Source organism: Ruegeria sp. S263 (genome assembly GCF_056780525.1).
This window is the reverse complement of sequence record NZ_CM165558.1, coordinates 975,344-1,031,368: the sequence shown is the minus strand read 5'-3', so window position 1 is coordinate 1,031,368 and position 56,025 is coordinate 975,344. Positions and strand designations below refer to the sequence as shown.

58 protein-coding genes and 1 tRNA gene (2 of these 59 only partly in view) are annotated in these 56,025 nt (G+C 56.1%); 30 read left to right on the top strand and 29 right to left on the bottom strand.

From position 1 onward, the window contains the following. Positions 1–443: the 5' end (the start) of an AEC family transporter gene (locus ACT2B1_RS05070; protein ID WP_481668695.1), read on the bottom strand. Its footprint begins 445 nt before the window's first position; the window shows 443 of its 888 coding nt (coding positions 1–443); its start codon is at positions 441–443; its stop codon lies off the left edge, out of view. Between the two features lie 210 nt (positions 444–653). On the opposite strand from ACT2B1_RS05070, the gene ACT2B1_RS05065 reads away from it, so the two are divergent. Then, positions 654–1,463 carry a division plane positioning ATPase MipZ gene (locus ACT2B1_RS05065; RefSeq protein ID WP_171125364.1) on the top strand — a complete coding sequence of 270 codons (810 nt, stop codon included), beginning with the start codon at positions 654–656 and terminating at the stop codon, positions 1,461–1,463. Here the strand turns inward: ACT2B1_RS05065 and ACT2B1_RS05060 are convergent. Beyond that, positions 1,460–2,689 carry an adenylate/guanylate cyclase domain-containing protein gene (locus ACT2B1_RS05060; RefSeq protein ID WP_481668694.1) on the bottom strand — a complete coding sequence of 410 codons (1,230 nt, stop codon included), beginning with the start codon at positions 2,687–2,689 and terminating at the stop codon, positions 1,460–1,462. The two genes, ACT2B1_RS05065 and ACT2B1_RS05060, sit on opposite strands and share 4 nt — an antisense overlap. A gap of 61 nt (positions 2,690–2,750) precedes the next feature. After that, positions 2,751–3,203: a MarR family winged helix-turn-helix transcriptional regulator gene (locus ACT2B1_RS05055; protein ID WP_171125368.1), complete on the bottom strand. Its 453-nt coding sequence runs from the start codon at positions 3,201–3,203 to the stop codon at positions 2,751–2,753. Between the two features lie 57 nt (positions 3,204–3,260). On the opposite strand from ACT2B1_RS05055, the gene hmgA reads away from it, so the two are divergent. The 9 genes from hmgA to ACT2B1_RS05010 all read left to right on the top strand — a co-directional run bounded on the left by hmgA (position 3,261) and on the right by ACT2B1_RS05010 (position 11,035). Then, on the top strand, positions 3,261–4,616 hold the full coding sequence (hmgA, locus tag ACT2B1_RS05050) for a homogentisate 1,2-dioxygenase (protein WP_171125370.1): 1,356 nt from the start codon (positions 3,261–3,263) through the stop codon (positions 4,614–4,616). Continuing rightward, positions 4,616–5,236 carry a LysE family translocator gene (locus tag ACT2B1_RS05045; RefSeq protein WP_171241388.1) on the top strand — a complete coding sequence of 207 codons (621 nt, stop codon included), beginning with the start codon at positions 4,616–4,618 and terminating at the stop codon, positions 5,234–5,236. Before hmgA ends, ACT2B1_RS05045 begins: the two co-directional genes overlap by 1 nt. 24 nt (positions 5,237–5,260) lie before the next feature. Then, positions 5,261–6,517, top strand: a complete 1,257-nt coding sequence (gene fahA / locus ACT2B1_RS05040; RefSeq protein ID WP_171125374.1) for a fumarylacetoacetase — start codon at positions 5,261–5,263, stop codon at positions 6,515–6,517. Between the two features lie 3 nt (positions 6,518–6,520). After that, a complete protein-coding gene (locus ACT2B1_RS05035) occupies positions 6,521–7,048 on the top strand; it encodes a dihydrofolate reductase family protein (protein ID WP_481668693.1) in 528 nt (175 codons plus the stop codon). A 3-nt stretch (positions 7,049–7,051) separates the two neighbouring features. Further along, positions 7,052–8,002 carry an MBL fold metallo-hydrolase gene (locus ACT2B1_RS05030; protein ID WP_171241390.1) on the top strand — a complete coding sequence of 317 codons (951 nt, stop codon included), beginning with the start codon at positions 7,052–7,054 and terminating at the stop codon, positions 8,000–8,002. Positions 8,003–8,138: 136 nt separating this feature from the next. After that, positions 8,139–9,749 (top strand): FAD-dependent oxidoreductase, encoded by a 1,611-nt coding sequence (locus tag ACT2B1_RS05025; RefSeq protein ID WP_171241391.1) that lies wholly within the window; start codon positions 8,139–8,141, stop codon positions 9,747–9,749. A gap of 5 nt (positions 9,750–9,754) precedes the next feature. Next, positions 9,755–9,952 (top strand): DUF2783 domain-containing protein, encoded by a 198-nt coding sequence (locus tag ACT2B1_RS05020; RefSeq protein ID WP_171241392.1) that lies wholly within the window; start codon positions 9,755–9,757, stop codon positions 9,950–9,952. A gap of 18 nt (positions 9,953–9,970) precedes the next feature. Next, complete coding sequence (maiA, locus tag ACT2B1_RS05015; protein WP_481668692.1) at positions 9,971–10,606, top strand: maleylacetoacetate isomerase; 636 nt, start codon at positions 9,971–9,973, stop codon at positions 10,604–10,606. Positions 10,607–10,693: 87 nt separating this feature from the next. Next, positions 10,694–11,035, top strand: coding sequence for a DOPA 4,5-dioxygenase family protein (locus ACT2B1_RS05010; RefSeq protein WP_171212654.1), 342 nt, complete (start codon positions 10,694–10,696; stop codon positions 11,033–11,035). Here ACT2B1_RS05010 and ACT2B1_RS05005 read toward each other — a convergent pair. After that, the gene (locus ACT2B1_RS05005; protein WP_481668691.1) at positions 11,032–12,660 is read right to left on the bottom strand and encodes an acyl-CoA synthetase; all 1,629 of its coding nucleotides are present in this window, start codon (positions 12,658–12,660) and stop codon (positions 11,032–11,034) included. The genes ACT2B1_RS05010 and ACT2B1_RS05005 overlap by 4 nt on opposite strands. 221 nt (positions 12,661–12,881) lie before the next feature. Here ACT2B1_RS05005 and ACT2B1_RS05000 point away from each other — a divergent pair, with 221 nt between their 5' ends. After that, positions 12,882–14,273, top strand: a complete 1,392-nt coding sequence (locus ACT2B1_RS05000; protein WP_481668690.1) for an aminotransferase family protein — start codon at positions 12,882–12,884, stop codon at positions 14,271–14,273. 181 nt (positions 14,274–14,454) lie between these two features. Next, positions 14,455–15,228 (top strand): ankyrin repeat domain-containing protein, encoded by a 774-nt coding sequence (locus ACT2B1_RS04995; protein ID WP_481668689.1) that lies wholly within the window; start codon positions 14,455–14,457, stop codon positions 15,226–15,228. 116 nt (positions 15,229–15,344) lie between these two features. On the opposite strand, the gene rplT is transcribed toward ACT2B1_RS04995, so the two are convergent. The 5 genes from rplT to pyk all read right to left on the bottom strand — a co-directional run bounded on the left by rplT (position 15,345) and on the right by pyk (position 19,789). After that, entirely contained in the window at positions 15,345–15,710 is a 366-nt protein-coding gene (gene rplT / locus ACT2B1_RS04990; protein WP_008756009.1) for a 50S ribosomal protein L20, read from the bottom strand. 14 nt (positions 15,711–15,724) lie between these two features. Then, complete coding sequence (rpmI, locus tag ACT2B1_RS04985; RefSeq protein ID WP_010443552.1) at positions 15,725–15,925, bottom strand: 50S ribosomal protein L35; 201 nt, start codon at positions 15,923–15,925, stop codon at positions 15,725–15,727. 182 nt (positions 15,926–16,107) lie between these two features. Then, positions 16,108–17,658, bottom strand: coding sequence for an alanine/glycine:cation symporter family protein (locus ACT2B1_RS04980; protein WP_171241397.1), 1,551 nt, complete (start codon positions 17,656–17,658; stop codon positions 16,108–16,110). 13 nt (positions 17,659–17,671) lie between these two features. After that, complete coding sequence (locus tag ACT2B1_RS04975) at positions 17,672–18,109, bottom strand: universal stress protein (protein WP_171241398.1); 438 nt, start codon at positions 18,107–18,109, stop codon at positions 17,672–17,674. Between the two features lie 234 nt (positions 18,110–18,343). Next, positions 18,344–19,789 (bottom strand): pyruvate kinase, encoded by a 1,446-nt coding sequence (gene pyk / locus ACT2B1_RS04970; RefSeq protein ID WP_171212658.1) that lies wholly within the window; start codon positions 19,787–19,789, stop codon positions 18,344–18,346. Positions 19,790–19,922: 133 nt separating this feature from the next. On the opposite strand from pyk, the gene ACT2B1_RS04965 reads away from it, so the two are divergent. The 3 genes from ACT2B1_RS04965 (at position 19,923) to ACT2B1_RS04955 (ending at position 21,348) form a co-directional block, all read left to right on the top strand. Beyond that, positions 19,923–20,660 carry an N-formylglutamate amidohydrolase gene (locus ACT2B1_RS04965; protein ID WP_171241399.1) on the top strand — a complete coding sequence of 246 codons (738 nt, stop codon included), beginning with the start codon at positions 19,923–19,925 and terminating at the stop codon, positions 20,658–20,660. A gap of 59 nt (positions 20,661–20,719) precedes the next feature. Further along, a complete protein-coding gene (locus ACT2B1_RS04960) occupies positions 20,720–20,959 on the top strand; it encodes a DUF6868 family protein (protein WP_171126911.1) in 240 nt (79 codons plus the stop codon). Between the two features lie 74 nt (positions 20,960–21,033). After that, the gene (locus ACT2B1_RS04955) at positions 21,034–21,348 is read left to right on the top strand and encodes a DUF1244 domain-containing protein (protein ID WP_171241400.1); all 315 of its coding nucleotides are present in this window, start codon (positions 21,034–21,036) and stop codon (positions 21,346–21,348) included. Between the two features lie 44 nt (positions 21,349–21,392). On the opposite strand, the gene ACT2B1_RS04950 is transcribed toward ACT2B1_RS04955, so the two are convergent. The 3 genes from ACT2B1_RS04950 to dgcN all read right to left on the bottom strand — a co-directional run bounded on the left by ACT2B1_RS04950 (position 21,393) and on the right by dgcN (position 24,296). After that, positions 21,393–22,253: a D-amino-acid transaminase gene (locus tag ACT2B1_RS04950; protein WP_481668688.1), complete on the bottom strand. Its 861-nt coding sequence runs from the start codon at positions 22,251–22,253 to the stop codon at positions 21,393–21,395. Between the two features lie 10 nt (positions 22,254–22,263). Beyond that, on the bottom strand, positions 22,264–23,229 hold the full coding sequence (gene dgcA / locus ACT2B1_RS04945) for an N-acetyl-D-Glu racemase DgcA (RefSeq protein ID WP_481668687.1): 966 nt from the start codon (positions 23,227–23,229) through the stop codon (positions 22,264–22,266). Between the two features lie 65 nt (positions 23,230–23,294). After that, entirely contained in the window at positions 23,295–24,296 is a 1,002-nt protein-coding gene (gene dgcN, locus ACT2B1_RS04940; protein ID WP_171212662.1) for an N-acetyltransferase DgcN, read from the bottom strand. Positions 24,297–24,591: 295 nt separating this feature from the next. On the opposite strand from dgcN, the gene ACT2B1_RS04935 reads away from it, so the two are divergent. After that, positions 24,592–25,554, top strand: a complete 963-nt coding sequence (locus tag ACT2B1_RS04935; RefSeq protein ID WP_481668686.1) for an L-malyl-CoA/beta-methylmalyl-CoA lyase — start codon at positions 24,592–24,594, stop codon at positions 25,552–25,554. A gap of 33 nt (positions 25,555–25,587) precedes the next feature. Here ACT2B1_RS04935 and ACT2B1_RS04930 read toward each other — a convergent pair whose 3' ends face one another. Then, positions 25,588–26,166 (bottom strand): PA14 domain-containing protein, encoded by a 579-nt coding sequence (locus ACT2B1_RS04930; RefSeq protein WP_171125412.1) that lies wholly within the window; start codon positions 26,164–26,166, stop codon positions 25,588–25,590. Positions 26,167–26,282: 116 nt separating this feature from the next. After that, a complete protein-coding gene (locus ACT2B1_RS04925; protein ID WP_481668685.1) occupies positions 26,283–26,735 on the bottom strand; it encodes an Lrp/AsnC family transcriptional regulator in 453 nt (150 codons plus the stop codon). Between the two features lie 73 nt (positions 26,736–26,808). Between ACT2B1_RS04925 and ACT2B1_RS04920 the strand changes: the two genes are divergently transcribed. Beyond that, complete coding sequence (locus ACT2B1_RS04920; protein ID WP_171212672.1) at positions 26,809–27,405, top strand: LysE family translocator; 597 nt, start codon at positions 26,809–26,811, stop codon at positions 27,403–27,405. Between the two features lie 112 nt (positions 27,406–27,517). Continuing rightward, a complete protein-coding gene (locus ACT2B1_RS04915; protein ID WP_171125418.1) occupies positions 27,518–28,480 on the top strand; it encodes an acetyl-CoA carboxylase carboxyltransferase subunit alpha in 963 nt (320 codons plus the stop codon). 5 nt (positions 28,481–28,485) lie between these two features. On the opposite strand, the gene ACT2B1_RS04910 is transcribed toward ACT2B1_RS04915, so the two are convergent. The 3 genes from ACT2B1_RS04910 to ACT2B1_RS04900 form a co-directional block, all read right to left on the bottom strand. Next, positions 28,486–29,613, bottom strand: coding sequence for a lytic murein transglycosylase (locus tag ACT2B1_RS04910; RefSeq protein WP_171241408.1), 1,128 nt, complete (start codon positions 29,611–29,613; stop codon positions 28,486–28,488). 111 nt (positions 29,614–29,724) lie between these two features. Beyond that, entirely contained in the window at positions 29,725–30,372 is a 648-nt protein-coding gene (locus ACT2B1_RS04905) for a GntR family transcriptional regulator (protein WP_171125422.1), read from the bottom strand. 30 nt (positions 30,373–30,402) lie between these two features. Next, on the bottom strand, positions 30,403–31,098 hold the full coding sequence (locus ACT2B1_RS04900) for a M48 family metallopeptidase (RefSeq protein WP_481668684.1): 696 nt from the start codon (positions 31,096–31,098) through the stop codon (positions 30,403–30,405). A 100-nt stretch (positions 31,099–31,198) separates the two neighbouring features. On the opposite strand from ACT2B1_RS04900, the gene ACT2B1_RS04895 reads away from it, so the two are divergent. Both ACT2B1_RS04895 and ACT2B1_RS04890 read left to right on the top strand, forming a co-directional pair. Then, positions 31,199–31,525, top strand: coding sequence for a TIGR02300 family protein (locus ACT2B1_RS04895; RefSeq protein ID WP_170350278.1), 327 nt, complete (start codon positions 31,199–31,201; stop codon positions 31,523–31,525). A gap of 143 nt (positions 31,526–31,668) precedes the next feature. After that, positions 31,669–31,744 (top strand) — tRNA-Ala (locus tag ACT2B1_RS04890). Between the two features lie 67 nt (positions 31,745–31,811). On the opposite strand, the gene ACT2B1_RS04885 is transcribed toward ACT2B1_RS04890, so the two are convergent. The 5 genes from ACT2B1_RS04885 to ACT2B1_RS04865 form a co-directional block, all read right to left on the bottom strand. Continuing rightward, a complete protein-coding gene (locus tag ACT2B1_RS04885; RefSeq protein WP_481668683.1) occupies positions 31,812–32,255 on the bottom strand; it encodes a hypothetical protein in 444 nt (147 codons plus the stop codon). Positions 32,256–32,329: 74 nt separating this feature from the next. Further along, the gene (locus ACT2B1_RS04880) at positions 32,330–33,118 is read right to left on the bottom strand and encodes a hypothetical protein (RefSeq protein WP_481668682.1); all 789 of its coding nucleotides are present in this window, start codon (positions 33,116–33,118) and stop codon (positions 32,330–32,332) included. Continuing rightward, a complete protein-coding gene (locus ACT2B1_RS04875; RefSeq protein ID WP_481668681.1) occupies positions 33,118–34,050 on the bottom strand; it encodes a terminase large subunit domain-containing protein in 933 nt (310 codons plus the stop codon). Before ACT2B1_RS04875 ends, ACT2B1_RS04880 begins: the two co-directional genes overlap by 1 nt. Position 34,051: 1 nt before the next feature. Further along, positions 34,052–34,477, bottom strand: coding sequence for a hypothetical protein (locus ACT2B1_RS04870; RefSeq protein WP_481668680.1), 426 nt, complete (start codon positions 34,475–34,477; stop codon positions 34,052–34,054). A 159-nt stretch (positions 34,478–34,636) separates the two neighbouring features. After that, positions 34,637–34,783 (bottom strand): GDCCVxC domain-containing (seleno)protein, encoded by a 147-nt coding sequence (locus ACT2B1_RS04865; protein WP_481669004.1) that lies wholly within the window; start codon positions 34,781–34,783, stop codon positions 34,637–34,639. Between the two features lie 268 nt (positions 34,784–35,051). On the opposite strand from ACT2B1_RS04865, the gene ACT2B1_RS04860 reads away from it, so the two are divergent. Continuing rightward, positions 35,052–35,375: a 5-aminolevulinate synthase gene (locus ACT2B1_RS04860; RefSeq protein ID WP_481668679.1), complete on the top strand. Its 324-nt coding sequence runs from the start codon at positions 35,052–35,054 to the stop codon at positions 35,373–35,375. Between the two features lie 305 nt (positions 35,376–35,680). Beyond that, positions 35,681–37,513: a DUF3604 domain-containing protein gene (locus ACT2B1_RS04855; RefSeq protein WP_481668678.1), complete on the top strand. Its 1,833-nt coding sequence runs from the start codon at positions 35,681–35,683 to the stop codon at positions 37,511–37,513. A 377-nt stretch (positions 37,514–37,890) separates the two neighbouring features. Here the strand turns inward: ACT2B1_RS04855 and ACT2B1_RS04850 are convergent, their stop codons facing one another. Further along, positions 37,891–39,015 carry an alpha/beta hydrolase gene (locus tag ACT2B1_RS04850; RefSeq protein ID WP_170499405.1) on the bottom strand — a complete coding sequence of 375 codons (1,125 nt, stop codon included), beginning with the start codon at positions 39,013–39,015 and terminating at the stop codon, positions 37,891–37,893. A 416-nt stretch (positions 39,016–39,431) separates the two neighbouring features. Here ACT2B1_RS04850 and ACT2B1_RS04845 point away from each other — a divergent pair, with 416 nt between their 5' ends. The 3 genes from ACT2B1_RS04845 to ACT2B1_RS04835 all read left to right on the top strand — a co-directional run bounded on the left by ACT2B1_RS04845 (position 39,432) and on the right by ACT2B1_RS04835 (position 41,933). Further along, entirely contained in the window at positions 39,432–39,917 is a 486-nt protein-coding gene (locus tag ACT2B1_RS04845) for a RidA family protein (RefSeq protein ID WP_481668677.1), read from the top strand. Between the two features lie 224 nt (positions 39,918–40,141). Further along, positions 40,142–40,786 carry an IS6 family transposase gene (locus ACT2B1_RS04840; protein WP_481669003.1) on the top strand — a complete coding sequence of 215 codons (645 nt, stop codon included), beginning with the start codon at positions 40,142–40,144 and terminating at the stop codon, positions 40,784–40,786. A 256-nt stretch (positions 40,787–41,042) separates the two neighbouring features. Continuing rightward, positions 41,043–41,933, top strand: a complete 891-nt coding sequence (locus ACT2B1_RS04835; protein ID WP_481668676.1) for an ankyrin repeat domain-containing protein — start codon at positions 41,043–41,045, stop codon at positions 41,931–41,933. Between the two features lie 380 nt (positions 41,934–42,313). Here the strand turns inward: ACT2B1_RS04835 and ACT2B1_RS04830 are convergent, their stop codons facing one another. The 4 genes from ACT2B1_RS04830 to iadA are packed head-to-tail and all read right to left on the bottom strand — an operon-like array spanning position 42,314 to position 48,999. Then, positions 42,314–44,050 carry a Mur ligase family protein gene (locus tag ACT2B1_RS04830; RefSeq protein ID WP_481668675.1) on the bottom strand — a complete coding sequence of 579 codons (1,737 nt, stop codon included), beginning with the start codon at positions 44,048–44,050 and terminating at the stop codon, positions 42,314–42,316. A 14-nt stretch (positions 44,051–44,064) separates the two neighbouring features. After that, entirely contained in the window at positions 44,065–46,866 is a 2,802-nt protein-coding gene (cphA, locus tag ACT2B1_RS04825; protein ID WP_481668674.1) for a cyanophycin synthetase, read from the bottom strand. Between the two features lie 20 nt (positions 46,867–46,886). Next, positions 46,887–47,777, bottom strand: a complete 891-nt coding sequence (locus ACT2B1_RS04820; RefSeq protein WP_481668673.1) for a cyanophycinase — start codon at positions 47,775–47,777, stop codon at positions 46,887–46,889. A gap of 55 nt (positions 47,778–47,832) precedes the next feature. Beyond that, a complete protein-coding gene (gene iadA, locus ACT2B1_RS04815) occupies positions 47,833–48,999 on the bottom strand; it encodes a beta-aspartyl-peptidase (RefSeq protein WP_481668672.1) in 1,167 nt (388 codons plus the stop codon). A gap of 27 nt (positions 49,000–49,026) precedes the next feature. On the opposite strand from iadA, the gene ACT2B1_RS04810 reads away from it, so the two are divergent. Further along, the gene (locus tag ACT2B1_RS04810) at positions 49,027–49,269 is read left to right on the top strand and encodes a hypothetical protein (protein WP_481668671.1); all 243 of its coding nucleotides are present in this window, start codon (positions 49,027–49,029) and stop codon (positions 49,267–49,269) included. Positions 49,270–49,628: 359 nt separating this feature from the next. Beyond that, a protein-coding gene (locus tag ACT2B1_RS04805; protein ID WP_480721046.1) for an IS3 family transposase occupies positions 49,629–50,755 on the top strand; the annotation gives its coding sequence in 2 pieces (ribosomal slippage) (positions 49,629–49,893 and positions 49,893–50,755; 1,128 coding nt in all). Between the two features lie 3 nt (positions 50,756–50,758). Here ACT2B1_RS04805 and ACT2B1_RS04800 read toward each other — a convergent pair. Continuing rightward, positions 50,759–50,956, bottom strand: coding sequence for a recombinase family protein (locus ACT2B1_RS04800; RefSeq protein ID WP_481668670.1), 198 nt, complete (start codon positions 50,954–50,956; stop codon positions 50,759–50,761). Between the two features lie 1,623 nt (positions 50,957–52,579). Between ACT2B1_RS04800 and ACT2B1_RS04795 the strand changes: the two genes are divergently transcribed. Further along, positions 52,580–52,732: a hypothetical protein gene (locus ACT2B1_RS04795; RefSeq protein ID WP_481668669.1), complete on the top strand. Its 153-nt coding sequence runs from the start codon at positions 52,580–52,582 to the stop codon at positions 52,730–52,732. Positions 52,733–52,750: 18 nt separating this feature from the next. Beyond that, the gene (locus ACT2B1_RS04790; RefSeq protein WP_481668668.1) at positions 52,751–53,647 is read left to right on the top strand and encodes a YegS/Rv2252/BmrU family lipid kinase; all 897 of its coding nucleotides are present in this window, start codon (positions 52,751–52,753) and stop codon (positions 53,645–53,647) included. 3 nt (positions 53,648–53,650) lie between these two features. Here the strand turns inward: ACT2B1_RS04790 and cls are convergent, their stop codons facing one another. After that, on the bottom strand, positions 53,651–55,060 hold the full coding sequence (cls, locus tag ACT2B1_RS04785; protein WP_481668667.1) for a cardiolipin synthase: 1,410 nt from the start codon (positions 55,058–55,060) through the stop codon (positions 53,651–53,653). Between the two features lie 542 nt (positions 55,061–55,602). On the opposite strand from cls, the gene ACT2B1_RS04780 reads away from it, so the two are divergent. After that, positions 55,603–56,025 carry the beginning of a mechanosensitive ion channel family protein gene (locus ACT2B1_RS04780; protein WP_282021409.1) on the top strand. Its footprint extends 465 nt past the window's final position, so only the first 423 of its 888 coding nucleotides appear in the window; it begins with the start codon at positions 55,603–55,605; its stop codon lies off the right edge, out of view.

Sequence of the window (56,025 nt, the reverse complement as noted above, 5' to 3'; positions counted from 1 at the left end):
AATTCACCTGCCGGAATCCACATACCCACGGTGAAGATGCTGATCAGGACGACCACCACAAATCCCATCGTATAGGCCATCCCAGCGTCGCCCAGCGCCAAAAGCGTAATCGGCAGACCGATATTGCCGACATTGCCGTGCATCAAGGGCGTCAGAAACGCGCGAACCGGCAGGCGCATGGCCCTGAGCGCCACAAACCCCAATGCGCCAAAGCCTGCAATCGCCAGCGCCGCCGCAGCCATCACGTCCAAGAACGTGGCCACTGCGATCTTTGTCGTCGAAAGGTGCGAGATGATCAGCGTCGGATACCCAACCCGAGACACAATCCCACCGATGACCTTGTTGTCGAACGGGGCTTTGAACAACGCCAGGCTGTACCCGATCCCGGCGCAGATCAGCACGGGAAGGACCACGTTCAGCACATTCAGAAACAGATGGTCCACTGCAAGCCCCTGATCCAAATTCGTAATTTTGACAGTGAAACAGGTGGCAATGTTTGGCAAGCGCGCGACCAAATCCACCCTGAGATTTCAGCAACAGCGAATTTTATTGCGCGTTCACAGTGTTTCGGGTTCTTCCCTTCCCCGTTTCCACAACATATAGTGGTTTTCAACAACGTGTGGTCAAACACGGCGGGATGTGGGAATACAGGCATGGCACATATCATCGTAGTGGGGAACGAAAAGGGCGGCGCAGGCAAGTCGACCGTTTCGATGCACGTCGCCACAGCACTGGCACGGTTGGGCCATAAGGTCAGCACGCTAGACCTTGATCTTCGGCAGCGCAGCCTGGGGCGCTATTTCGAAAATCGCTCTAATTTCCTTAAAAATTCGGACCTGACCCTGCCGACACCGCGTCACCACGACCTGCCCGAGATCGACGCGACCAAATTGAAGCCGGGCGAGAACATCTATGACCACCGCCTGTCTGCTGCAGTTGCCGAATTGGAAAGCGACAGCGATTTCATCCTGATTGACTGCCCCGGCTCGCATACACGTCTTAGCCAAGTGGCGCATTCGCTGGCCGATACGCTGATCACGCCGCTGAATGACAGCTTCATCGACTTTGACCTGCTGGCGCGGATTGATTCAAAGGGCGAGAAAATCCTCGGCCCGTCGGTCTATTCCGAGATGGTCTGGAACGCACGTCAGTTGCGCGCGCAGGCGGGTTTGAAACCGATCGACTGGGTTGTCGTGCGCAACCGTGTAGGCACGCAGCGCATGGTCAACAAGGAAAAGATGCAACGCGCGATCGAGATGCTATCGCAGCGCATTGGCTTCCGCGTCGCCTCGGGCTTTTCCGAACGCGTGATTTTCCGCGAGTTGTTCCCACGTGGCCTGACCTTGCTGGACCTCAAGGATATCGGGGTCAAGCAGCTCAACATCTCGAACATCGCCGCGCGTCAGGAACTGCGTGACATGATGAAAGAGCTGAACCTGCCGGGCGTCGAGATCGACTTTTAACCGTTGTACACGGTAAACAGCTCTTTCGGTTCCGCCACGCCGCGCAGCATGTAACGACCGACCGAGATCAAATCCTGACTGCAGGGCATAGCCGCTTGCGCCACATCGTCTGAAATCAGAATGCGCTGACCCAGCGACCGGTGCATACCTGCGATCCTTGCCGTCTGATTTACCGCAGGCCCGATCACAGTGAAATCAAGGCGGCTTTCCGACCCGATGTTGCCGTACAAAATCTCACCCGCGTGAAGGGCCAGCGTGAAATTGGCAACCGGAAGGCCAGCGGCGCTGCGCTCTTCGTTCAGCGTCCTGATGCGTTCCTGCAGCATAGGCACGGCCTTCAAGGCCGCACGGGCGTCTTCGTCAATTTCGCCCACGTCGAACATGGCCATCAGCCCGTCGCCCATAAACTTCAGGATGTTTCCGTCATTGTCATGCACCACTCCGACGGCCACAGCCAGGTAGTCATTCAGCATTTCGATAATTTCGCTGCCCGGCAATTCTTCGGACAGGCTGGTGAACCCCTCCAGATCAAAGTTCCAGATCACGGCATCAATCTGCTGCAAAGACCCTCGCCGTATTTCGCCCGAAAGAACACGACGACCGGCTTCGCGCCCCAGATAGACACGCATCAGGTCCTTTGATACCCGCGCATTCGACGCCGATTTCAGGGCCAACCCCAAATGGGGCAACGCGGTATTTATCAACTCCAGATCGCCGTCACGGAACCCTTCTGGTGCGTTGGACGTCCAGGACAGCAACACCCCATCCACAGGCTTCTTGGCGTCCCGCGGCGCGTTATGGGTCGGGACATCAAACGTCACCCCACGCGCGTAATATTCGGTCGCCCCACTCTCTCTGAGATCATTGATCAGGGGAAACCGGCTGGGTTCGTTCTGATCCACCATGCGTTCATGCACAACCTCGACATCTTCGTTGAGAATGGCAAAAAGCGGGCTTTGCTGCCAATCCTCGCTGACATCTTCCGAGTACTCGAACTTTTGATAATCCCCGCCGCGCCCCTGGTACCAGCTATAGCCTGTACCGCCATAAACCGGGTGCAACGCGGATTGCGCCGCGTGAAACCGCATCAGCGGCACTCCCATATCGACAAGGCGCGTACAGTACCCGTCCAGAAGCTCTTCCTTTTCGGCACCAGCTAGGCCGCGCGATACCAGCCAATTGATAAGATCGTTCGTTTTCGCCGCGTTGGGGTCCGGGGCTGTCATGTCTAAATCCTGCGTCCACTCAGGGTTTCATCTGGGGTCATCACGAACAGATTACCAGTCCTCACATCATATCCGCCAGTCGCTGCAGCATTTGGCGCAACAGGGTAACCTCGTCCGCACTGAACATCCCCGCCAGCTTTGCGTCGTATCGCTGGGCAATATCGCATAATTCGCGATAAACCGTTTGCCCGGCGGCTGTCAGCGTCAGTATTTCAACCCTGCGATCTGTGTCGCTTCGTTTGCGTACCAGATATCTGCGCTGTTCAAGCCTGCTGACCGCACGACTGATCTTAGTCTTGTGGATCCGCGCGCGCTCACCAATCTCTTTCGCGGTCATTTCGCCGTAATTGCCCAGATGGAACAAAACGCGCCACTCGGTGCGCAACATCCCATACCGGTCCTTATAGGCGCGCTGAAACTCCAACGAACTTTCCTCGGCCGCCCGGTTCAGCAGATAGGGCAGGAAAACCCGCAGATCAAATTCATCTTTTTTGTCGGAATCCGCGCTAGTCATGCTTGTTAGTTACAAAATCAACTATTATCGGACAAGTAGCAAATGGAGGAACACGGGATGAATCGTCCGACTGATCCGCACAGCCTGACACAAGCCAGCAGCCCGGTAGGGACGCACGAAGGCTATATGCCCGGCTTTGGCAACGACTTCGAAACCGAGGCCCTGCCCGGCGCTTTGCCCCAAGGGATGAACAGCCCGCAGCGCTGCAATTACGGATTGTATGGTGAGCAACTCAGCGGCACCGCCTTTACGGCCAACCCGCCCGAGCGGACGTGGTGCTATCGTATCCGGCCTTCGGTAAAACATTCGCATCGCTACGAAAAGATCGACCTGCCCTATTGGAAATCTGCACCTTCTGTTGATCCGGATGTGATCAGTCTGGGCCAGTACCGCTGGGACGCGGTGGCCCATTCGGACGAAGGGCTGACATGGCTGACTGGGATGCGCACCATGACCACGGCTGGCGACGTGAACACGCAGGTGGGCATGGCCAGCCATATCTATCTGGTCACCGAATCCATGGTGGATGACTACTTCTTCTCAGCCGATTCCGAGCTGCTGGTTGTGCCGCAGGAAGGCCGCCTGCGCTTTGCGACCGAATTGGGGATCATCGACCTCGAGCCGAAAGAGATCGCCATCATCCCGCGCGGTCTGGTGTACCGGGTGGAGGTTCTGGAAGGTCCCGCGCGCGGGTTTGTCTGCGAAAACTACGGACAAAAGTTCGAATTGCCCGGCCGCGGTCCAATCGGGGCCAATTGCATGGCCAATCCGCGCGACTTCAAAGCCCCTGTCGCTGCGTTTGAGGACCGTGAGGTTCCCTCGACCGTCACTGTCAAATGGTGTGGTCAGTTCCATACGACGAAGATCGGTCAAAGCCCGCTGGACGTGGTGGCATGGCACGGCAATTACGCGCCCTATAAATACGACCTACGCACGTATTGCCCGGTCGGAGCGATCCTGTTCGATCACCCCGATCCGTCAATCTTTACCGTGCTGACAGCCCCATCAGGTCAGCCGGGTACGGCCAATATCGACTTTGTCCTATTCCGAGAACGCTGGATGGTGGCCGAAGACACGTTCCGTCCGCCGTGGTACCATAAGAACATCATGTCCGAGCTGATGGGCAACATCTACGGCCAGTACGACGCCAAACCTCAGGGCTTTGTTCCCGGTGGAATGAGCCTGCACAACATGATGCTGCCGCACGGCCCCGACCGCGAGGCGTTCGACAACGCGTCAAACTCCAACCTTGGGCCAGACAAGCTGGACAACACCATGTCCTTCATGTTCGAAACCCGGTTCCCTCAGCATTTGACCCGATTTGCAGCAAGTGAAGCCCCGCTGCAGGATGACTACATTGACTGCTGGACCTCTCTTGAGAAAAAGTTTGACGGTACGCCGGGGAAAAAGTGATGAGCTTCGATATCTGGATCACCTATATCGCAACAGTGCTGCTGTTGATGAGTACACCGGGCCCCAGCCAGTTGCTGATGCTGTCGAATTCGGCGGCCAACGGGTTGAAGCGCGGCCTATTCACAGCGGCAGGCGATCTGACGGCGAACCTGCTGCAGATGCTGGCGGCTGGACTGGGCCTTGCCGCAATCATCGCAGCGTCGGGCACAGCGCTGGCGGTGATCAAATGGCTGGGCGTTGCTTATCTGGTTTATCTTGGACTTCGCATGATTGTGAAAACCGGAGGGAAGCAGACCCAATCGGCGCGACCTGCCAGTCGCAAAGCGCTCTGGACGCAGGGCTTTGTCACCTCGGCCGCGAACCCCAAGGCCGTGGTTTTTTTCGCGGCGCTGTTTCCCCTGTTCATCGACGGGGCGCTTCCGTTCTGGCCACAATTCGCAATCCTCTCGGCCACATACCTGACACTCGATGGGCTATTCCTGACCGCATATGGCGGCAGCGCCAGTTGGCTGGCCACGCGCTTGAGAGGGTCCGCCAGGCTGTGGTTGGATCGGGCCGGTGGCAGCTTCATGATATTGGCGGCCCTTCTGCTGGGCCTGAAATCCCTGCGAGATACTTAAAAAATCAGAAAACAAGGATCACTGATGCCTTTAAAGACATCCTGGGTGGCTTCGGCCAATGACGCCCACCACCCATTTCCGCTGAACAACCTGCCTTATGGCGTATTCTCGACCGAAGGCGATGAACCGCGCTGCGGCGTGGCGATCGGTGACATGATCTTTGATGTCACCGCCGCCGAAGCCGAAGGTTTGATCCAATTGGCGGACGAGCCGCTGTTCGACCTGCCCTTCTGGAACCCGCTGATGGAACAAGGCCCAGCGGTCTGGGCTGCGCTGCGGGACCGGCTGACAGACCTTCTGGCCGAGGGCAGCGAGACACGGTCCGACATTGAACACCTGCTGGTCGCCCAAAGCGACGCCGAGATGCACATGCCTGTCGCGGTCAGCGAATACACCGATTTTTACGCCGGACGGCATCACGCGCAGAATGTCGGCACCATGTTCCGTGGCCCCGATAACGCCCTGCCGCCGAACTGGTTGCACATTCCGATTGGCTATAACGGTCGCGCGTCTTCGGTGGTGGTTTCCGGCACCGATATTCGCCGCCCTTGGGGTCAGTTGAAATCGCCCGACCACGACCGCCCGGCCTTTTTGCCCAGCCGTCGTTTCGACATAGAACTGGAAATGGGCGCGCTCGTGGGCACGCCTTCGGATGGGCCCATCACGGTGCAAGAAGCCGACAATAATATCTTTGGCTATGTCCTGCTGAACGATTGGTCCGCGCGTGACATTCAGGCGTGGGAATATCAGCCGCTTGGACCCTTTCAAGCCAAGGCCACAGCGACATCCATCAGCCCCTGGATTGTCACCAAGGCGGCACTGGAACCGTTCCGATGCGACACCCCTGCGCGCGAATTCGAGTTGCTGGATCACCTGAAAGACTGCGGCCCGATGCTGTATGACATTGATCTGTCGGTAACAATGGCACCCGAAGGGAAGCCCGCCACAACAATCGCCAGAACGAATTACAAAGAGATGTACTATTCCTCGGCGCAGCAACTGGCCCATCACTCGACCTCGGGCTGCCCGATGAACACAGGCGATCTGCTGGGGTCCGGCACAATATCGGGGCCAACAAAGCCCGAGCGCGGCTCGCTTCTGGAACTGAGCTGGGGCGGGAAAGAACCGCTTACTCTGGACACGGGCGAATCCCGTACCTTTATCGAAGACGGCGATACCCTGACCCTGACCGGTGAGGCGAAGGGCGAAGGCTACACAATCGGGTTTGGTGACTGCGTGGGCACGGTCCTGCCTGCCCTGCAAGACCCTTACGGGCGCTAACCCATGACGGCGAACCCCACGTATGTCGGATACATCGCGATGAGCCTGGACGGATTCATCGCTGATCCCGACGGCAGTGTCGATTGGCTGAACCCGTTCAACGAAGCCCTGGCCTCGGACGGGGGCTATGGAGAATTCATATCGTCCATCGACGCGCTGATCATGGGTCGCGCGACTTATGATCAGGTTCTTGGATGGGGCTGGCCATATGACGAACGGCCCGCCTATGTGTTGACCCGGCAGACCAAGATCAAAGGCCCACACATCGCCGCTGCGGGCTGCATAGAGTCCCTGAAAACTGCCATTTTGGAAGCCGGGCATAAGAAGGTCTGGATTCTTGGCGGTGGCAAAACACAGCGGGCAGCGATTGACGCCGGAATGTTCGACACGCTTCGTGTTTTTATCATGCCAACCCTGCTTGGTCAGGGACTGCCCTGTTTTGCCGCCGGAAAACAGCACGATCTGACGCTGCTGGACGTCACAAAACTGCCGGGCGGCATTCTGCAAATCGACTACAAAATAAAAGGTTGAACGATGGCAAAAGCTTTCGCGTCCCAAGGGGACATGTCTGAAAAGAACATCTCGTTTACTGAGGTAGGCGAAGGCCTATACGCCTTCACCGCCGAAGGGGATCCGAATTCTGGTGTCATCATCGGCGACGACAGCGTGATGATTATCGAGGCACAGGCAACGCCGCGTCTGGCAAACAAGGTCATCGAATGCGTTCGCTCGGTTACGGACAAACCCATTACCCACGTCGCGCTGACCCACTATCACGCTGTCAGGGTGCTGGGTGCCAGCGCCTTTGGTGCGCAACAGATCATTATGTCCGCCATGGCCCGAGCCATGGTCGTGGAACGCGGGCAGGAAGACTGGGACAGCGAATTCCAACGCTTCCCTCGGCTGTTCGAAGGACACGAAAGCATCCCCGGCCTGACATGGCCCACCTCCACCTTCAGCGACACGATGACCGTCTATCTAGGCAACCGCCGGGTTGATCTGATGCATCTGGGCCGCGCGCACACGGCAGGCGATATCGTGATCCACGTGCCCGATCAGAACGTTATGTTTACCGGTGACATCGTCGAATATCACTCGGCCTGCTACTGCGGTGATGGTCATTTCAGCGATTGGGGCGACACGCTGGACGAAATCAAGTGGTTCGATGTCGATGCAATTGCACCGGGACGCGGGGACGCGTTGGTTGGCAAAAGCATGGTGAATGCCGCGATTGAAAACACACGCGACTTTGTGGAAAGCACCTATCGTCCGGCGGCCAGGGTTGCCGCACGTGGCGGTTCATTGAAAGAAGCTTGGGATGCCGTTCGCGCCGAATGCGATCCCAAATTCTCGGACTACGCAATCTACGAACATTGCCTGCCATTCAACGTCGCCCGCGCCTATGACGAAGCGCGCGGCATCGACACTCCGCGCATCTGGACCGCGCAGCGCGATCTTGAAATGTGGGAGGCATTGCAGGGCTAGGGACATACCGTCGCATTTGATCCAGATCGTTTTGCGCCGGAAAAATCAGTGAAATCATCGTGTATGACCTCCGGCATGGCAATGCCCAGGGACCAGAGTTTTGCGCCAGTCGCGCTAAAGCATCGGGGGAGAACCCATGAACAAGATTTTCGAAACGCCGCTTTACGCCTATGACCGCAGCCCCGATCAGGATGCGTCTACCCCGGTGCGCCACAAGGTAATCGTCATCGGGGCCGGACCCATCGGGCTTGCCGCGGCAATCGACCTTGCGCAACAAGGGGTTGAGGTCGTGGTGCTGGACGAAAACGACAAGGTCAGTTTTGGCAGTCGGGCCATCTGTTTCTCGCAGCGCACGCTGGACATTGCCGATCGCTTGGGCGGCGGCAAACCCATGGTTGATACCGGCGTCCAGTGGGACGCGGGCAAAGTGTTCTTTGACAATCGCAAGGTCTACGAGTTCAACCTTCAACCTGAGAAAGGCTATGGAAACCCTGCCTTCATCAACCTTCAGCAATATCATCTGGAGCGCATTCTGGTCGATCGCATCCGAGATCTTCAGGCTGAGGGTGCGCCCGTGGAAATACGTGGCCGCAACAAGGTCGAGGCCATCGGCACCCATGACGACCACGTCAAGCTTGAGGTTGAAACGCCGGAAGGTCCCTACAATGTCGAAGCCGACTGGCTGATCGCCTGTGACGGTGCGCACTCTCCGACCCGCCGGATGCTGGGGCTGGACTTTGACGGGCGTGTGTTCGAGGACAATTTCCTGATCGCCGATGTGGTGATGGAGGCCGATTTTCCGACCGAACGCTGGTTCTGGTTCGACCCACCCTTCAACCGCGGCCAATCCGCGTTGCTGCACAAACAGCCAGACAATGTCTGGCGTATTGACCTGCAACTGGGTTGGGACATCGACAAAGAGCGTGAGAAACGGCCGGAAAACGTTATCCCGCGCCTCAAACAAATGCTGGGTGAAGATGTTGAGTTCGATCTGGAATGGGTCTCTATCTACACCTTCCAATGCCGCCGCATGGAGCGTTTCCGCTATGGTCGCGTCCTCTTTGCCGGGGACAGCTCCCATCAGGTCAGCCCGTTTGGTGCGCGTGGTGCCAATTCCGGCATTCAGGACACGGACAACCTGTGCTGGAAACTGAAGCTGGTGATTGACGGGCAGGCACCCGAATTGCTGCTGGACAGCTACAGCCGCGAACGCGTGCAGGCAGCGGATGAGAATATCAGCATGTCCACGCGCTCAACCGATTTCATCACGCCCAAGTCCGAGATGTCGCGCCTGTTGCGAGATGCGGTTCTGGACCTCAGCGAACACTATGACTTTGCCCGCCCGCTGGTAAATTCCGGACGTCTGAGCACCCCTTGCACCTACACGGGGTCTTCCCTGAACTCGGCTGATGCCCTGAACGGGCCTGACATCACACGACCCGGCTCGGCCTGTCCCGATGCACCGCTGGGCGATGCGTTCCTGCTGCCCAAGCTTGCGGGCAAGTTCACCCTGCTGACGATTGATGCCGACGCACCGGACAGCCTGGAAGAAGACGGCGTCGTGGCCACGCGGCTTGCGTTGTCTGTAAAGGATGATCCGACACTGGATTTGAAACGCCGATATCTGGGTGACGCGACCAGCGGCGTCTACTTGATCCGTCCGGACCAGCATGTCGCGGCCCGGCGCGACAACTTCGAAGAAAACGCTTTCCGCCAGGCAATCCGCCGGGCAACCGGTAAGGAGTAAGCGAAATGACCGATTTGATCCTCACCCCCAATCTGGACAGTGCCGATAATTTCTATGCGAGTCTGTTGACGGCCCATGAAGGTTTGGACAGGGCCGAAAGTGACGCCCTGAACGCGCGGCTGGTTTTGGTGCTGGCCAATCACATTGGAGATGCCGAGGTGTTATCCCAAGCTTTGAAAGCGGCCAAACTCCAAGACAACTGACCCTGGCAGGAGGGCCTAATGAACACGGTTTTGTATGATTACTGGCGGTCTTCAGCCAGCTACCGGGTGCGGATCGCGTTGAATCTGGCCGGGATCGCCTATCAGCCGGTTTCCATTGATCTGGTCGCAGGTGATCACAAATCCGGCGATCATCTGGCGCGCAATCCACAGGGTTTGGTGCCAGTCCTCGAGATTGACGGCCTGCAACTAACACAATCACTCGCAATCATCGACTATCTGGACCAGACGCGCGGCATGGGCCTGCTGCCTGCGGAACCTGCCGCCCGCGCTCGTGCACTTGCGCTGGCGCACTCCATCGCCGTCGACTTGCACCCGGTCTGCAACCTTTCGGTCGCGCGCCATGCAACAGAACTGAGCGGAAATACCGAAGGGATGCCGGGCGATTGGATGCGCCATTTCATCCGCCCCGGCCTGTTGGCGTTCGAGGCCCTTCTGGGCGGATTCGAACAGGTCCCTTATTGCACCGGGCCGCAACCAGGTCTGGCCGATCTATGCCTGATGCCGCAGATGTATAACGCCCGCCGCTGGGACGTTGATCTGACCAACCTGTCCCGCATTCTGAGCGTCGAGGCCGCCTGCGCGGTACACCCCGCCTTTGCAGATGCCCACCCCGACCGGCATGTACCCGCCTGATCTGCTGCACAGGGTCTGTGTGCACATGGCCATAGGCATCCGGGCGGCGCAGACCTACCTTCACCATACCTAATGATGGAGGCTCCCATGCCCGAGATCACCGGCTATCACGCCCATGTCTATTTCAACGCCGACACGCAAGAGACCGCCCAGCAGCTCTGTAAAGACGCCGCGCGCCTGTACCCAGTTGAGATGGGCCGAATGCACACCAAGAACGTCGGTCCCCATCCGCGCTGGAGTTGCCAGTTGGCCTTCGCCGCAGACGCCTTTGATCAGGTCATCCCCTGGCTGATGCTGAACCGGCAGGGGCTTACCATCTTCACCCACCCCGAAACCGGGCAACATCTTGAGGATCATCGAGACCGCGCCATCTGGATGGGCGAGATGCTTGCGCTGGACCTTTCAATCTTTGACAGGATGGGGAGTTAGTCCAGTTCCCGTGCCTGATCCCGCAGTTTGAACTTCTGAATCTTTCCTGTTGATGTCTTAGGCAATGGGCCAAACACCACAGTCTTGGGCGCCTTGAAATGCGCCATATTATCCCGGCAGAAGGCTATGATCTCGGCGTCTGTCGCCTGCGCATCGGGCTTTAGCTCGACAAACGCGCAGGGCGTCTCGCCCCATTTCTCGTCCGGGCGGGCAACGACTGCGGCCTCCATCACGGCCGGGTGCTTATAAAGGATATCTTCCACCTCGACCGACGAGATATTCTCGCCGCCCGAGATGATAATGTCCTTTGACCGATCCTTTAGCGCGACATAGCCGTCCGGGTGCATGACCCCCAGATCGCCAGAGGCGAACCACCCGCCTTTGAACGCCTTGTCCGTGGCATCCGGGTTCTTGAGATACCCTTTCATCACCACATTGCCCTGCATGAAAATCTCGCCCATCGTCTTACCATCGGCGGGCACCGGTTCCAGCGTTTCGGGGTCGGCCACCATCAAACCCGACAAAGCGATATAGCGAACCCCCTGCCGGACCTTCAGCGCGGCGCGCTCATCGGCGGATTTGTCATTCCATTCGTCCTTCCATGCACAGACAACCGATGGGCCGTAGGTTTCGGTCAGACCGTATACATGAGTGACCTCGATCCCCATCCCCTCCATATTCGCGATCACGGCGGCTGGTGGCGGGGCACCTGCAGTCATCACTTTGATCTGGTGATCGAAATCCTTGAGGTGATCCGGCGCATTGGCCAGCATGTTCAGAACAATCGGCGCGCCACAGAAATGCGTGACCTTCTCATCCCGAAAGGCCGCATAGATAGGCTCATCCCGCACAGCGCGCAGACAGACCGATACCCCGGCATTCGCCGCCATCGCCCATGGGAAACACCAGCCATTGCAGTGGAACATCGGCAAGGTCCACAGATAGACCGAGTGTTTGGGCATATCCCAGTCCAACAGGTCCGACTGCGCATTCAGCGCGGCACCTCGGTGATGATACACAACGCCCTTGGGATTGCCGGTCGTGCCCGAGGTATAGTTCAGCGTAATCGCGTCCCACTCGTCATCCGGCAAAGACCAAGAATGGTCTGGATCGCCCTCGGACAGAAGCGCTTCGTAGGTCAGGGACCCCAGCTTTTCCCCGCCATCAAAACTGGCATCTTCAATATCTATGACCAGCAGATCATGATCGACCTGCTTCAATGCCTCTTTCACCGCGCCCGAAAACTCAGGGTCGACAAGCAGTATCTTGGATTCAGCGTGGTTGAGGATGAAGGCAATGATCGGCGCATCCAGCCGTGTGTTGATCGCGTTCAACACCGCACCGGTCATCGGGACACCAAAATGGGCCTCGTACATCTCAGGGATATTGGCGGCGATGATCGAAACCGTGTCGCCTTTGCCAATGCCACGCGCAGCAAGTGCCCCCGCCAGACGCCGACACCGGGCATATGTTTCGGCCCAGGTATATCTGCGTTCGCCATACACGACGGACGGGTAATCGGGGTAAACCTGCGCCGTCCGCTCAAGGAAACTGAGCGGTGATAGCGGCGTATGGTTCGCGCGGCATTGATCCAGATGACGTTCATAAATGTTGGCGACAGTCATCGGTTTCCCCTCCCTTTGTCTGATCGCGCGACTTGATCACAAAGTTGCCCGGCTGACAAACCCGTAGAAATACGGCGCAGGTCTGGACTGGCAATATGCGATGATGCAATCTGGCCCTATCTACCGATGGTCTTTCGCGGTGATCTGAGCCATCTAAAACACACGGGCCGGGATTAAGCTCCGGCATCCTGCGCACCCAAGAAATTCTGAAAGGACATGTCATGGACGGCACGTTCAACGAAAACGATCTTTCCCGCGTGGTCGAGGCAGACCGCGCCCATATCTGGCATCACCTGATCCAACATAAACCCTTTGAAACCAACGACCCGCGCATCATTGTCGAAGGCAAAGGCATGCGCGTCTGGGATCAGAACGGCAAGGAACATCTGGATGCGGTCTCGGGCGGGGTCTGGACTGTCAACGTGGGCTATGGCCGCGAATCGATCTGCAAGGCTGTCTATGACCAGTTGATGAAGCTGTGCTATTTCGCAAACTCGGCCGGGTCCATTCCGGGCTCGATCTTTGCGGAAAAGCTGATCAGCAAGATGCCGGGGATGAGCCGCGTCTATTATATGAACTCGGGCTCTGAGGCGAATGAGAAAGCCTTTAAGATGGTCCGCCAGATCGCCCACAAGAAATACGGCGGCAAGAAGACCAAGATCCTGTATCGCGACCGCGATTATCACGGATCAACTCTGGCGGCGATGTCGGCGGGTGGTCAGGACGAGCGCAACGCGCAATACGGCCCATTCGCACCCGATTTCGTGCGCGTCCCGCATTGCATGGAATACCGCAAGCATGAGCTGGACGGCGCCCCCGAAGAGAATTTCGGCGAATGGGCGGCTGATCAAATCGAAGAAGTCATCCTGCGTGAAGGCCCCGACACCGTGGGCGCCCTGTGCCTTGAGCCTGTGACCGCAGGTGGCGGCGTGATTGAAGCCCCTGAGGGCTACTGGCAGCGCGTGCAGGAGATTTGCGACAAATACGACATCCTTCTGCATATTGATGAGGTCGTCTGTGGTGTCGGCCGCACCGGCACTTGGTTTGGCTATCAGCAATACGGGGTGAAGCCTGATTTCGTGACCATGGCCAAGGGTGTCGCCTCGGGCTATGCGGCGATTGCCTGCATGGTCACGACCGAGGAAATCTTTGACATGTTCAAGGACAACGCGGACGACCCGATGAACTATTTCCGCGATATCTCGACCTTTGGTGGCTGCACCGCTGGTCCGGCGGCGGCGATCGAAAACATGCGGATCATCGAGGATGAGAACCTGCTGCAGAACTGCACCGACATGGGCGCGCGCATGATGGGCAACCTGCAAGAGCTGATGGAGAAGCACAAGATCATCGGTGACGTGCGCGGCAAGGGTCTGTTTCTTGGGGCCGAGCTGGTGTCGGACCGCTCAAGCCGTGAGCCTGTGAATGAGAAACTGGCACAGGCCGTTGTGGCGGACTGTATGGCGCAGGGGGTTATCATCGGCGTGACCAACCGTTCGGTGCCAGGCAAGAATAACACGCTGTGCTTCTCGCCCGCACTGATCGCGACAGCGGACGATATCGACCAGATCACCGACGCGGTCGACGGTGCGCTGGGGCGTGTGTTTGGTTGATCCTTACCGCGGTGAAGTAACAAAACCGGCGCTTCATTGCGCCGGTTTTCTTGTGTTTTGACTATATTTCGTAGCACCGGGAACAATTCTACCGAAAATGCACAATCGAATAAGAGCGCAAATATAAGCGCTTTCTTTTTTCCCCTTAAATTCGCCATACTCCGCGCTAGACTGCCGCACCATGGATATCCTTTCTATTCAGCAGCGAATTTCCGACTTTCTCATTAGCCAAATCACCGACGGATCAGGCAACACCGAGGACGCAAAGGCTTTACGGGCGGAACTTGACGCGGCGATTGCCAAATATGGTGACACCATTCCAGAGTTAGGGCAGTTGGCCGCTCAGTTTGACTTGCTAAACGAGAAATCGTTCAGCCAAGACCTCGCAAACCAATTCGCTGAAAAAGCAGTAAAAGAGCATGTACCGGAGCCACTGATTTTTGATGCAATCAGCGACGGCGATCTCGGGGCCGTCGCGGACGCATTGGACCATTGGGAAATCAACGCGACCCACGGAGAATTAGAAGCAACAGCGCTTTATATGGCGATGTCTTGCATGTTTGGCGTGTCGCTAAAGGTCGTTCGCCTTCTTCTGGATCGGGGCGCTGATCCGAAGCTCGGGTTGGGGTCGGACTACAATGTTCTGCACGGACTTGGTTTCGGCAATTGTGACGCAATCGAACGGAATGAACTGACTGAAGTGATCAAACGATGCATGGCCTTGGGCGCAGATATCGAGCAGCGGTCAAAAAATCTGCAATGGACGCCTCTGATCACAGCCGCCTCGGAATGGAACCCGGTGGTCGTCGAAGCACTTATCTTGGCCGGCGCTGACATTCATTCCCGCTCAGGCAAGGTTTCAGATGTTTGCCTGGCGGGTGAAACCGGGCGGTCCTTCGCTGAAGGGCATGCTCCAACACTGGCCGTCTTTGACCGCTACATGACCGAGACCTGATACTCGACGAGCACTGCAACCTTATTTCTCTCAAACCCGCCCGACACGCTAATGCCCCCAAGAAAAAAGCCGCCCCAAATGGGACGGCCTTTCTTTCACTGTCTCTTTTCAGAGGATCAGGCAGCCAGAGCGGCCTGAGCTTTGGCGACGATCGCACCGAACGCTTCCGGTTCGTGTACGGCCAGATCAGCCAGAACTTTGCGGTCCACTTCGATACCGGCCAGGTTCAGACCGTTGATGAAGCGGGAATATGTCAGTGCCTCGTCATGCGAACGGACAGCGGCGTTGATACGCTGGATCCACAGCGCGCGGAAGTTGCGCTTGCGGTTCTTACGGTCGCGGGTTGCATACTGGTTGGCCTTGTCGACGGCCTGACGTGCAACTTTGAAGGTGCTTTTGCGGCGGCCATAGTAACCTTTGGCGGCCTTGATAACCTTCTTGTGACGGGCGTGAGTTACGGTTCCACCTTTAACGCGGGACATCTCTTAATCTCCTCTTAGCGGTCGTAGGGCATGTAGCCCTTGACGATCTTGGCGTCGGGGGCGGACAGGGTGGTGTTGCCACGGGCGTCGCGGATAAACTTTTTGGTCCGCTTAATCATGCCGTGCCGTTTGCCGGCCTGGCCAGCAAGGACCTTACCGGTCGCAGTCACCTTAAAGCGCTTCTTGGCGCTCGACTTGGTCTTCATCTTAGGCATTTCCGTCTCCTTTTTCGGGTTCGGTACAAAACGCGACTCGGCATGCCATCCGGCCGGTCACGCGATCAGAAGCGCCGTTTACGCAAGTTCGATCATACTGGCAAGGGGGTTTTGACCAGAATCTGCGCTTTTCGCAGGGCGGTCAGGTACCGGGGCGACACGAGCCGCCCCGGTAGAAAGACTTAATGGCCGAATTTGCGGATTTCGCCGCTCTTTAACCGGGCTGCGTAGCTAGCCAGTTCCTCGCGCACCACTTTCATCAGGAAGTAGAGCGCAAAGACGTTCACAACCGCCATTGCAAAGATCGCTGCATCCGAGAAGTCGATAACCGGGCCAAGGTTGGCCGCCGCACCGATCACCACGAAAACGCAGAAGATGATCTTGAAGATCAGCTCTTTGGTGTGACCTTCGCCGAACAGGTAGGTCCAGGCCTTGAGGCCGTAGTAGGACCAACTGATCATGGTCGAGAAGGCGAACAGAACCACAGCGATGGCCAACACATAGGGGAACCACCCAAAGGCGCTGGCAAAGGCTGCCGAGGTCAGGCTGACGCCCGAGTTTCCATCGACCGTCGCAATGGCGTTGCCCGATTCGTTCAGCATGTAGTTGCCGGTTGCCGGATCAATGATCAGCTGCTGGGTGATGATGATCACCAGCGCGGTCATCGTACAGATCACAACGGTGTCGATGAACGGCTCCAGCAGGGACACAAAGCCCTCGGTGATCGGCTCTTTCGTCCGCACCGCCGAGTGCGCAATCGCCGCAGAACCAACGCCCGCTTCGTTCGAGAACGCCGCACGGCGGAAGCCCTGGATCAGCGCGCCGACCATACCGCCAGCAACGCCAAGACCGGTAAAGGCACCCGCGAAGATCTGACCAAAGGCCCATCCGATCTGATCTGCGTGCATGATGATGATGACCAGCGCGGCCAATACATACATGACGCCCATGAAAGGTACGACCTTTTCAGTCACACGCGCGATGGACTTCAGGCCACCGACGATCACAGCAAACACGATACCCGCAAAGACCAGACCAGTGATCCACCCCGGATAGTCGCCGACGATGCCCGCGATCTGCTGATGCGCCTGGTTCGCCTGGAACATATTGCCACCGCCCAGCGCACCAAGGATACAGAAGATCGAGAACAAAACCGCAAGGATTTTACCACCGGGCAGACCCAATTCGGCAAAGCCCTTGGACATGTAGTACATCGGACCACCCGAAACCGTGCCGTCCTCGTATTCATTGCGGTATTTGACGCCCAGCGTACATTCGGTGAATTTCGACGCCATACCCAAAAGGCCCGCAACGATCATCCAGAATGTGGCTCCCGGTCCGCCGATCCCGACAGCCACCGCCACACCAGCGATGTTACCAAGACCAACCGTCCCGGACAGAGCCGTTGCCAGCGCTTGAAAGTGGCTGACCTCACCCGCGTCGTTGGGGTCGGAATAGTCGCCTTTGACCAGACTGATCGAATGACCGAAGAACCGAAGCTGAACAAAGGCAAAATACAGCGTGAAAACCGTTGCCGCGACGACCAGCCATCCCACGATCCAAGGGAACCCGGTGCCCGGGAAGGGCGCGAAGATAAAGCTGACAAACGGCCCGGTGAAATCGGCGAAAGCCTGGTTGATTTTGTCGTCCAGCCCCGGTGCATCTTGCGCCAGAGCGGGGCTAGCAAGGAACATGGCAGCTATGGCCAGACCCAAGTGTTTCAACATGTTCATAATCGTCACCCCCTCAATTCACTACAGTGACCGGAACATCGGCATGCATCACAAGGTTCTGCGTTGAACTGCCAAACAGCCGTTTCTTGAACCCGTCAGCCGACGCGCGGCCAACGATGATCTGCGTCCCGCCATTTTCAACTGTGATTGCATTCAGCGTTTCTGCCACATCGCCGTGACGCACGATGCCATGCGCCGTAAACCCGGCGGAGGCCAGCGCATCCACGGCCGGGCTTACGATCCGCGTCGTCGCCAAGTCGACCTCTTCTTCGCGCCGCTTGTGCCGCAACGCGTTTTCTTCAGGTGTTTGGAAAGTGAAAGGGGACCATTCGATAACGTAAACCACCAGCAACTCACACGTTCCGATCCGTTCAGCCAAATCCTTGGCAAAAGCGATCGCACGCTCTCCGGTTTCTGTCCCGTCCAGTCCAATGACAATTTTGGTTGTCATGACGTTCCTCCGATTTTGTTGATTATACCGGGGCCCGTGCCCCCGGCCGGGCAGCCGGAACCTGGAACTTATTGAGTAGACCGCCCTTGCGGATCAGTATCCAAGAAAAACACCAAAAAATAGAGGGGAAACTGAAAGATTCACCCTCCATTTAGATATGCTGTTGCTTTATATATACTTTTTTTGCCTATTTTTTAGGCTATGGGCATTGACTGGGGATCGCTCCCGCTTGGTTCAACCCGGATCAGTGTTGTAGATCAACCGCTCGTCGCAGGGCGCGATACGCAAGATGTTGGTCGTACCCGGCACGTTGAAGGGCACACCCGCCGTGACAACGATCTGGTCCGCTTCGGCTGCAAACCCCCCGGAACGGGCGGCTCGGGCTGCGTTCACCACCGCGCCCTTGAACCGCTCAAGCTCGGGCGTCATCACGCAATGACACCCCCATGTCAGGCACAGGCGGCGGGCCGTACCCGTAGCTGGTGTCAACGCAAGGATCGGAACGGCCGGACGCTCGCGTGCAGTCAGCAAGGCGGTCGTTCCACTTTGCGTAAAGCAGCAGATCGCCTTGATTTCAGTTTTTTCTGCGATCTCTCGCGCGGCGGCAACAATGCCGTCGGCCACAGACGTACCCTTGGCCGAGCGCGAAGACGCGATGATCTGAGAATAAGTTGGGTCTGCCTCAACCTCGATGGCGACTTTATTCATCGTCTGAACCGCCTCGATCGGGTAAGAGCCCGCAGCGGATTCAGCGCTGAGCATGATAGCGTCGGTGCCCTCGTAAATTGCGGTGGCCACGTCCGACACCTCGGCGCGCGTTGGCATTGGGCTTTCGATCATGCTCTCCAGCATTTGCGTCGCCACAATTACCGGCTTGGCCGCACCACGGCATTTCCGAACCAGACGCTTTTGAATCGGCGGCACGGCTGACACCGGCAGCTCGACGCCCAGATCACCCCGCGCGACCATGATACCGTCAGACGCATCAAGGATATCGTCAAATGCTTCAACCGCCGCCGGTTTTTCGATCTTGGACAGGATAGACGCGCGGCCATCAGCCAATGCGCGAGCCTCAAACACGTCCTTCGCGCGCTGCACAAAGCTCAGCGCCAGCCAGTCGACACCCAACTGGCAGACAAATTCCAAATCGTCGCGATCTTTGGCGGACAATGCCGCAAGCGGCAGCACGACGTCGGGTACGTTCACACCCTTGCGGTTTGAAATCGTCCCGCCCACTTCGACAGAGCAGTTAGCGAAGTCCTGCCCACAATCCTGCACGACCAGACGGATTTTACCGTCGTTCACCAAAAGACGCGCACCTGGCTCCAGCGCGGCAAAAATCTCGGGATGAGGCAAGCATACGCGGCTGATATCCCCAGGCTTTGGATCAAGGTCCAGCCGGAAAGCTGCTCCCTCAACCAGTTCTTCCGCATCGTTGGCAAAGACGCCCACGCGCAGTTTCGGGCCCTGAAGGTCGGCAAGGATCGCAATCGGGCTGTCCAGATCCTTCTCTACCTGCCGAATGATCTGATGACGTTCGCGAATTTCATCATGACTGCCATGGCTCATGTTCAGGCGGAACACATCCGCCCCGGCCTCGTGCAGGGCACGAATGGTATCATAATCGTTGGACGCCGGTCCCAGCGTCGCCACGATCTTTACACTTCTCAGGCGTCGCATTGGTCTTGCTCTCCTCACGTCGTCTTTTGGCTTCGCGAAAATGTTATCGCAAACATTGCCGCAGGCTGCTTATTGCGCAATTCCCTTTTCAAAGCAACTGCCCTACACCTGCGACAAACTAGATGACAGGCTTATGACGTATTCTCCGTTTTTTATCCACGGCGCTGATCGCCCGTCGCGCTGGCTGATCACATGCGACCACGCAACCAACACCGTTCCGCCCGATATCAACGGCGGGGACCTCGGCCTGCCGCGCGAGGATATGGAACGTCACATCGCCTATGACGTTGGCGCCTATGAGGTGTCCAAGCATCTGGGCGAGATCCTGAACGCACCCGTCATTGCCGCCAATTTCTCGCGCCTTGTGATCGACCCCAACCGGGGTGAGGATGACCCGACCTTGCTGATGAAGCTCTATGATGGCTCGATCATTCCCAGCAACCGCCACGCCGACAACGCCGAGCGCGAACGCCGCTTGAACATGTGCTATCGCCCATATCACAATGCGCTTGCTGAATTAGCCGCCCTGCCCCACGCGGTGATTGTGTCGATGCATTCATTCACCCGGCAGCTTCGCGGCCGTGATCCGCGCCCTTGGCACGTGGGTGTTCTCCACACCCCGGACGAACGTTTTGCGCGCCCGTTGATCAACCGGCTGCAGGCCGAAGACGATCTGTGCGTCGGCATCAACGAGCCCTATACCGGCGTGCTGCCCGGCGACGCGATCAACAAGCACTGCACGGGATTTGGCCGCCCCAATGCGTTGATCGAGCTACGCAACGACTTGATCGCCGATCATGCAGGACAGCGCGCATGGGCTGAACGGTTGGCGGTTGTTCTGAAGGATGCTTTGGAGGACAGCGACCTTTAAGCGCACGACATTGTGGGGTTCGCCGCCAACCCATATATATCGTGGGAAAGGGGGCGACTATGACTCAGGAATTCCTCACCTCCGTCTTTGGTTGGATGGCCGTGCTCAATATCGCGGTATTGCTGTTTACCACAGCAATGGTCCTGCTTTTGCAGGACTGGATTGCCGGTATTCACGGCAGGATGTTCCAGATGGAACGCCCGGACGTGAAACGGGCCTATTTCAGGTATCTCGCCAACTACAAGATTCTGACATTGATCTTTTGCATCGTCCCGTGGCTGGCGTTGAAACTGGCGTGACGTCCTGTTTGTTGAAACATCGCCACCGGACCGCTAGGTCATAGAAAACAAGAGTGTTTACCCGGAGCCAGACCATGGACAAGCAAACCGAAATCGAACTTCAGGCCGCCGCTTTCCGCCGCTTGCAAAAGCACCTGATGGAAGACCGTACCGACGTCCAGAACATCGACATGATGAATCTGGCCGGGTTCTGCCGCAACTGCCTGTCGCGCTGGTATCAAGAAGCCGCCAATGAAAAAGGCATTGAGATGGGCAAGGACGAGGCCCGCCAGATTTTCTACGGTATGACCATGGATGAATGGAAAGCCAATTATCAGACCGAGGCCAGCCCCGAAAAACAGGCCGCCTTCGAGGTCGCCTTTGAAGAAAACGTCGGCAAAAAAGGCTGAGGACATATAGCTAAAAGGCCCGCCATTCCAGCGAGCCTTTTAAATCAGATCGCCGCTTTGCGGCTTTCGTCCAAGTAGATCTCGCGCAGACGCTTTGCAATCAGCCCCGGCGTGCCATCGCCCAGAGCAATCCCGTCAATCTCAACCACTGGCATCACGAAAGCACTAGCCGAAGTGGTAAAGGCCTCATCTGCCTCTTTCGCCTCGTCAATGGTGAACAGACGTTCCTCAACCTCCATCTGCGCCTCAGCCGCCATGCGCAGCACGGCCTTGCGGGTGATGCCGTGCAGGATGTCGTTGGACAAAGGGCGGGTGACGATCTTACCGTTTTTCACGAAGTAAGCATTGTTGCTGGTGCCTTCGGTAACATACCCATCTTCGACCATCCACGCATCATCGCATCCAGCGGCCTTGGCCATCATCTTGCCCAAGGACGGATACAGCAATTGCGTTGTCTTGATGTCGCGACGGCCCCAACGGATATCATCGATCGAGATGATCTTGGCCCCCTTCTGCGCCGCAGGGCTGTCAGCCAGTCCCGGCTTGTTCTGCGTGAACAGAACCAGCGTTGGTTTGGTGTCGGCCGCAGGGAACACAAAATCCCGGTCGCCATCGCTGCCGCGTGTGACCTGCAAATAGATCAAACCCTCGACGATCCCGTTCAGCTCGACCAGTTTGCGGTGAATCTCTAGCAACTCATCCTTGCTGCATGGCTCGGCCATCTGCAATTCGTCCAGCGACCGTTTCAGACGCACCGCGTGGCCTTCAAAGTCGATCAGCTTGCCGTCCAGCACACTGGTCACCTCGTAAACAGCGTCAGCCATCAGGAATCCACGGTCAAAGATCGAGACTTTGGCCTCGGTCTCGGGCAGGTATTCTCCGTTCACGTAAACGGTGCGGGTCATGTTGTTCTCCTCAGCCCCAGAGCGCGCTTGAAGGCGGATGCACTCCGGCGTCATCAAAAATCAGCGGGTTGGTTCGGTCTTCGGCCAGAAGAAGCGGGCCGTCAAGGTCCGTTACCATCGCACCCTGCGCCAATAAGGTCGCAGGGGCCATCGCAAGCGAGCTGCCGACCATACAACCAACCATGACCTTATAGCCTTGGGCCAGCGCCTGATCACGCAGGGCCAGCGCCTCGGTCAGGCCGCCGGTTTTGTCGAGCTTTATGTTGACCACGTCGTATTTACCCTTAAGGCCGGGCAGGCTGGCGCGGTCATGACAGGATTCGTCAGCACAGACCGGCACCGGACGCTCCATCCCGATCAACGCGTCATCTTCACCTGCGGGCAAGGGCTGCTCGACCAACGCAACACCCAGACGCACTAGATGCGGGGCCAGATCGGCATAGACGGTGGCAGACCAGCCCTCATTCGCGTCGACAATGATCTGCGCGCCAGGCGCGCCTGCGCGAACGGCCTCAAGACGGGGCATGTCGTCCGGCGTGCCCAGCTTAATCTTCAGCAACGGGCGATGCGCGTTTTGCGCCGCTTGCGCCTGCATCGCCTCGGGCGTGTCCAGCGAAAGGGTATAGGCGGTAATCTCTGGCCCCGGAACCGGCAGACCAGCTAGGTCCCAGGCACGTCTCCCTGCGCGTTTGCATTCCAGATCCCACAGAGCGCAATCCACCGCATTTCGTGCAGCCCCGGCGGGCAACAGGTCCATCAGCGACTGGCGTGTAAATTCGGCTGGCAGGCCCGCGATCTCGGCCTCGACGGACTCCAGCGTTTCGTCATAACGCGCGTAAGGAACACATTCGCCCCAGCCCTGATGCACGCCATCCGACAACCGGACCGTCAGAACCTTCGCCTCGGTCCGCGACCCGCGCGAAATGGTGAACACCTGCGCCAGCCGAAACACATCACGAGAGACCTCTATCTGCACGCGCCTACCCTTTCAGTTTAGTGTCGAAAAGGCCGGCAACAAACGCCACCGGCCCAGCGCTTAGATCACAGCGCGGCTAGCGCATCCACCAATTTACCCGCACCAAACCGATAGGGATCAGTGGCGGGCAGGCCCATCTCGGCCTCAACCTCGTCGATATAGGCCAAAGCGTCCTCTTCGCTTAGGTTCTGCGTGTTGATCGACACCCCGACAACCTGACAGGCCGGATTCGCGATCCGGGCCATCGGAAGGGCGGCGTCGCGCAGTTCAGGCAGCGTTGGCAAAGAATATTCCGGCAAGCCGCGCATATGGGTCCGGGTGGGTTCGTGGCACAGGATCAGCGCATCCGGCTGGCCGCCATGGATCAGCGCCATGGTCACACCAGAATATGACACATGGTAAAGCGAGCCCTGCCCTTCGATGTGATCCCAGTGATCGGCGTCATTCTCGGGCGTCAGATATTCAACCGCACCCGCCATGAAATCGGCGACGACCGCGTCCAGTGGAACGCCCTGCCCGGTGATCAGAATGCCCGTCTGACCGGTGGCGCGGAAGGTGGATTTCATACCCCTCTTGCGCATCTCGGCATCCATCGACATCGCGGTATACATCTTGCCTGCTGAACAATCGGTGCCAACGGCCAGACAGCGCTTGCCTGCGCGCTTACGACCGTTTGCAATCGGATACCCAACGGTCGGCACCCGCACATCATGCAACGTGCAACCATGAGTTTGAGCAGCCGCGACCAGATCGCCCTCATCACGCAGCAGGTTGTGCAGGCCGGACGCCAGATCATAGCCCATCTCCAGCGCTTCGATCAGCACCTTCTTCCACGCCGCGCTGATCACACCGCCGCGATTGGCAACGCCGATCACCAACGTCTTTGCCCCGGCTGCCTTGGCTTCGGCAAGCGTCATATCCGTCATGCCAAGATCGGCCTTACAGCCGTCCATTCGGTATTGACCCACGGCGTTCTCCGGCCGCCAGTCGCGGATTCCGATGGCAACCTTTGCCGCCAACTGGTCGGGCGCATCGCCCAAAAACAACAGATACGGTGTCTCGATCATAGCGGTGCACTCCTTTGATTCCGGCGCAGATTATTGAAGCAACCGAACGAGTGTTTCGCGTTTTCCCGCAAGGACGCCGGGTCGCGAGGGATAATTTTGCGTAATTTTTACCTGACGCGCAAAATCATCCCAAGTTTTCAAAGTGATTAAACTTTAACCTCCAGCGACGCAGCGCATTACGGTGAATGCTGCGATTGCATTGCCGCATCTGCACAAAGACGCTTGCGCAGCACCGCGCAATTTAATACCTCAAGAGGCAAGAAAATCGCAATTTCCTTTCTCGCACGAGGTCCAGATGAGCTTTCGCATCCAACCCGCCGCCCCCGCGCGCCCCAACCGCTGCCAATTGTTCGGGCCGGGATCAAACACCAAACTGTTCCCGAAAATGGCCGCGTCTGCAGCCGATGTGATCAATCTGGACCTTGAGGACTCGGTCGCACCTAGTGACAAGGATGCAGCCCGCGCCAATGTAATCGAAGCGCTGAACACCATCGACTGGGGCGGCAAGTATATGTCCGTCCGCATCAACGGGCTGGACACACCTTACTGGTACCGTGACGTGGTTGATCTGCTGGAACAGGCAGGCGATCGTCTGGAACAGATCATGATCCCTAAAGTCGGATGCGCAGCAGATGTCTACGCTGTAGACGCGCTGGTCACAGCGATCGAGCGCGCCAAGGGCCGCACCAAGCCCGTCAGCTTTGAGGTCATCATCGAATCCGCCGCAGGCATCGCCCATGTAGAGGAAATTGCGGCCTCTTCGCTCCGTATGCAGGCCATGAGCCTCGGTGCTGCGGACTTTGCCGCCTCGATGGGGATGCAGACCACCGGCATCGGTGGCACGCAGGAAAACTATTACATGCTGCGCGAGGGCGAAAAGCACTGGTCTGATCCGTGGCACTGGGCGCAGGCCGCCATCGTCGCCGCTTGCCGCACCCATGGCGTGTTGCCCGTGGATGGGCCGTTCGGCGATTTCTCGGATGACGAAGGCTATATCGCGCAGGCCAAACGCTCGGCCACTTTGGGCATGGTCGGCAAATGGGCGATCCATCCCAAGCAGATCGCGCTGGCCAATCAGGTCTTCACCCCGTCGGACGAGGCCGTGTCCGAGGCCCGCGAAATCCTTGCTGCGATGGAACAGGCAAAGGCCAACGGCGAAGGCGCAACGGTTTACAAGGGGCGTCTGGTAGACATCGCGTCGATCAAACAGGCCGAGGTCATCGTGGCGCAGGCTGAATTGATCGCCGCAAACGGTTGAAACTGAAAAGGCGCCCCGAAGGGCGCCTTTTTCTTAACGGCCAAAGACGTCGTTGGGGGTCCAGGTGAACCGCTCGCCTTTCTTGCCCCATTTCATCATCAGGCAAGACGTTCCGTATTTCTGAAAATACTTGATCTTCAGGGGGTACCATCCAGCCTGCGGGACTTCGACCTCGGTCCTCTGGTTTGCATCGCAACCCTGACGACCATTGAAATACCCGATCTGCTGCCCGCCGACCCAAGCGTCGATCCCGTCATTGGACCATGTCTCAAGCTCGTAGACACCGGGCGCGTTGAACTTGATATACCCGGTGATCTCAGCCGCGACGTTGAACGCTTCGTTGAACGTCAGCACCGGGTCGCCTTCTGACGTATCGCGGTAGTCCAACCCGCGCAACGGCTGACCCGGCTTGGCCTTTTTCAGCAGAAAATCAACCTTGGACAGGTTTTGGATCTTGCGTGGAGGATTACCCTCCCATGCATATTTCACGTTAAGCCCCGCTTTTGGACTGGGCTGGGGGCTGGCAGGTTGCAGCTTGAGCGGCGCTGTCATGGCCGCACCGGCAATCATCGCGAATACTGCGACGAGCGCCCCTGTTCTGAAGAGTTTCATTTTCTCCTCCCTGAGAGTCATCCCGCGGGGTATGTTCCCCGTCAAATTAGGTCATTAACTGACACTAGGGTGTGAAAATTAACCCCGCAAGACGGTTAAACATCACAATCGCAAGGCTAAGCACGCGTATCTTTGGGCGAATCCATGACGACATAAGACGTAATCGACGTGACATGGGGCAGCGTTCCCAGCACATCCGTATGAAAGGTCTTATATGCCGGAAGGTCTGCGCATTCGACGCGCAGCAGGTATTCTATGGTGCCAGTGATGTTGTGACACTCAACCACTTCGGGGGCACGCTGAAGGGCGCGCTCGAACCCTTCTTGCGCGGCTTTGGTATGTTCACCCAGCCCCACGCCGATATAAGCCACGAACCCCACTCCAACCGCCGCCGGATTCAGCACCGCGCGATATCCGGCGATCACCCCTGAACGCTCCAACTCTTGCACTCGGCGCAGGCAGGCAGACGGGGAAAGCCCGACACGTTCGGCCAGATCCAGATTGCTGATCCGTCCATCACGCGAAAGCTCGTGCAATATTTGCTGATTTATTTGATCTATCTTGGTCATTGATTGCAAAACTATGACAATCACGCACAAAAACGCAATTTCATTTGCCCAATACGCAGCAATTATCCCCTTCATGACTTATGAGATTCTTCTGGCCCTGATCACGTTTGCCTTTGTTTCGTCCATTACACCGGGACCAAACAACCTGATGCTGATGGCATCGGGTGCGAACTTTGGCTTTCGCCGGACAGTCCCGCACATGTTGGGGATCGGATTGGGCTTTACGGTGATGGTTCTGCTTGTCGGGGCCGGATTGGTGCAGGTCTTTGATCGGTTCCCAATCAGCTATACGATCCTGAAAACCGCCTCGGTCCTTTATCTGCTGTTTCTTGCCTGGAAGGTCGCCCATGCAGCGCCGGCCAAGGCGGGGGCGACCTCGGGCACGCCGATGACCTTTTTACAGGCCGCAGCTTTTCAATGGGTCAACCCTAAGGCATGGGTCATGGCCCTGACCGCCACAACCGCCTACACGCCCGAGCAGACTCTGAACGCCATCGTTGTCGTTGCGTTGGTCTTTGGCGCGGTGAACCTGCCCTCGGTCAGTACGTGGACGGTTCTGGGGCAACAGATGGCACGCGTGTTAACCAACCCGAAACGCTTGTCGGTGTTCAACTGGACCATGGCGATATTGTTGGTGGCTTCGCTGTACCCCGTTCTATGGCCAGCGTAACCGGCTTCTTGGCGAAGAAATCTGACGGCAACAAAGGCCGATCGCATTGCCCGAGTTGCATCCGGCGCGACGTCAGGTCATATAGCAGGGAAATTCCGCGTTGAGAGGCGTCATGACCCAGTATCTGGATTTCGAAAAACCCCTGGCCGAGATTGAAGGCAAGGCCGAGGAATTGCGCGCGCTGGCCCGCGCCAACGAAGAGATGGACGTGGCCGAAGAAGCCGCCGCACTGGACGCCAAGGCCGCCAAGCTGCTGGACGAGCTTTACGCGGATCTGACCCCGTGGCGCAAATGTCAGGTGGCACGGCACCCTGAACGCCCACATTGTCAGGACTACGTCAAGGAACTGTTCACCGAATTCACTCCGCTGGCCGGGGACAGAAACTTTGCCGACGATCTGGCCGTGATAGGTGGTCTAGCGCGCTTCAACGACCAGCCGGTCATGGTGATCGGGCACGAAAAAGGCTCGGACACCAAGTCGCGGATCGAACGGAATTTCGGCATGGCCCGGCCCGAAGGATACCGCAAAGCCGTCCGACTGATGGAAATGGCAGGGCGGTTTGGGCTGCCGGTCATCACCCTTATCGACACGGCTGGGGCCTACCCCGGCAAAGGCGCGGAAGAGCGCGGCCAGTCCGAAGCGATCGCCCGCTCAACCGAGATGTGCCTGAAAATCGGCGTACCTTTGGTTTCGGTCATCATAGGCGAAGGCGGCTCGGGCGGGGCGGTGGCGTTTGCCACGGCAAACCGCGTGGCGATGCTGGAGCATTCGGTTTACTCGGTCATCTCGCCCGAAGGCTGCGCGTCGATTCTGTGGAAAGATTCGGAAAAGATGCGCGAAGCGGCAGAGGCCCTGCGCCTGACCGCGCAAGACCTTTACAAACTGGGCGTCTGCGACCGTATCATCACCGAACCTAAAGGTGGCGCTCATCGTGATCGCGCCTCTGCGGTTGACTCGGTTCGCGCAGCGATTGCCGCAATGCTGAACGAGCTGGACGGCAAAGACGCGGCCGCTCTGATCCGCGACCGCCGTCAAAAATTCCTCGATATCGGTTCCAAAGGGCTGGCCGCGTAACGCGCCTAGCCCCCCAACTGCCGCAACAGCGCCACCGAGGGTTCGCCCGTCACTGGCAGGCCCTTGGCGCCCTGATAGGCGCTGATGGCGGATTTCGTGTTATTCCCGATCACACCGTCTGCGCCCTGCGTATCATACCCGGCGGCAGTCAATCGGCGTTGCAGTTCCTTGCGATCTTCCAGCGTCAAACCCGCGGCATCCGGCCCGAACGATGCCTGGAACGGCGCACCGCCAGCGATCCGGTCGGACAAGTGCCCGACGCCAATCGCATAGCTGTCCGAATTATTATACCGCTTGATCACCTGAAAATTGCGGAAAACAGCAATACGCGGCCCCGGCTTTTGCGGCTGCAGAACCGCGACCGGCGTGCCCGAGACTGTTCCAACCTCGCCACCCCAAGGCTGCCCGCGCACCCATCCCGCGCGGGCCAGATATGCCGCTGTAGAAGCAAGTGAATCTGTTGGGTCATCAGACCAGATATCACGCCGTCCATCGCCGGTGAAATCCACCGCATAGGCAAGGTACGAGGTCGGAATGAACTGGGTGTGGCCCATTGCGCCTGCCCAGCTTCCAGTCATCTTGTCGGGCGTCGTGTCGCCCTCCTGAATGATCTGCAGGGCCGCAATCAATTGCTTTTCAAAGAATGCACCCCGCCGCCCGTCATAAGCCAGTGTCGAGGTCGCCGAGATCAAGGGCACATCACCACGGCGGGCACCATAGCGGCTTTCAAGCCCCCAGACCGCAACGATAACCTCTTTGTCGACACCGTATTGCGCTTCAATCTTGGACAACGTCGCGGCGTGGCGGACCATCATCTGCTGACCCGTCTCAATCCGCTCATCCGAGGCGGCGATAGCCAGATAGTCTTCGAGCGAGCGCTTGAACTCAACCTGATTGCGATCGCGTTCGATCACGTCAGGCAAATAACCCGCCCCCTGAAAGGCCCGATTGATTGTGGATTGCGAAATGCCCTGCGCGGCCGCGCGGCCTTTGAAACCGGCCACCCAGGCATCCCAGCCCGAGTTCGGAACGGCACGCATTCGCGATGCAGGTGCATTGGACTGCGTCCCTGCGGAACATGCAGTCAAAAGGGCGGACCCGAGGCCGACAGAAAATACTCGACGATTGATCATGGCTGAAATCTGCTCTTGTTGTGATTTGGTCCAGAGTACAACAGAGCCGCGCCCTAAACCAGAACGACGAACCAGGTCAGAGCAGACGCAGAGCGCTCGGCGACAAGTCGCCTAGCTGACCAGCATCCTCAGGCCCTGCGTGACATCCGAGCGCACCGCGAGGCGCAAACCGGGTTCATCCCCGGCCTTGAGCGCGGCAATGATCAGCTTGTGGTAATGCGGCGGCTCGGTCCGGCGCAAACGACCATACAAAGCGCGCATCGTCGGTCCCAATTGCAGCCAGACGGTTTCGGCTATGGCCAGCATCGCGGGTGCCTGCGCCCTCAGGTAAAGGGTCCGGTGAAACTCAAGATTGGTCCGGATATAGCCGACAGCATCGCGTTTGGTGACCATTTCAGCCACGTTCATGTTGATGCTTTGAAGCCGGTCGATCAAAGCCATATGCGCCCGAGGCAAAGCGCGGCTTGCCAGTTCAACCTCAAGCAGGGCGCGCAGGGCCGCCAGCTCTTCGATCCGGTCATTCGTCAACTCGGGCGTCGAGACACGGCCGGATGAGGACAGAAACAGCGCGCCTTCGGCTGCCAGACGCCGCACCGCTTCGCGCGCCGGGGTCATCGAAACACCAAACTCTTTGCCGATCCCGCGCAAAGTCAGAGCCTGACCCGGCGAAATCTCACCGTGCATGATACGGGCGCGCAGGGCACGGTAAACCCGGTCATGTGTTGCTGTTTGGGTTTCTGAAGGACGAGCGCTTAACATGCCCCCATGTGATCACAAACTGACCTGCGGTCAACTCATGGCAGTATCGAATCTATACTGATGAAGCTGCGCCCCGTTGTCGCGCAGCCACCGCCTTTGGTCTTTGTAGTCCCCGAAAATGCGCTCAACCTGCGCCCAAAACGCGGGCGAGTGGTTCATTTCTGCCAAATGCGCAACCTCATGCGCCGCGACGTAATGCAGGATATCGGACGGGGCCAATATCAACCGCCAAGAAAACATCAAACCACCTGTCGAACTGCACGACCCCCAGCGGGACCGCGTATCCCGGATCGTCAGGCTGGAATACGGACGTCCCAACATGGCCGCATAGTCATTGCACGCCCCGGTAAGACGATCCCGCGCCAGTTCCTTGAGAAATCTGCCCAAACGTCGCGCCTCGGCGCCCTTTGGGACTGCGATTTCATCAGTGCCCATCTGCACACGACGTCCGCTGGCGGGAACGATTCGCCGTGCGACGCCCTCGACCGGGATACTTTGACCAAACTGGACAACCGACAGCTCCGGTCTGTCCTCAAGATGTTGCCGGATCCAGTCTTCTTTCATACGTGCAAAGTTCAGCGCCTCGGCCTCTGGTACGCCTTGCGGGTAAGTCAGTGTAACGCGCCCGTCCAATTGGGAAATTCGCAGGCTGATCCGTCGCGCCCGTGCTGACTTGCGCAATGTCAGCGGCACCGGAGGCGTCCCGGGCAGTGCGTGATCTCCCATATGCCTGTTTCTCCTGCTCAAAGGCTTTGACAGTACCCGCCGCATGTGGCACGTGACCTGAATTGTCGATACGACTCACCTGATATCAAGGGGAATTGACATGCCCAAGGAAGAATGGGGTGTAAAGCGCGTTTGCCCGACAACCGGTAAGCGGTTTTATGACCTGAACAAGGACCCGATCGTTAGCCCCTATACCGGCGAGATCGTGGAGCTTGAAACCGGCAAAAGCCGGATGATCGCCGCAGATGCGGAAGACGCAGCATCGGCCAAAGCGCGTGAGAACGCGTCGGATGAAGATATTGTTCTGGATGATGACGACAACGTCGACGTTGAACTGGACGACGATCTGCTGGACGATGATGACGACGACAATGATAACGTCTCGCTGGACGACATCACTGACATGTCGTCCGAGGACGAAAACTAATTCCGGTCAGAGGCGGCCCCGCGCCGCCTCGAACCGTCCCGGACGGCGGGCTGAAAGTTTTTGGTCACTCAGCCTGTTTTTGGACTTGCGCTAACCGCCACTGTCTCATAAACGTCCGTCCACTGCTTCGGCAGTACTTGTATGGGGCCTTAGCTCAGTTGGGAGAGCGCTTGCATGGCATGCAAGAGGTCAGGGGTTCGACTCCCCTAGGCTCCACCAAACTAAACAATTAAATTTTTGATTTTAATTACTTTTTCCTGATACTTTTTGATTTATACCTATTTTTCTACCTAAAAGCCTTGGGAGTCGAGGCCGCCAACACCGCCAATCCTAGCGCCATGACCAGATCGTCGTGGCGACCTTGGCTGGCTTCCATCTTCCTGGATCCGGGAATCGTTACGAAAGCCGCCATTTCAGCAGCTAGGTCTGCGCGCCCCGGAGCGTTTGGGGCAACTCTTAGCTGCCCGCAAGCTAAAGCCGAGCTTATGCCTCCGATCAGTGCCTGCTTGGAAATCATGATCCGACCATCATCGGATACCCGAGGTTTGGAATTAGAGCCGGTCGTTACCACTCCTGTTGTATTGATGTCCGATATCATCTCGCCCACGGCATCACCAACGCCCGTGCCATCAAAGGCAAGGTGATCAACACCAGACAGGGCAGGCTTGAGAAGTTTTATCTGCTCGCGGTAAGGACGGTGCGGTAGCCGCAACGCGTGCGTCACCTTCATAGTTTCACCGGCTTCGATTATGACCAGTGCAGAATGGTCTGAACGCTTTGCAAGATCGAGACCGGCAACAATCATCAGACCAGGTGTGGGGCAAGATAGTGAATTGGCCCCGCGTTTCTGACCGGCGCATGATTATAGGCCGCCCAAAATTGCAACATCAGCGCGATGGCCACAGTTTCGTCCGCCGAGAGGCCGGCCAGTGTATCCACATCACCGATGCCATGGCGCCGGATCAGAGCCTCGGTAGACGCTGCAGCGCGACCGACGGCCTCCCACGCCAGCCCGCCGTTGGGGAGCGAGTATTCGTTCGCATCGAAGGCCAGGACGATCCTGTCTTGAACCCATGGGGCACCAAATGCCCCCAGAGGCGGTGTGACATGGTTTGGGTTCTTCCAGAGCATTCGATCAAACCAAGACACAAGAAATCTGGCGCCAATAACTTGTCGGCCGTGTGAGTCAAACTGAGTGCCATCAGATGTCGAACCATTGACAAGGACGCTTGCGAAAGTCGTCGGATCTTCCCAGCCAGAGCGGCTTGCAAAGAGATCAGATGCGGCAAGGTTCTGCCCAACATCGCTCATGACCACTGCCGGTGCAGTTGGATTGCAGCCTTCGCGCCATGTTTCGAGGTCGGCGTCGACGATATCCCGGATTGTGCGCGCATCCCCATCTCGAACAACGCACCAATGTGGAATAAGGGTTGCGGGCTGCAGCGTCCAGGCATAGCCGTCCTTGTTTTGCCCATCGGCAGTCCAGACGCCAGACGAGCAGATCACCACCACCGGTTGGTTGGGTCCTCCCCCACCAGCGGTGATGATCCTGCCGAAAACAACGCGCTTCGATGTCCGATCGGACAGGGCCATTAGAAGACCCCCCACATTTCCGTATATGAACGCCGTTGGTTGCTCGGTTCGCTATGTTTCTTCCTTCGTCTGGCCGATCCCTCTTGGGCGGCGATATCACTATCTTCTTTCGCAGCAGCTAATTTGATCTCGCCTAAATTTGGAGCGATGGCCACACCGCCTCCAAACATCGCGGCCAACGCGTTTGCGTCGAAAACGGAACGGTTTGCCACGACAAAGGCGCAGTCGAGTTCTTGTGAAGCTCGTGCTGGACCAAGGCGGGTGCGAAGATCGGAAAGCGTGTCCTCGTCAAACCGAGCAATGCGTTCCGCCGGTACATTGATCACGTGCACATCCTTATCTGTCGCCAACTCGTGAAACAGTCCCTGCGGTCCATTTGGTGTGCTGACAGCGATCAAATCGCCGCCTGTTGAAGTCAACATCGGCAGTATTGCCGCAGCGACGTTCTCTTTCACAAAAGCGCATTCATCAATGATGACCAGGTCTGCTGTCGCTCCGCGCACTTTGTCCGGATCATCTCCCGGCAGGGCAATGATGCTGGAGCCGTTTAAGAGGCGGATCTCTTCTCTCGATTGGCCATAGTGCACTTCAGCCCTTTGAAGGCAGCCCACAACCTTCGTCCGTAGAGCGCTTGATTGGCGGAAAGTTGGAGAAACCAGCACGATGCGAAACCCCGGATTCGTGCGAGCAGTATAGGCCGCTCGAGCCGCTGTAACGGTACTCTTGCCGGATTGGCGGCTAGCCACCACACAGATCCGATTTGCTTCGGCCTCCATGATTTCCGCTTGCCAATCGTCCAGCTCAAGACCCAAAGCCTTGGCAGCCCAAAGCGACGGGCTGGTGTAACCCTCCATAGCCACCGCTTTCATTAGGGCACCAAGGCGCCCAACTTCGCCGGACAGTTTTTTGAGTTGTCGGGCTCGCTTTGCCATCTCAGGCGACCCTTGGCATCAGCCCTGCTTTCAATTCAGAAATCCGATCTTCCAGCTCCTGAATGCGGCGTTCCTGCTCGATCAGTTCAAACGCCTTCGCCTTCCGTTCAACAAGAGCGGTAAGTTGTCCAAGTTCTTCGGTACTGATCTTTCCGTCCGCCGCCAGTCGCTCGTAATGATCGTAGGCCATGCTGATGTCTTTAGCATCGTTTACTGGAAACTGCTCAAATGTGATCAGGCATCCCCTTCTAGGGGGATAGATCCGGTTCAGCAGTGTTTGGGCCGCGGAGATGTCCCCACCTTTGGCGGCAGAGATAACAGCGTCGATAATGCCTTCTGCCTCCTCAATGCACCTCGCATCCAGCATTGCGCGCACCTGACGACCAATTGGCGATTTCGCAGGACCTGGCTTCCTTTTTCCAGCCATGGTTGCCCCCTATGTTAGGTTAGCATTGCTGACCTATATTAGCACATTGCTGGTCGCTAGGCATAGGGTCAGTTTCGGGGCACATAATTCGGGCCTACCACCGAAAGCGGACGTTCCTAGTCACTGCAGCGAATGACAGCTCTGAGCCCAACGCGGACATCACCCGCAACAACTTTTTCCCTCTTGGATTGGCGGGCAAGCGACGGTGCCGTAGGAACAGTAAACGCAGCAATCCCCGGGCAACGGCTTCAAAACGGTATTGCAGGCAGTGCATTCATAGAACCACAGACACGCATCGGTTGGCATCGTTTCCACGGTCGCGTGGCCGCACTCAGGACAAGTAATTTTGCTTTCCAAGGTCACTTTCAGATCATTCATTTCGTCACATCAGGGTTATGAGGTAGCCGTTATTCGCTTCATCTGAATAAGCAATACTCTTACCGGCTTTCACTTCGCTAAAGTAAAGTAAACAGCTTCACTGATGCGCCATCATGCGAATGCTAAAATCCTACGCAGAGAATATTGGTTCATGAGAGGTGCGCGGATTTTTTGCGCACGGCGAAGGATTTGAAACATGGAGCTTCTGGCGTTGAAACCACTGGCCTTGGCCGTCTTGGCGGCAGGGGGGTATGGCGTTGCAACCATCGGAATGAAACTGGCCTCAGCCGAATGGACGGCGGTGGCGCTTGCTCTGATCATTCTGGGTTTTCTTGCCGCCACCCAGTCCGAGGTGGTGCTGATGCGCACAGTTCCACTTTCCGAGCTGTATCTAATAATAATTGCGCTCGAGACGCTGATCGTGCTGACCTACGCCTACAGTATCGGCGAAGGGCTAGAGCCGCGCGATTGGGCAGGCGGGGCGCTCATATTCGCGGGGCTAGCGATCGTCTCGCACTGACCGGACTGGGGGTGGCCGGCGCGATACGCTACGCTCGGGCCAACGATGACTTGTTTGCCCAATGGGGTCGGGAGCAGTCTCTAAGTGTTCTGACGGCAACGGCGGGTTTGTCCGCAACTCGGTCATTGATACACTGCGCAGCGAACGGCTGCTTCGAGCCCAAAGCAGCCACCTAAAAATTGGTGTTCTCTTTTATCACTTACAACAAACTGAAAAGGTGCGCCGACATCTGCCAAATATTTGGCATTGCTTGGAGCCATCGTTCGACACCATAGTCGGCAACTAGAGATTGAAAGGGAATTTTGATGAAAAGAAAGTCATTGCCAGCATTGTCACTCCTCTTTCTGACCGTAGCAATTCCCGCTTTGGCACAAGATGATTGGAGCGCGCTTGAGGCCATGGTGCCTGAGAACCCGATCAAGAACGCTTACTTCGGCGAAACTCATGTACATACTTCGTTTTCACTTGATGCCTACATTGGAGGTGCACGTCTGACACCTACGGACGCGTATCGCTTCGCGAAGGGCCAACCTGTCTCGGTAAACAACGTGCAGCGCAGAATTGATCGACCTCTGGATTTTGCGGCCGTTTCCGATCATGCAGAATTTCTTGGCGAGATGCTCTCAACGCAGATCCCATCTGCTCCAGGGCATTACCAAGAAGCTCTTGCTGAGTTGCGCGGTTTGTCGGACATAGAAACGCAACGCGCATGGTTCGTGAAATATGTAATAAGCAACATGCGATCTGGCGAGCCTGAGCATCCCCCATTTTTTGCTGGACTTGAAACTACAGCAACGGCTTGGGAAGACTATGTCGTAGGGGCTGCAGAGGCGCATTACGAGCCAGGGACTTTTACCAGCCTTATCGCGTTTGAATGGACGTCGGCCCCCAATGCTGGAAACATGCATCGCAACGTGATTTTCCGCGACAAAAATGTGCCGGACATCCCGCTAAGTGCGCTTGATACTACAGACGAGGAAGAACTTTGGGAGTGGATGGAGGAGCAAGAAGCTGCGGGCTCTACACTGTTGGCCATCCCACATAATTCTAACGGAAGCAAAGGCTTAATGTTTGAGCCGATCGACAATGCCGGAAATCCGATCACACGTGAATATGCCGAGCGTCGCGCCAAGTGGGAGCCGTTGATCGAGATGATGCAGATCAAAGGCAATTCCGAAACCCATCCCGGCGTGTCGCCTAACGACGAATTTGCGAACTTCGAGAATGCACAGAGTATCGCCACATTCAGTGAACGTTCCTTCCGCAACGATGGCTTCGTCCGTTGGGCTGCGACTAAAGGGCTCGACTATGAGCAGAAACTAGGGGCGAACCCTTGGAAACTTGGTTTCATCGGAGGCACCGACAATCATAACGGTACCCCAAGTGATGTCGATGAGGCGACCTATAATGGCAGCCATGGTGTTGCCGACGGTACTATCGAGCAACGCCGCGAAGGCGAAATAGACGGCTGGTTGCTTGGCCCCGACGCCAACCCGGGCTCGCTCGCAGGAGTCTGGGCGCCCAAAAACACGCGTGGTGCAATATTTGACGCGATGCAAAGCCGGGAAACTTTCGCGACGTCAGGCCCTAGGATACAGCCGCGTTTCTTTGGCGGTGCAATGCTGCAAAGCAACAACGATCCCGTAAAGCTTGTAATGGACGGTTATGCCAACGGCGTACCGATGGGCGGTTCTCTGACAGCTTTGGACGGCCCACCTACTTTTTCCGTGCACGCATTGAAAGATCCGATCGGAGCCAATCTCGATCGCATACAAATCGTCAAAGGTTGGGTCGATAAGGACGGAGAACCGCAAGAACGTATCATAGATATAGCATGGTCAGGAGATCGTGTACCGGATGCAAATAACAAACTACCGCCCGTTGGCAATACGGTTGATCCTGGAACTGCCACCTACACTAATGCAATCGGAGCAGCGGAGTTGTTTGGTCATTGGACAGACGACGATTTTGATCCTAGTCAACATGCGCTGTACTACATGCGCGTTATCGAAATTCCCACTCCACGCTGGACGACGTATGATGCAGTACGCCACGGCCTGCCGCTCCTTGAGGATGTCGCAGTTTGGATCCAAGAACGAGCATGGACCTCGCCAATTTGGTATTCACCGGAGCAGTAACTCAAAAAGGCAATGCAACAGGCATTTTGTTACGCTTCCGGAACTGGAACTTATGCGATTTCGCAAAGCGATTGCCAGTGGCAATAAACGGCAACTTTGTCCGCGTTGCGGTCGCTCATGCGGAGTGCAGCGAATGACCGGACCGAGCCCAATGCAGACATAGTGTTCGGGCGCAGCATTGGTCGCAAAAGGCGGTTTGCGCAGCCTTGCTATAGGTGGAAGTAAAGGTGGCTAAACGTAATTTTTATGGTCTTAGCATTTAGGGATTCAACGGGGGCATTGGGCGCGTAAACGATTTTTCTGTCTATTGGTTGAAACCGGCTGCGTAGCCCAAATGTACTTTGATACTTCCCCGAAACATCAAGAGGCATCGGCCTTTAGTTTGATACAACTAGGATGGGCAGGCCAGAGATCATATTTTCAAGGGGATGATTTGACTTGCTCCCAAAGCGGCTGGAACTGTTCAGACCCTGGCCAATCAATTGTACGACTTCCGGTGATCCTGCGAATTTCGAATGGCTGCCAGATTTGGAGTCATCAATATTGCTCAGGTCGATCACAGTCACTCCAAGCTCGGCAAGTTCGGCTGAGTCGGACGCTCCCACCCTGCTAATCCCACCCGAAATCCTGCGAGAAAACCCAAGGGCGTTATCATCCTTGGATGTCAGGACAAACAATTTGGTGCGGTCTCCGTCTATCATGCCCAATTGAGACCGGAACACATCAATATCTATGTCCGGAGATGCCATCATGACGGATTTGAGGCGACCCGTGGAGTTGAACTTGCCCGCCCGTTCGGCAAAGACGATTGCTTCCATTAACAACATCGAGCCCATCGAGTGTGCGAATATGTCAGCGCCATTTGCCTTGGTTCTGACAAGTATGTCTGCGGCCTTCAGGAACTGCGGACGCGCTGCAAGAGCGCTGTTCAGATCATACACGTACTTGACCGGTTGTGCTGCAGACGCCCAGGAGAACAAGACAGGCACGCCTTTAAAGTCCGTGTCTTCTACAAACTGGGCCAGCCGAAGGATCGAATCGCTGATAGTGTTGTTGTAGCCATGCACAAAGAACAGAATGTCGCGATCACCGGGTGGCAACTTGGCGAGCGCTCCATTCAGGGACCTGATGAATGCATCGTCGGTTTGATAGACTGTCGGTTCGATGACCGCAAATTCAGTTCTTGGGTCCGGCGGCATCCTCTTGGAACGCTCTAACTCTCCTGAAACATGATTAGGTGGTATCGATACTACAACCGATGCTAATCCCAGTTCTGGAGCTCTTTGGCCAGAGTAGAATGCTCCAACAACCTCTGTCGCTTGCCTTGTGGTGGTGATGAAAATCTTTTGCCGCGTTGCCTCCGTGACAGAAACGGCAGGGATCTTGGAGTTGTCGATACCAACCAGTTCAGGGGAACGGGAACAAGACGTAAGCGCACCAGTTATCAAAAGAACAGTGAGAAAACCTCGAAACCAATCCACAACGACACCAAAATGATTCATAAACATAATCTTCCCAAATTCTAGTGATCACGGGCAAACAAGGCTTCACGAGCTGACACCCTATGTATAGCCCAATAGAAGCTTGAAGCTATTGATCTCGATCACAGCGCTCAAATCCAATAAATCGATATTTGTTATTAAGTCCTTTTGTCGCTATTTTCAGGGATTTCGATACACGGTTGCCAACGCAAAATATTGGTCATCTAAGGCTCAAAAGTGTAAATTCACCGCGACCGGCAAAAAGGTCGGGTTCGGGCCAGAAGCCGCCGTCGGGCCAACCAGAACGAAGGTCTGGAAAGTCCCGCAGAGCAGTAGTTCGAGAGACCTGCAGCGAACTGCGGTTTCAAGCCAAAGGCCGACGTGCGCTTGATCGTCTGGTATGTTAGCCCAGAAGAAACGATGTTCTGAGACCAAACATGGCAACACCAGAAGAAAGAATGGATGCACTGGGGTTAAGCCTACCTGCACCCGCAAAGCCTCCAATCGGGGTCAACCTGCCTTTTTCCTTCGTTAATGTGCGTGGTGACAGATTGCTATTTTCCGGAAGCCCAAAGAGTGCGAGCGACGGCAGTATTGCAGGTCCATTCGGAGTGGTGGGCGTCGATTTCACTACCGAAGAAGCCCAGGCTGAGGCGCGAAGTATTGCGCTGTCTGTTTTCGCAAATATGAAAGCAGAAATCGGCGAGCTGTCCCGAATTGCCGGTTGGACACGTGTATTTGGAATGGTCGCGTCGAGCCCAGGATACACGGAACAGCATCTGGTCGTGAATGGCTTCAGCGATCTCATCATTGAAGTCTTTGGAGCAAACGTAGGTCGCCACGCTCGATCAGCCATTGGTGTGTCCGGTCTACCATTGGGCTTCGCGATAGAAATTGAAGGCGAAGTCCAGTTATCAAGCTGATTGTGCGTGCGGTTGCAATGTTAGTATCAGTTGCTCCATTCTATTCGGCGGCTGATACAGTTTTAACCCAAGGTGAAGCCCTATTCGTTGAACATTGCGCCAAGGGTCTTGTCAGATTAACTTTGCTTGAGCGGGGCACGGGGTTTGCGTAGCGTTGGGGAATTACCAAACCTGCCTCTTTCAAGTACTTTAAAACCAGTCCCGAAGTCATCCGTCTTGCGGTGATGTTGTACATCCGATTTCCGCTATCGCTGCGGAATGTCGAAGACCTGCTGCACGAGCGAGGCATCGATGTCAGCCATGAAACTGTCCGCTACTGGTGGAACCGTTTTGGTCCGATGTTCGCTTCAGAGATCCGCAGAAAGCGTGTTCAGCAACTGCGCGCGTTCTCCAAATGGAAGTGGCACGTAGACGAAGTATTCGTGAAGGTGAATGGCAAACGTCACTACCTCTGGCGGGCTGTCGATCACGAAGGCGAGGTGCTGGAAGCTGTCGTTACGAAGCGCAGAAACAAAGCCGCAGCACTGAAATTCCTCAGGAAACTGATGAAGCGGCACGGCTGTGCCGAAGAGATCGTGACGGATCGCTTCGCTTCCTACAAGGCTGCACTTAGAGAAATGGGCGCACTCGAAAAACAAAGGACGGGTAGGTGGCTCAATAACCGGGTTGAGAACTCTCACCTGCCATTCCGCCGACGAGAACGCGCGATGCAGCGTTTCAGACGCATGCGAAGTTTGCAGAAATTCGCCTCCGTCCATTCCTCCGTCTACAACCATTTCAACCAGGAAAGATCGCTCACCAGCCGAGACACCTTCAAGCTGACGCGCAGCGCCGCTCTTGCCGAGTGGCGCGAACTTGGTATGGAATAAAGGACAGCTCTACTGGCCTACCAGAGACTGGTTCGAATTCGTCTGACAGCACCTCCGAAATGTCCGCGCTGCAGTCATTGATGCACCATGCAGCGAATGGCGGATCTGAGCCCGTTTCGACGGATGCTGCAGGCACGAAGAAGGGCAGCTTATCAAACTGAACCTGGTTAAACCTAACAGCCGAAGATTTTTTGGAATTTCGCTTTGAGACCTTTTTTGGTGTAAAGTGCTGCGCGTACCGGCGAGGAGCACGACGATGGCCAGAGCAATGACGTTATCAGGGATTTTGCTGGGTTTTTTCATCTGTGGGAACGACGCCTCTGCGAACCCCGATTTGATTGCGGCTGCGAGAGAAGGCGATTTGCAAGCCGTTGTCGAAGTTCTCGGAACGAATTCTGACGACCCCAAAACGCTCAGCCGCCCGCTATTCTTTGCCGCTCAACGTGGACACGCCGAAGTGGTCAAGGTGCTGTTGGAGCACGGCGCTGATGCCAACACCAGCTACACATTCGGCAGTCCGATCCACGCCGCCGCACGCGCCAATGACGCCGACGTCGTTCGGCTGCTGCTTGAAAATGGCACCGATCCGGACTTGATGGCAGGTGATTTCGATCAGTCACCGATCCACGAAGCCGCCGCCCGCGCGGCGTTCGAAGCTGCAGAACTGTTGTTAAAGCATGGAGCGGACGTGAATTTCCGGAACAACAAGGGGCGTCCGGCCATTCACGCTGCAGCTATGTCCGGCAAGCAGGATATGGTTGAATTTCTGCGCGACAACGGCGCGACCCCGAATTTGCCTGAGCCGATCACACTGCTTGAACTTGAAAACGCCAATATCGAAGCCGGGCAACGTGCGCTACATGGATGCAATACCTGTCATGAGACCGAAGAGGGCAAACCCGCGACAGGTCCGCATGTTGGCCCGAGTTTGATTGGGATTTTCGGCGCGCCGCGCCCGGCGAGGGATGACTATGGCTATTCAAGCGCCATGGCCGAATTGGATGGCGTTTGGGACGTGGAAGCCCTCAACGCGTTTCTGAATGATCCAACCGGTGTTGTCCCAGGGACCGAGATGCTTCGCGCGCCAGAAATGACCAGGGAAGAGCGAATTGGGCTCATCGCTTATCTGCGCGATACCGCTGGGTAAAAGTTTGGCCGCACGGTGAGTGTTTTTTGAGCCAAAGGAATAGCCGGACGGACCTACACAGAAAACAACCGAATTATCCGGCAGATGCGCGGCACTACAGCGTCTATCTGCGAACCGGCCTTTGGCGCGGATGCAGCGAACGACTGCAAGGTCCGCATAGCGGTCGTTGAGTGGAATTCACTGAAAGTCTCCACTGAGCCCAAAGTACCGGATACTGCGCAACGATCACTTGGCGGGTTCTGCACCGTAGTCCGCCTCCAATCGGTCTCAGATCGAAGGTGCAACACTTTTGCTGCATACTTCCCTGCCTGTTTGCATTTTCGCGCGTTTACATCGCCGTGTGCTATTTACAATTGCGTGAGACCGGCACCCGGCTCTGTTTATCCGTCGAGCATCGCGAGAACGGCGTCGCGATCGGACAGAACCAGCAGCAAGGCAACATCTCCCGGCTCAAGCTTTTCAAGTATCATTGAAGCGGCTTGTGTGGGAGAAGAAGCTCTGAGTATTTGGTGCGCACCATACCCATGCTCCAACGCTGCCCGTTCGATCAGATCAGAAATGTCACCCAATTCGCGACCTCTGAGATACCCCTCAAGTTCTGTTGCGACGACCACGTCGGGTTTGAAGTTCAGCGCCGTCGCAGTGACGTTATGGATATCCTGATCGGATCTGTCCCCGGCATGGCTGAGCATTATAAAACGCCGTTTTGCCGTCAGGCTGGACAGGGCATCGCAAACGGCCGAAATCGAATGCGGGTTATGGGCAAAATCCACAAAAACCCGCGCGCCATTATAGAGAAACTCGTTGCAACGGCCCGGGTTGTCCCTGGCGTCGGGCTTGAACCCGGCCAACCCCTTTCGAGCTGCCTGAACGGGCAGGTTCAATGCCAGGGCAAGGCATAAGGCCGCCAGGGCGTTAAGGATGTTGTATTTTGCCACGCCCCCCATGGTCAGGGGCACATCGGCGACGGCGATCACCACCCGTTCGGCCGCACCATCGAAAAAGACGATTTTTCCCGACCGCACATAGGCACAGCACTTGCCCACATCGCGGGCCTGACGGATCAGGTCATTCTGCGCATCCAGCGAATACCACCAGATATTCGCAGATGTATTCGCCGCCTCGGCACGGACAAATTCATCATCGGCATTCAGTGCCAGCACGCCACCCTCCGCCAGCGTGCGATGCACGGCGAATTTGGCCTGAGCCAGTTCCGGCACCGTGTTGACCCCGTATTGCCCCAGATGGTCGTTTGCCACATTGGTGACCGCCGCTGCCGTTGCCGCGCGGGTCGGCAGACCCCGGCGCAGGATACCTCCGCGCGCGACTTCCAGACAGGCGACCTCCAGCCTTTTGTCACGCAACAGCATTCGACCGCCGCCAGGGCCGGAATAATCGCCACGGTTGAGAATGTCGTCTCCCACCCGCACAAATTCGGTCGAGGTCAGCCCGGCAACCTTGCCAGAAGCGCGCGCGATCGCCTCAAGCAAACGGGTTGTGGTTGTTTTGCCGTTGGTTCCGGTAATGAAGGCCACCGGGATATTTTGCAGAGCCGACCAGTCCACGTCATCGGGGGTAGGCAGCGCATCGACCGGCCAGGTCTGACTGCCAGTACCGTGCCCGATCGACACTTCGTCATCATCGCACAGGATATCCACACCATGCGCCTCTGCTGCCGCAATCAGGGCGATCAGCGCGGGATTGGCTTCCTTCTCCATAACGCTTTTGACATCCGCAACCATCTGATCGAAATCGCCGGGCTCGGATGCCAACAGTTCGGCAGCACAGAAATGCCAGACGGTTTGCACCGCGAAGATTGCGGAATAGAGCTGATCCATCGGCGCTGAAATCGCCAGATTGACGCCACCGTTGAAACTGCGGTGGGTTACATCCTGATCCTGCCAGCCAAGCCCGTCCAGCACGCGGCGCGCGTGTTTTTCCCACAAAGCGGTGACCTGCGCGGTGCCGATATCGGTGAAAAACACATCCATCACCGCGCCGGGGCGGTTCCACAACAGTCCCGGCCCGGTCAAGCGTCGGGCATCGTCTACCCGGATATGATCGGCGTACGCGCTTTCAATTGTCAGCGCGTTTTCAAGCTCTTCGATCCGGTCCATTCCGGTACCCCCGCTCAATCCGCGTCTTCGCTGATGTCGCGGGCCAGGCGCACGCCGCGCGCATCCCGGATCAGGTTCTGGTCGCTTTCGAACATGTCCTCGAACGAGGTGTCGATGGGGCTTGCCACCGGCGCAGCCTCTGTGACTGGCGCTTCGCTATCGGAGTTGAAATAGATGATCTGCTTCCAGCAGCGCGTTGTGTCATCACCGAAAATCACCAGCAGATCGCCCGGTGCGGCCTGTTCCAACGCTGCAGTCACCGCTTCGACCTCATCCGGGATGATCGTAATCGCGGCATCATCGACGCCGTTGTCGATCAGGGCCTGCCGCATCATTTGCGGCACTTCGTCGTGTCCACGGCCGCGGCGGCGGTCATCTGCCTTGCAGATGAAATGATCAAAATGCCCTGCCAATGCGGCGGCCCCGTCTATGATATCCTCATCGCGCCGGTCGCCGGGCATCGCAACAACGCAGAGCCTTCGGCCCTTGACCTCCAACTGATCGGCCAGCGCCGCCATCGCCTTGAGCGCGGCAGGGTTGTGGCCATAGTCGAGGATCACCTTGAAGGGGTGCTCGTCATAGACATTCATCCGCCCGGGTGCCTGGAAATAGCTGGTGTCAAAGGTGCGCAGCCCGTGGCGGATATTGTCCAGGTCCACTCCGAAACTATAGGCCATCGCGGCGGCGAACATTGCGTTCTGGACGTTGAAAATGGCCTTGCCTTCCAATGCCGCCGGGATCAGATGCGACCACAGTACCGGGATATGAAGACCGTTGTCATAAATGGTCAGCATCTCACCATTCATGCCCTTTTCAAGCACAATGGCCTTGCCGCCTGCTTTGATATGTTCCTTGACCAGGCTGTGCCCCGGGTTGGTGGTGACATAAAAGATCTGATCCGCACCGGCATAGTCGGCCATTTTCAGACAGTTGATGTCATCGGCATTCAGAACGGCCGTGTCGGTGGCGCTTTCCACCACCACGCGTTTGACAACGGCCAGCTCCTCAACCGTGTTGATGCCGCCAAGGCCCAGATGATCTGCCGAGACATTCAGACAGGCCGCTACGTTCGAGCGCTGATAGCCCAGACCCGACCGCACAAGTCCGCCGCGTGCGGTTTCCATCACCGCAAAATCAACAGCCGGGTCGCGCAGAACGATCTGTGCCGACTTGGGTCCCGTCATGTCGCCCTTGACGCTCAGCTTGCCGTCAACATAAACACCATCGGTCGAGGTCATGCCAACGGTCTTGCCGCTGGTTTTAATGATGTGCCCCAGCATCCTTGAAGTTGTCGTCTTGCCGTTGGTTCCGGTGATTGCCGCGATGGGGATGCGGGTTTCCTCGGTGGCCGGAAACAGCATGTCGATCACTTTGCCCGCCACGTCGCGCGGCTGACCTTCGGACGGTGCCACGTGCATTCGGAAACCGGGGGCGGCGTTCACCTCGACAATCGCGCCGCCGATATCCTTGTAGGATTTGGTGATGTCGTCGATAAGGAAATCGACACCGCCCACATCCAGTCCGACGGCCATGATGGCACGCTCGGCCATGTCACGGTTGTCAGGGTGCACCACATCCGTCAGATCAATGGCCGTGCCGCCGGTCGACAGGTTCGCGGTTGATCGCAGATAAAAAACCTCGCCGTCAGGCAGCACAGTTTCTTCCGTCACGCCCGCATTTTCCATCAGGCGTTTGGCCTGATTGTCGATCTCCAGCATGGTCAGCACTTTTTCATGCCCGATGCCACGGCGCGGATCCTCGTTCACGATATCGACCAGTTCGGCAATCGTGTGCGTGCCATCGCCTACCACATGGCCTGGCACGCGCTTGGCCACCGCGACCAGCTTGTTGTTCACCACCAGCATCCGGTGATCGAACCCGGTGATGAAGCTTTCCACCAGAATGGCGCGGCTGCGGGAATGTTCCTTGGCTTCGGCAAAGCCTGCCTCGACCTCTTCATCCGAGTTCAGGTTGATCGAAACACCGCGCCCATGATTGGCATCGAGCGGTTTGACCACCACCGGGTGCCCGATCCGTGCGGCGGCGCGCACGGCTTCACGCGCGGAATAGACCATGCGTTGCTGCGGCACAGGCAGGCCCAGATCGTTCAGCAGATTGTGGGTGTCTTCCTTGTCGCAGGAAATCTCGACCGAGATATGCTTGGTCTCAGAGGTTATGGTTGCCTGAATGCGTTTCTGGAATTTGCCGTGCCCGAACTGAACCAGTGACCCAGAATTCAGCCTGATCCAAGGAATGTCACGCTCTCGCGCGGCCTTAACCAATGAGCCCGTTGAGGGACCAAATTCCTTGCGCTGCGCCCGCAGCACAAAGCTACGCAACTCGTCATCCCAGTTGAATTCCGGGTCGAAGTCGTAGTCCACCTGTTCCTTGAGGGATTGCGGCAATAGATGCATCAGCAGCCGAATTGCCAGCTTGCCTGCGTCCAGACCAACATCGCGCTGGCGGTATTCGTAAACCATGTTGTATTGGCCGGGTTCGCCTGTGCCGCGCGTGCGGCCAAAGGTTACATCCGAACCGGCCACGTTCTGCACTTCAATGGCACAATGTTCCAAAACATGACCAAGCCAAGTACCTTCATCTTCGCGCAATCGGCGGATGAAACCACCGGGTTCGCGGTAGGAACAGCCATGTTCCGCCAAACCGGGAAGGGCCTGGGTTAATGCATCAATAAACTCGGAACCAATTTTGGCCGAAGGCCAATCTTCCAAAACGCCGAGATCAATGACGTGGCGAATGACCGGAAAACTTGCCCAGACATTCGGGCCGACAAAGACATTGGTCGAGATTATTTTCATCAGGTTCCCCGTTGGTTAGATTATTGTTTCCCCCCGCTGGCAGCCTCATCCCCGGACAGATCCGGCAATGTGCAGAACGCCATATGCTCATCTGGCGGAAAAGACTGGCGAGCCGTCAGATCATATCGGCACCCTTCACCCAGAACGTCAAGCCGAAGTCCAAGAAGGCTGAGTGCTTCGCCGCGACGAGCATCCCACATCGAAGAATGGGTCAATTGGCTCGCATCCACCACGGTAACCGTTCCGCTGCCGATTACTTCAAAGACGTTATCGGGCCCAATGAAGGCCGCCGTGTCTTCGTCAACGCCCAATCCGATTAGAAAAGGGTTAAAAGATGAAGCGGTTAGCAATCGACCCAGGCGGTTGCGTTGGGTGAAATGCTGATCAATGATGACGGCGTTGGTCAAACCCATACCGGGAGCCAGCGTGATGTTGCCTTCGGCTGGACCAGAGTTGCTGCTTCCGCCTGCTACCATATGCTCGGACATGATCGAAGCACCGGCCGAGGTTCCTGCAACCGGCACCCCTGCCGCGTTTCGGCGCCGGATTTTCTGGGCGACCAGCGTGCCTCCAAGAATCGCTGACAGGCGCAACTGGTTCCCACCGGTCAAAAAAATCCCAGTAGCACGATCCAGCATCCCCGCGTAATCCGGGTTGTCGCAATCGGCGCGGCGCGAGATAGGCAGGAATTCAACCTTGCCTGCACCAAGCTCGGAAAAGATGCGGTTATAGTCCGGTCCGGTTTCTTCCAGCATCGAGGCTGTTGGGATCACGACGATATCAGCGTCGGCACCGCCGGATAGTTCTACGAACTTTCGGTGTATTTGCATTTCCTTGACGCGGTCTTCACCGCCGCCGATCGGAATGATGAACCCGCGCGGGGTTTCTGCATCAACGGGTGCAGGGCACATATCTTAACTACCTTCCGGTGCTATAGCGGGCAGCCACCGGGGACCGCGCGGACGCTCAAACCTGTTCATACATGCCGCGTCGGGCTATCTGGCCGTCGCGTACATGCCATTCCCCCCGGGCCATCACATGCCGCACGGCAGTGTTTTCGTCAAGAACGACCAAATCAGCGTCCATACCCGCGTTCAGACGACCCTTGCGGTGCAGCTTCAGCAGGTCAGCGACATTTGAGGTCAGCGGAGCCAGAGCTTCGGACATTGGTACTCCTCTGTTGGTGAGTTCGCGCAGCGTGTCCGGCAAAGTGTCCGACAAACCCACCCCGAACCGTGTCAGATTGCCTTCATGGTCAAAGGCGGGCAGGCAGCCACCACCGTCAGAGCTGATGGTGAAACGGTCCGCGTGACCGCCCAAATCGCGAAACTGAATGTAAGCCTCAGCAGCAGAGATGCCCGGCTCGACATGTCCGCAGGTGAATGCGGTAGCGTCGATGTAACATCCGTGCCGTGCTAGTGCCACGGCCTGTTCGAAGAGTGGTTTGTTGCGATTGACATGGGTTGGATTGAAGACGCGTGCGGGGATTTCGCAGGTCGCGATAGCCTGTTCCAACATTGACAGCCCTCGCTCGCCATCTCCCATATGGCAATGCACAATCCCCGCCTTGCCAGTCATCAGACCCGCGACATGCGCCTCGCTCGCGATCCGCAGAAACTCATCCAATGTCGGTTGGCTCGACCGGTGATCACTGATCGCCAGTTCCCCAACACCGATGACCGGATCAAGGAACACGATGTCTCCACGGGCTGAACCGGTGAGGGTGGTCAGTGGGACGTGATAGCCACCGGTGTGACACCAGGCTGAAAGTCCTTCTTCGCGCAACCCATAGGCCTGTTGCACCAGCGTCTGCGTGTTGCGGGTCAGATCGTCCGTGCCCAATACTCCAACGACTGAAGTGACACCGGCACGCGTGAAAGAGGACAGGACAAGCGGCGGCACCCGACTGGCTGGTCCGGTTTCACCGCCACCGCCAGTTATATGCGCATGCCCATCAATAAAACCCGGAACAACCGCAGCACCTTCGACGTCAATGAACTCTGCCTGAAGCTGGTTCGGCAATTCGGGCTTTTTACTTCCGAGGTAAATGATGCGCTTACCCGCGGTGAGAATATGGCCCAAACCTACAGGCTCAGGTGAATAGAGACGCGCATTCTTGATGAGCTTCAACACGTTGCCAATCCGTCAGTAGGAGCGAAGATGTCCTTCTTTGCACCAAATGGCAGCAGAAAAACCATCCCCTTTTTCGAGGAAAGCGTAGATGTCGGTCGTACGCCACTAGCAGACAATGAGAAAAATGAAGCGGATGGCAAGTTTGTCCGCAGAGCAGACGTAGGCGTGTTGCAACATCGGGTCTGCTTAGCGTCCAAAAGCGGACAACGAGACGTCAAGTCGGGCGATCACTCCGTGCTACCTGAAGAAAGTCGTTCGGCCATGGTATGACCAATCCGCGGTGATCTTTGTTCAATTCGATCACAGGATGCCGGCCTGGTTCCCGGAACACGCGAATAAGGCGTTTCTTTTCTATGGACCGAAGCGCTCTGGAGCGTGCACCGCGGCTTTTCAGGCCGGCAACAACGTAGTGACGGGCCTGTAATCGGAATCTTTCGGCCTTACAAAGCTCAGCGTGCCGGATAAGCGCCAGCATCAGTCGTGTAGCCGGTTCGAAACGTGCCGAAACCTGCTCTGTTACCCTGTCATAACCGGATTTCGGGTTTCGACTTACGACCTCTGTTTTCAGACCATTGAGCCTCCCCCACTGAACTGGTCCACCGTTATGTTTAGGAAACGGAGGACCACGAATGGCAAACAAGAGACCAAAGCCCGAAGAGATTGTCTCGAAGTTACGGCAGGTTGAAGTTCTGATGGGGCAAGGCATGTCCCGTCTTGATGCGATCAGGCAGATCGGCGTTGTTGAACAAACCTATTACCGCTGGAGAAAGAAGTACGGTGGAATGGGTGTAGATCAGTTGAAAGAACTCAAGCGGCTTCAGAAAGAGAACGAGCGACTGAGACGCGCGGTTTCAGATCTGACGCTGGACAAACTGATCCTGACGGAAGCCGCAAAGGGAAACTACTGAGCCCCGCTCGTCGTCGTGCCTGCATCGATCATGTTCGTAGCCATCTGAACGTTTCCGAGAGACGCGCCTGCCGCGTGCTTGGACAACACCGGTCCACGCAACGGCGTGTCCCAGAAGGTCGCGCAGACGAAGACCGATTGGTGGCCGACATGATCGAGCTGACCCGTCAATACGGTCGATATGGCTATCGCAGGATCGCTGCACTGCTGAGAGAGGCTGGCTGGTCTGTCAGTGATGGGCGGATTGAACGGCTTTGGCGACGGGAGGGGCTGAAAGTGCCAGTGAAACAACCGAAGAAAGGACGGCTCTGGCTGAACGATGGGTCGTGTGTTCGGCTACGGCCAGAGTTTCGCAACCATGTTTGGTCGTATGACTTCGTCCATTGCCGAACCGATGATGGAAAAGCCTTCCGAACGCTGAACATCCTTGATGAATACAGTAGGGAATGCTTGGCAATCAGGGTCGAGCGGAAACTGAACTCGACCGATGTAATCGACGTTCTGACGGATCTGTTCATACTTCGCGGCGTGCCGAGTTTCATACGTTCTGACAATGGGCCGGAATTTGTCGCCCAGGCTGTCCGAGACTGGATTGCTGCCGTCGGCGCCAAGACGGCTTACATCGAACCCGGCAGCCCATGGGAGAACGGATATTGTGAAAGCTTCAATGGCCGGTTCAGGGATGAGCTACTCAACGGAGAGATCTTCTACAGCTTGCGCGAAGCACAAATCCTGATCGAACAATGGAGAAAACACTACAACACAAAACGACCCCACAGTGCTCTGGGTTACCGCCCGCCAGCGCCCGAAACCATCATCCCGATGGATCACAGGCCGATGATGCACTAACAATCAACTTGGACCAGTCAGTTGAGGCTGCTCACCGGTGATGTTGTCCTTGAAAACTCCGATGACTTGCCTGCCGACCTTCTGCGCATACTCTTTACAGGTGAAGATCTGAGAGTCGAGCCCATTTCCGTCCCTTGTCTGCTGTGTGGAAGAAACTCTCGCGTAGATGGCTGCAAATTTGTTTTCGTGGTCACGTGTCATTTTTCTCTCCTAGTTTTTTAGAAGAGTGCGTGGAAGACATACATGGCCTGACAGGCCTCAAGACGGTTGAAGCAGGTCGACGAGGCAATGTAGCACTCTCCACAACTCCTCTTCAGCCTGGTCACCCTTTTTCGAGGATGTTTCCGAAGCGTTAGGTTCAAGCTGTGATTTGCTGATACGTCCCAAAAAGAGATTTCCATCGCACAAAAGATGCGAATGCCATTTTTGGATTTCCCCCAAATTTTGATCAAAATTCTTCGGGAATGGCTCAAGTATACTGCATGTAACAAGTTCATTACATTTCTGATCAAAGAACGAGGCGAACTGTGCAGGGAAGTCAGGCGGCTTCATAGATCTAGTGGCCGTATCGATGCTAGAACGATATAGAAATGTACTATTTTTGAGACTAAATCTAAAAAATGAATTTAATGGCCACGCAAAATTTGATCTCCCATCAATCTCCCAAATATCTTTACCTGAATAGGATTCAATATATACTAATTTTCCCCAAATGCTCGACCACCCCACAGATAATTTGTTTGCAAATTTGGGTGTGTTAATGCTGCTAACGATAGAATTATTTCCGCATCCGAGGGGTGCGAATATGGAATCACAATATTACCTCATTTTCCGTCTCCATTACCCAAAACACCGAAACATTCGGGAGGTAAATTATATCATAATTTGAGAAAAACCTTAACTACCCGCCTTAAAAATATCCACAAGGATAAATACACAAGGGAGTTTATATTTTTTTGACATTACGGGAAAGTTCGCAATATCAGAGACTATAGAATGTATGTTCTCATCTATTCTCAACGCTAAGAAAATATTTCCACTGTATTCTTTTTCCAATACACAAAAAAGTCTCAGGATCCTAAATAAAAGCGCATCCAGTTCTAAAAATTATCCTTTGAGTCACCCAGAGCGAAGGATAGAAGTTTTTTAATTTTAGTGAAATTACATTCGGGTCATTTTGCCGCAAGGGTGTAAATTAATAGTGGATTTTGGCAATATTCGAATCAAATACAGAACTCACCTCCCGGCAGGGCTCCTTTGAGAACATCCGGAATAGTCGGCATTGGTCGTTCATTTAGGGTGTCAATCAGGGCCACAAGTTCAAGTTGGGGTTCAGCTCAAACGCTTGGCGGTGAGATCGAGGCACCGACCTAGTTTCACGCCTCGATTTTTTGGTCCCCGGTGAGCTCAACTAAGCCTTGCACCGAACGATAGTATTTCCGCTACCTTGCCAGATCAGAACATCAACCTGTCGCAACTTCGAAACAATTTCTTCTGGCTAAGGTCGCTCGTTTGCCGTTCTTGGGCCTCCGGTTCCTAATTTTACGGTGGGTCCATACAAATGGGGAGGCTCAATTGGAGTGTTCTGAAGTTCAACACAGTTTCTGTTGGATGAAATCCACTGGATTTATTTGCGCTGCGCTACGGGAGTAGCAATCTAATTGAATTCGGGGCATAATTTGGCATTGAGTTTTCTTGCTCTCAGGAGGCACCGCGTAGACACCGCTCAGGGCCAATGTGAATTACTTGAGCAATATTGGCCTAGTGGGATGGTAAATCATACCCTCGATCACATGGTTGGTCAGATTTGGAGGGCTAAAAACAATGGCAACCAAAGCCGAATTTTGTATGGCAACAGTAGAAGCCAGAGCTGCCACGGACGCACTAAAGAAAATGGCGCGTGATCCTTTAGGTGCGTTTGACCCTGGGTTGGCCACAACGGTTGCCAAGGCAGTGATCAAGAACCTGAATAAATGAGAGGAAAAGGCCGGCTACATGGTTTGTAAAACACTCCTCATCCTCAATCGAAAATCTGCGGCCCGACCTGACGTACGTTCGGCTGTCAGACCACTGGAAAAGGAGCTTGGTCTGGAGATTGTTATCCCTTGGTCAGGTAAACAGTTGCGAAAAACGATACACAAGCACTTGGCCAAGGGCGTGACGCGCTTTGTTGCAGGAGGTGGTGACGGGACACTCAACGCGGTTACCAGCGCCCTATTGCGATGCGATGCAGGACCAACCATTGTTTTGGGGCTTATGCCTCTGGGCACTGCTAACGACTTTGCCAGGTCTTATGGTGATGACGGATCGGATCTTTCTGCATCATTGGTGCAGGCCGCAACCGGAAGAGCCCGGTCGATAGATATTGGTTCTATCAACGGTCGCCCATTCGTGAATGTCGCCAGTGGCGGGTTTGGGGCCATGATTACCGCGACAACTCCCAAAGAAATTAAGAAGCGGCTAGGAGGGTTAGCCTACACCCTTACCGGATTGGCGCGAGTTTCTGAGCTGAAACCAACGCAGGCCTTGATTACTTTGGATGGGTCAGAGCATAACTGGGCGTCGGTTTCTGCGCTGGTAATTGGCAACAACCGCTTTGCCGGTGGTGGGTTCGAAGTAACTCCAGAGGCTGACATGTTCGACGGGTTGCTCGATCTGGGTGTTTTGACCACGGACGAGTGGCCACCTGCAAACCTGTCTTTTGGGCATTTCCCCGACCTGAGTGACCCGATTGAGGGGCTCGTAAAACGTAGCCGTTTCAAACATGCGGTGTTGGAAACAGAAAAACCGTTCCACTTAAACCTTGACGGTGAACCGATGGTGGACACGAGGTTCGAAATATCGGTTCTACCGGGTAGGTTAAGCTTTGCGCTACCTTCAACTGGGTCTTGATCTCTAAAGAATTGGTGCGAACAGGCGGGCAATCGGGGCGCCAATCCGGATATGCGGGGGCTGTTCAGCAAGCAATTTGTCTAGCCTAAACGACCGTTCAAAGTCCTTTTCCAGCATCGCGGCTGTAGCCCCGGCGGCGCGTGTATCGAAGAAAACGGCCATTGCTTCAAAATTCAGCCGGAATGAGCGGTTATCCATGTTCGTTGTCCCTATCGCGGCCAAAGTATCATCAACAACCAATACTTTTTGATGCATGAAACCGGAACTATATCTCAAGACCTGTACTCCGGCCTCGCGGATTTCATCAAAAAAGGCAAAAGCGGCAAGCCAAGGAATCTTATGGTCAATGACGTCAGGAACCAAGATGCGGACATCCACCCCTTGCAATGCAGCGTGTTTTAAAGCTGTGAGCACATCGGTATCGGGTACGAAGTACGGCGAAGCGATCCAAATCCGTCGTTTGGCATTCGCGATTGCCGTGAAAAAGAACAAGGCACCGGTTTCCATTTCGTCCCCGGGACCAGTTGGGACGATTAATCCGGACATGTTCTCTTCCATGTGACCAGCCTCCCAGTTCATCTCCGAAATCAGGATTTCTTCAGTTGCCCAATGCCAATCCTCTACAAACACCAGTTGCAATTGCGAGACGACCGGGCCACGGATTTCGACATGTGTGTCGCGCCAATCACCGAATTTTGGGTCGCGCCCCATATATTCGTCTCCAACATTCAATCCGCCGGTAAAGCCGACCGTTCCGTCGATGATCACCGTCTTGCGGTGATTGCGTAAATTGAGTTGAAATCGGTTTTTAGCTCCGCGCATCTGCGCGGGTTCAACTACTTGCACGCCGGCTGAACGGAGATCATTAAGATAGGAGTTTGGAAGTTTAACGCTGCCAACTGGATCGCACATGAACCGAACCGCAACTGCACGTCTTGCTGCGGTGATCAGATGGTCTCGCAGTGTCCGACCCAGATCATCATCATGAACAATATAAAACTGCACCAGAATGTAATCTTGGGCTGCGTCAATAGCGGCAAAGATTTCATCGAACGTTTCCTGCCCGTTTAATAGGATTCGCATGTTGTTGCCCCGGACTACAGGGAGTTCAGATATCCTTTCCAACGCTTCGGACGGAAACTCTGTAGGCACGTCGGGGGCATTGACCTCGCGAAACGTCTTGATTCCGTCAATTACCTCCTCGCTATCGCGGCGCGCAGTTAAGTATCGGTCGAACTTGTGATGTCCCAAAAAAAGGTAAAGCGGAACGCCAAGATACGGGGCAGTAATCAGAAAAACGACCCAACCCACTGCACCCTGAGAGGTTCGCGCCGACGAGATCGCTCTCCATGCAAACCAAATGGCAGTGGCTTCGAGGGCGATCAGGAGCAAGACCAGAATTGTGGACACCATGTGGGCCTCTTTGGTTCACGGTTGCTGAAAGGGCGTTCCAACACCCGGTGGAGATCCACCAGATTAACCGATACTCGCAGGAAAGGATCGCCTAGGGCAAGCGCGTAGAAACGCAGTTCTTGTTGAGCTCGGGTTGCAATTCGATAAAGAGTTCCCATTCGTATGCCGCTTTGACAAATTAGGAGCAATTTATCCCGATACTCCAGAAAAAGCTGGAAGATTCTCCCAGAGTTTCCGATGCTGTCCTCCTGCAAACTTCGGGTGTCGTTTGAGAAGTTTACGACCTACATGATCCAAAAGAGAGGCCAGTTCAGCAATTGGAAGAAACTCAATCTCCGTCGATGAGCGCAGTTGTCGAAATGCAGGAACGTTTCAGCCACTGGCAGGCCGAACTAAATCAAAGCAGCGTAATTCTCTCTTTGATCTTTCTCTTGGCCGTTGTCATCGGCAGGCGGCCACTTGCACGATGGCTTATGGCAATGTTTCGGGCACTTCTCAGACGCTTGTCCATTGAACTTTCGGAAAAGGTAGCTGACGAACTGATGCGGACCACATCAGTTTTGATTGTGACCTTTGCTGTTTTTGTGGTTCTGGAAACATTGAATGTTCCAAACATGCCTGGTGACATTTTTAGGCGCGTTATGGCCTCAATCGCTGTGATCGCAGTATTCTCAGGGTGGTACAACCTGAGCGGGTCTTTTGTATCCCTTCTTCAGAGCGACCGGTTTGGAGAAGTCAGGATGGAGGCCGGATGGATGGAGCGCGTTGCCCGTTTTGGCATCTTGCTGTTTGCCATTACGTCACTGCTAGAAGTCTGGAGGGTCGACATCAGCGGTGCGCTGACCGGTGTTGGAGTACTGGGCGCAGGATTGGCTATCGCGACACAGGACCTGATCCGCAATCTTGTGGCAGGCATGAATAACATGAGTGAAAAGCGCTTCGCTATTGGGGACTCGATTCAAATC

Coding starts and splice junctions, on each gene's coding strand:
- ACT2B1_RS04900 (WP_481668684.1), bottom strand. CDS start 31,098: ATGGGAGATCACGCACTGCCCGGGACGCCTCCGGTGCCGCTGACATTG.
- ACT2B1_RS05065 (WP_171125364.1), top strand. CDS start 654: ATGGCACATATCATCGTAGTGGGGAACGAAAAGGGCGGCGCAGGCAAG.
- ACT2B1_RS04905 (WP_171125422.1), bottom strand. CDS start 30,372: ATGTTAAGCGCTCGTCCTTCAGAAACCCAAACAGCAACACATGACCGG.
- ACT2B1_RS04835 (WP_481668676.1), top strand. CDS start 41,043: ATGGCCAGAGCAATGACGTTATCAGGGATTTTGCTGGGTTTTTTCATC.
- rpmI (WP_010443552.1), bottom strand. CDS start 15,925: ATGCCTAAGATGAAGACCAAGTCGAGCGCCAAGAAGCGCTTTAAGGTG.
- fahA (WP_171125374.1), top strand. CDS start 5,261: ATGCCTTTAAAGACATCCTGGGTGGCTTCGGCCAATGACGCCCACCAC.
- rplT (WP_008756009.1), bottom strand. CDS start 15,710: ATGTCCCGCGTTAAAGGTGGAACCGTAACTCACGCCCGTCACAAGAAG.
- ACT2B1_RS04820 (WP_481668673.1), bottom strand. CDS start 47,777: ATGTGCCCTGCACCCGTTGATGCAGAAACCCCGCGCGGGTTCATCATT.
- ACT2B1_RS05005 (WP_481668691.1), bottom strand. CDS start 12,660: ATGACTGTCGCCAACATTTATGAACGTCATCTGGATCAATGCCGCGCG.
- ACT2B1_RS04920 (WP_171212672.1), top strand. CDS start 26,809: ATGACTTATGAGATTCTTCTGGCCCTGATCACGTTTGCCTTTGTTTCG.
- ACT2B1_RS04965 (WP_171241399.1), top strand. CDS start 19,923: ATGACGTATTCTCCGTTTTTTATCCACGGCGCTGATCGCCCGTCGCGC.
- ACT2B1_RS04870 (WP_481668680.1), bottom strand. CDS start 34,477: ATGGCTGGAAAAAGGAAGCCAGGTCCTGCGAAATCGCCAATTGGTCGT.
- ACT2B1_RS04840 (WP_481669003.1), top strand. CDS start 40,142: ATGTTGTACATCCGATTTCCGCTATCGCTGCGGAATGTCGAAGACCTG.
- hmgA (WP_171125370.1), top strand. CDS start 3,261: ATGAATCGTCCGACTGATCCGCACAGCCTGACACAAGCCAGCAGCCCG.
- ACT2B1_RS04830 (WP_481668675.1), bottom strand. CDS start 44,050: ATGGACCGGATCGAAGAGCTTGAAAACGCGCTGACAATTGAAAGCGCG.
- ACT2B1_RS04790 (WP_481668668.1), top strand. CDS start 52,751: ATGGTTTGTAAAACACTCCTCATCCTCAATCGAAAATCTGCGGCCCGA.
- ACT2B1_RS04800 (WP_481668670.1), bottom strand. CDS start 50,956: ATGACACGTGACCACGAAAACAAATTTGCAGCCATCTACGCGAGAGTT.
- ACT2B1_RS04995 (WP_481668689.1), top strand. CDS start 14,455: ATGGATATCCTTTCTATTCAGCAGCGAATTTCCGACTTTCTCATTAGC.
- ACT2B1_RS04935 (WP_481668686.1), top strand. CDS start 24,592: ATGAGCTTTCGCATCCAACCCGCCGCCCCCGCGCGCCCCAACCGCTGC.
- ACT2B1_RS04960 (WP_171126911.1), top strand. CDS start 20,720: ATGACTCAGGAATTCCTCACCTCCGTCTTTGGTTGGATGGCCGTGCTC.
- ACT2B1_RS05000 (WP_481668690.1), top strand. CDS start 12,882: ATGGACGGCACGTTCAACGAAAACGATCTTTCCCGCGTGGTCGAGGCA.
- ACT2B1_RS04810 (WP_481668671.1), top strand. CDS start 49,027: ATGTCCTTCTTTGCACCAAATGGCAGCAGAAAAACCATCCCCTTTTTC.
- ACT2B1_RS04930 (WP_171125412.1), bottom strand. CDS start 26,166: ATGAAACTCTTCAGAACAGGGGCGCTCGTCGCAGTATTCGCGATGATT.
- cphA (WP_481668674.1), bottom strand. CDS start 46,866: ATGAAAATAATCTCGACCAATGTCTTTGTCGGCCCGAATGTCTGGGCA.
- ACT2B1_RS05035 (WP_481668693.1), top strand. CDS start 6,521: ATGACGGCGAACCCCACGTATGTCGGATACATCGCGATGAGCCTGGAC.
- ACT2B1_RS04850 (WP_170499405.1), bottom strand. CDS start 39,015: ATGAATCATTTTGGTGTCGTTGTGGATTGGTTTCGAGGTTTTCTCACT.
- ACT2B1_RS05045 (WP_171241388.1), top strand. CDS start 4,616: ATGAGCTTCGATATCTGGATCACCTATATCGCAACAGTGCTGCTGTTG.
- dgcN (WP_171212662.1), bottom strand. CDS start 24,296: ATGATCGAGACACCGTATCTGTTGTTTTTGGGCGATGCGCCCGACCAG.
- ACT2B1_RS04865 (WP_481669004.1), bottom strand. CDS start 34,783: ATGCCAACCGATGCGTGTCTGTGGTTCTATGAATGCACTGCCTGCAAT.
- maiA (WP_481668692.1), top strand. CDS start 9,971: ATGAACACGGTTTTGTATGATTACTGGCGGTCTTCAGCCAGCTACCGG.
- ACT2B1_RS04980 (WP_171241397.1), bottom strand. CDS start 17,658: ATGAACATGTTGAAACACTTGGGTCTGGCCATAGCTGCCATGTTCCTT.
- ACT2B1_RS05025 (WP_171241391.1), top strand. CDS start 8,139: ATGAACAAGATTTTCGAAACGCCGCTTTACGCCTATGACCGCAGCCCC.
- ACT2B1_RS05010 (WP_171212654.1), top strand. CDS start 10,694: ATGCCCGAGATCACCGGCTATCACGCCCATGTCTATTTCAACGCCGAC.
- ACT2B1_RS04975 (WP_171241398.1), bottom strand. CDS start 18,109: ATGACAACCAAAATTGTCATTGGACTGGACGGGACAGAAACCGGAGAG.
- ACT2B1_RS04910 (WP_171241408.1), bottom strand. CDS start 29,613: ATGATCAATCGTCGAGTATTTTCTGTCGGCCTCGGGTCCGCCCTTTTG.
- ACT2B1_RS04925 (WP_481668685.1), bottom strand. CDS start 26,735: ATGACCAAGATAGATCAAATAAATCAGCAAATATTGCACGAGCTTTCG.
- ACT2B1_RS04845 (WP_481668677.1), top strand. CDS start 39,432: ATGGCAACACCAGAAGAAAGAATGGATGCACTGGGGTTAAGCCTACCT.
- ACT2B1_RS04855 (WP_481668678.1), top strand. CDS start 35,681: ATGAAAAGAAAGTCATTGCCAGCATTGTCACTCCTCTTTCTGACCGTA.
- ACT2B1_RS04950 (WP_481668688.1), bottom strand. CDS start 22,253: ATGACCCGCACCGTTTACGTGAACGGAGAATACCTGCCCGAGACCGAG.
- cls (WP_481668667.1), bottom strand. CDS start 55,060: ATGGTGTCCACAATTCTGGTCTTGCTCCTGATCGCCCTCGAAGCCACT.
- ACT2B1_RS04860 (WP_481668679.1), top strand. CDS start 35,052: ATGGAGCTTCTGGCGTTGAAACCACTGGCCTTGGCCGTCTTGGCGGCA.
- ACT2B1_RS04915 (WP_171125418.1), top strand. CDS start 27,518: ATGACCCAGTATCTGGATTTCGAAAAACCCCTGGCCGAGATTGAAGGC.
- ACT2B1_RS04895 (WP_170350278.1), top strand. CDS start 31,199: ATGCCCAAGGAAGAATGGGGTGTAAAGCGCGTTTGCCCGACAACCGGT.
- pyk (WP_171212658.1), bottom strand. CDS start 19,789: ATGCGACGCCTGAGAAGTGTAAAGATCGTGGCGACGCTGGGACCGGCG.
- ACT2B1_RS05030 (WP_171241390.1), top strand. CDS start 7,052: ATGGCAAAAGCTTTCGCGTCCCAAGGGGACATGTCTGAAAAGAACATC.
- ACT2B1_RS05020 (WP_171241392.1), top strand. CDS start 9,755: ATGACCGATTTGATCCTCACCCCCAATCTGGACAGTGCCGATAATTTC.
- ACT2B1_RS05055 (WP_171125368.1), bottom strand. CDS start 3,203: ATGACTAGCGCGGATTCCGACAAAAAAGATGAATTTGATCTGCGGGTT.
- ACT2B1_RS04885 (WP_481668683.1), bottom strand. CDS start 32,255: ATGAAGGTGACGCACGCGTTGCGGCTACCGCACCGTCCTTACCGCGAG.
- ACT2B1_RS04875 (WP_481668681.1), bottom strand. CDS start 34,050: ATGGCAAAGCGAGCCCGACAACTCAAAAAACTGTCCGGCGAAGTTGGG.
- ACT2B1_RS04795 (WP_481668669.1), top strand. CDS start 52,580: ATGGCAACCAAAGCCGAATTTTGTATGGCAACAGTAGAAGCCAGAGCT.
- ACT2B1_RS04880 (WP_481668682.1), bottom strand. CDS start 33,118: ATGGCCCTGTCCGATCGGACATCGAAGCGCGTTGTTTTCGGCAGGATC.
- ACT2B1_RS04955 (WP_171241400.1), top strand. CDS start 21,034: ATGGACAAGCAAACCGAAATCGAACTTCAGGCCGCCGCTTTCCGCCGC.
- ACT2B1_RS05060 (WP_481668694.1), bottom strand. CDS start 2,689: ATGACAGCCCCGGACCCCAACGCGGCGAAAACGAACGATCTTATCAAT.